The sequence below is a fragment of the Nonomuraea sp. NPDC047529 genome, assembly GCF_040642995.1.
GTDB lineage: Bacteria > Actinomycetota > Actinomycetes > Streptosporangiales > Streptosporangiaceae > Nonomuraea.
The window spans coordinates 376,150-432,954 of sequence record NZ_JBEYTJ010000002.1 but is presented as its reverse complement, the minus strand read 5'-3'; the positions used below and the strand labels follow the sequence as shown (position 1 = coordinate 432,954).

Sequence of the window (56,805 nt, the reverse complement as noted above, 5' to 3'; positions counted from 1 at the left end):
CGGGGTGTCAGGATATGGGATCCCGTCCAGATACATGGACATCAACCCTTGATCGCCCCACTGGTCAGACCTCGCATGAACTGCCGCTGGAAGGCCAGGAACGCGATGATCGACGGCAGCAGCGCCAGCAGTGAGGCTGCGAGCAGCACGCCGAGGCCGACCTCCTCGTCCGAGCGGAGCGAGCGCAGGGCGATGGGCAGGGTCCAGGTGCTGGAGTCCGTCGAGACGATCAGGGGCAGCAGGTACTGGTCCCAGATCATGGTGAAGCCGAAGACGCCGATCACGCCGAGGGCCGGACGGCACAGCGGCACGATGATCGTCGCGAAGATGCGCAACTCGCCCGCGCCGTCGATGCGGGCCGCCTCCTCCAGCTCGACCGGCACCTCCTTCATGAACTCGGTCATCACCAGGATCGAGAAGCCCCAGGCGCCGACGGGCAGGATCATCCCGGCGTACGTGCCGATCAGGTTCAGGTGCAGGACGGGCAGGTCGGCGAGGACCAGCGACAGCGGGATCGCGATGATCTCCTCGGGCAGCATCATCGTGGCCAGCATGAGCAGCATCACGACCGTCATGCCGCGGAACTTCTTGCGCGCCAGCGAGTACGCCGCGAACACGCTCACCAGCAGTTGCAGCAGCAGCCCGAACCCCACGACGACGAAGGAGTTGAACAGGTACAGATAGACGTTCTTCTCCCCGGCCTGGACGAAGTTCTCCAGCGTCAGGTCGTCGGGCCACAACGAGAAGGACGTCGGGTCGAGCGTCCTGCTGAACGCGCTGACCAGCAGCCCCACCAGCGGCCCGGTGAAGACCAGGACCATCGCGGAGTAGAGCGCGACCTTGCCCGCGGTGGCCAGAGGCCCCCTGCGCGCCTCCAGGCCCAGGGCGCTGTCGAACCTCATGTCGCCTGCCTCCTGCGCAGTGCCTGCACGACCAGGGTCAGCGCCAGCGTGGCCAGGAACAGCACGATCCCGCCCGCCGAGGCGACCCCCAGCTCGTTCTTCTGGAAGCCGAGCTTGTAGATCAGCGTCATCAGCACCTCCGACGAGCCGTTGGGGCCGCCGTTGGTCAGGACGTACACCTCGACGAACACCCGCAGCCCGCGGATGGCGGCCAGTGTGAACAGGATCCAGAACACCGGACGCAACGCCGGCAGCGTGATGTGCCGCAGCCGGTGCCGGGTGGAGGCGCCGTCGACGGCGGCGGCCTCGTACAGGCTGCGGTCCACGCCGACCAGCCCGGCCAGGAAGATCATCATGTCGTACGGCGTCCCGCGCCAGACGCTCATCAGCATGATCGACCAGAGCGAGGAGTCCTCGCTGCCCAGCCACGGCTGAGGGTCGATGCCGACCCACCCGATGACGACGTTGAGCATGCCGGTGTCGCCCGGATGGAACATGATCCGCCACACCTCGGCCACCGCCGCCATCGTGGTGACGACCGGGAGGAAGGCCGCGGTCCTGACGAACCACAGATGGCGGGCGGGCCCCTCGACGAGCAACGCGAGCACGAGCCCGAGCAGGAGCGAGCCGAGCGTGGTGCCGAGCGCCAGCACGAGGCTGTGCCAGATGGCCGCGACGAACGCGTCGTCGGCGATGATCGTGCGGTAGTTGTCGAGGCCGACCCATTCGTCCGAGACGTACTGGACCTTGTTGAAGCTCTTCCACAGGCCCAGGACCATCGGGATGAACTTGAAGTACAGGAACAGCAGCAGGGCGGGCGCGAGGAACAGCCAGGCGACCAGCGTCCCGCGCCGCCGCACCGGCCTGGCGCGGCGGCGTGGGCCGGCCGTCATGGCCGCCGCCCGGGTGACGGCCGGAGTCATGACGCCTTCTGGCTCTTCAGTTCCTGATTGAGCTTGGTGGTCAGCTCGCCCATCCTGGCCTTGACGTCGGCGCCGCAGTCGGCCCACACGGCATTGATGACGTCGGCCGAGTCCTGCCGGATGGGCGCCCAGTTGGGCACCGGGGGCGCGTAGACGGCATGTTCGTAGGACTCCTGGAACACCTTCCAGCGCGGGTCCTGCCGCTCGGCGGCCAGATCGACGCCCTTGTTCACCGGCAGGCGGACGATGGCGCCGTTGGCGTCCTTGTTCATGCCGATCCGCTGGCCGTCGGGGGAGATCGCGAACTCGGCGAACCTCTTCTGGGCGTCCTCCATGCCGGAGCCGGCCATGAGGTACACGTTCTCGCCCTCGCCGAGGGTCCCGGGGCCGCCGGACGGGCCCTTGGGCACCGGCAGCACCTCGATCCTGTCGGTGCCGACGCTCTTGACGAACCGGGCCAGCACGTACGGGCCGACCAGGTAGATGCCGCCCTGTCCCTTCTCGAACACCTCGTGCGTGACGGTGGTGTCGTTGCTGACCGCGCCCGGGTTGACCGTCTTGCTCCGGCAGAACTGGTCCTGGAGGTACTGGACGGCCTCGACGGTCCTGGGGTCGTCCGTCATCGCGGTGAACCTGCCGGGGCCGGTGGGCTTCACGAAGTCGCCGCCGTTGGCGTAGATGAGGGAGGAGGCGTACCAGGAGGCGTAGCCGCGTTTGGTGCCGGCCGGGATCACGAAGCCCGCGGTGTCCTTCTGGCCGTTGCCGTCGGGGTCCTTCTCGGTGAACGCCCGCGCCAGCTCGGCCAGGTCGGCCCAGGTCCGCGGGGGTTGCATGCCGACCTTCTCCCGCCAGTCCTTGCGGACGACGAGCGCGAAGGCCTGGGCGGAGAAGGGCGCGCCGTAGAACTTGCCGTCGGAGCCGGTGGCCGCCTTCCAGGCCAGGTCGGAGAGCTGGTCGCCGCCGGCCAGCTTGCCCTTGTCGATCTCCCGCAGCCAGCCCTGAGAATGCATGTTGCCGAGTTGCGCGGTGTCGTTGATGACTATGTCGGGGAGCGCCTTCTGCGAGGCCTGCTGGTTCAGTTTCGTCTCGAAGTCGTCGAAGAGCGCGACGACTTTGGTCTTGACCCCGCTGGCCTTGGTGAAGGCCCCGGCGAGTTTCACCGCCGTCTTCGCGGCATCGGAGTCGGGCGGTTGCCTGATCCAGATCTCCAGCGTGTCGTCCTTGCTCGATCCCCCGGAACCGCAGCCCGTCAGCGTGGCGGCCAGGGTCGCGGCGAGCGCGAGTCCCAGCAAACGGCGTGACATCAGACCGCCTCCCGTTCACATACATGGACACATGTCGTGTGTCTGAACTGGTTCCTGTGACGGTAACTATGGCGAGACAACGCGGTCAATATTCGAGTATGTGAATTTGAATCAGAATTGTGTACAACGGTTGGCATGCGCATTCTGATGACCGGCGCGGCGGGAAAAGTCGGCACGCTGCTCCGTCCCCGGCTCGCCCGTCCAGGTCGTACGCTGCGGCTCTCCGACCTCCACCCGGTCGAGCCGGGCCCGGACGAGGAATGGGCGGGCGCCGACCTCGCCGACCCCGCGGCCATGGCCGCGGCCATGAAGGGCGTGGACGCCGTCCTGCACCTGGGCGGCCAGAGCCGCGAACACCCCTGGGACGACATCGTGCACGCCAACGTCAACGGCACCCAGGTCCTCATGGAGGCCGCCAGGAACGAGGGCGTCCGGCATCTGGTGCTCATGGGCAGCCACCACGCGGCCGGCTTCCACACCAGGCCGCGGGACGGCTCCGTCCTGCCCGACTACGCCTTCCCGCGCCCGGACACCTTCTACGGCGTCAGCAAGGTCGTCATGGAGGCCCTGGGCAGCCTGTACCACGACCGGTTCGGCATGAACGTGACCGTGATCCGGCTGGGCACCTGCAACGAGGGCTCGGCCGACACCCGCGGGCTGGCCACCTGGATCTCGCCCGACGACCTCGCCCGGCTGGTCGAGGCCGCGCTCACGGCGCCCGGCTACCACGTCGTCTGGGGCGTCTCCGACAACGCCCGCCGGTGGTGGTCGCTGGCCGAGGCCCGCCGCATCGGCTACGCCTCCCGTGACAACTCCGAGCCCCAGGCCGCCGCGCTCGTCGCGGAACAGGGTGAGCCCGACCTGTCGGACCCTGTGCACGACCGCGCCGGCGGAGTGTTCACGCTGAAGGAACTCGGCGGCTCCTGGTAAGCAAACGGTTGCAGAAACCTTGACGGCTAGACTGCCGAAGGTCAAGGCTTGGCTCTGGCAACCGTTTGCAAGGAGGACGGGCGATGACGGTGACGATCAAAGACGTCGCACGCGCCTGCGGCGTGCACGTGTCGACCGTCTCGCGCACCTTCTCGGCGCCGCACCTGGTCAATCCTGCCACGCGAAACCGGGTGCTGGCCGCCGCCGACGACCTCGGCTACCGGCCCAACAGGGCGGCCAGGGCGCTGACGACCGGGCGCACGTTCAACCTCGGCCTCATCGTGGCCGACATCGCCAACCCCTTCTTCCCGCCGCTGATCAAGGCCGCGCAGGCGCAGGCGCGAGGGCGCGACTACCACGTCTTCGTGGCCGACACCGACGAGGATCCGCGGGTCGAGGAGGAGCTGATCCGCACGTTCGCCAAGCAGGTCGACGGCGTGCTGCTGTGCAGCCCCCGGCTGTCCAACCGGATGATCGAGCGCCTGGCCGAGGACGTGCCGTCCGTGCTGGTCAACCGGCGGATCAAGGGCATGCCCGCGGTGCTGATGGACGTCGGCAGGGGCGCCAGGCTCGCGCTGGAGCACCTGGCCGGGCTCGGCCACCGCAGGATCGCCCTGCTGTCCGGCCCGCCCGGCTCGTGGACCAGCAACGAGATGCAGGCCGCCGCGGCCGAGATGCCCGGCCTCGACCTGCTCTTCTTCGGCCCCAACCAGCCCACCGAGTCGGGCGGCCTGGCGGTGGCGCCCGACGTGGCCGCCTGCGGGGCGACCGGCGTGCTGGCCTACAACGACCTCGTCGCGCTCGGCCTCATCGAGGGGCTGACGGCGATGGACGTCGACGTGCCGGGCCGGATCAGTGTGATCGGGTTCGACGACATCCTGCCCGGGCGGCTCGGCCGGCCCAAGCTCACCACGGTGGCGATGCCCGCCGCCGCGGCCGGGCGGATGGCGGTCGACCTGCTGCTGCAGTCAGAGGGCGAGGGCGCGGTGATCAACCTGGACACCGACCTCATCGTCCGCGAGTCCACGGGAAGGGCCAACACATGATCTTCGGAACGCTGCCGTCCGGCGAGAGCGTCGAGCGCGTGGAGCTGTCGTCCGGACGGTTGCGCGCCGAGGTGCTCACCTACGGCGCCGTACTGCGCTCGCTGGAGGTCTCCGGCCTCGATGTCGTGCTCGGCCTGGACACGCTGGAGGACTACCTGACCCGCAGCCGCTACTTCGGCGCCGTGGTCGGCCGCTACGGCAACCGCGTGGCCGGTGGCCGTTTCACCCTCGACGGCCGCGAGCACCGCCTGCCGGTCAACAACGGCCCCAACAGCCTGCACGGCGGCACCCGGGGCTTCGACGCCCAGGTCTGGACGATCACCGCCCGCACCCCCTCCTCGGTCACCCTCGAACTGACCAGCCCCGACGGCGACCAGGGCTACCCCGGCACGCTCACCGCCTCGGTCACCTACACCCTTGAGCACGACGCGATCCGCCTCGACTACGCCGCCGAGACCGACGCGCCCACCGTGCTCAACCTCACCAACCACTCCTACTTCAACCTGACCGGCGGCGGCGACGTGCTCGGCCACGTCGTCCGCATGGACGCCGGCCACTACCTCCCCGTGGACGACGGCAAGATCCCCACGGGCGAGCTCGCCCCGGTCAAGGGCACCCCCTTCGACTTCACCGAGCCGCACGCGGTGGGCGAGCGGATGGACGGCGGCTACGACCACTGCTACGTGCTCGACGGCGACATCGAGGTCAGCGCGGGCGGCCTGACCATGCGGGTGACCACCACCGAGCCCGCCGTGCAGTTCTACGCGGGCGGCATGCTCGACGGGGTCGCCACGCCGTACGGGCCCTTCGCCGGGTTGTGCCTGGAGACCCAGCACTTCCCCGACTCGCCGAACCAGCCGCACTTCCCCTCCACCGTGCTGCGGCCCGGCGAGCGCCACACCTCCTCGACCACCTACCGGTTCACGGCCTGACCCCGCGCAGCTCCGTCGCGGCCTTGATGACCAGCAGCGCCACGTCGTCGTGCGACGGCTCCTGGGCGAACGTCTCGACCGCCTGCCGGACGCGTTCGGCCACCGCGTGGGCGCTCAGCCCCCGGCAGGTGGACAGCAGCGCCGACAGGCCGTCGTCGTCGTCGAGCAGCCGGTCGCCGTCGCGCCGCTCGGTCACGCCGTCGGTGACGCACAGCAGCACCTCCTCCGGCGCCAGCTCGAACGTCTCGACGTAGAACCTGGCGCCGGCCTCGACGCCGAGCAGCAGTTGCGGCGCGGCCACCGTGTCCACCACGCCGTCGGCGCGCAGCAGCAGGGGCGGCGGGTGCCCGGCCGACGCGATCGTGCACAGCGCGCCGCCCTGGGGGAGCGGGGTCAGCTCGCCGCACAGCAGGCTCAGGAAGCGGCCGTCGTCGCCCTCCTCCAGCAGGGCCTGGTTGAGCCGGTCGAAGATGTCGGCCACCGTGTAGTGCTCCTTGGCCAGCAGCCGTACGGCGTGCCGGGCCAGGCCGGTCACCGCGGCCGCCTCGGGGCCGCTGCCGCACACGTCGCCGAGGGCGAAGCACCAGTGGTCGGAGACCGTGAACAGGTCGTAGAAGTCGCCGCCCACGTCGGCGCCCTCCTCGGCCGGCTCGTAGACGACCGCCGACTCCAGGCCCGGCATGGGGGCCACGCGCATGGGCAGCAGGCTGCGTTGCAGCACCCGCGAGGTGGTCGCCTGCCGGGTGTACAGCATGGCGGTGTGCAGGTTGAGCGCGACCAGCCGGCACAGGTCGGCCAGCAGGTCGGCCAGCTCCAGCGGCAGGGTCGGCTCGGCGCGGCCGATCACCAGCGCGCCGTGCGACCTGCCCTGCGTGAGCAGCGGGAACGACAGCACCGTCTCGGCGCCGACCGGCCAGCTCACCTCGTTGAGCGCGGTGCGCGGGATCGCCGGCAGCGACCTGCGCAGGTTGGCGTTGTAGCGCTCCTCGCTGTGCCAGACGTGGGCGAGCCTGGTCATGCCCGCCAGATCGGTCAGGTAGACCGCCGCCCACGTCGCGATCTTGGGCACGACGAGCTGCGCGGTCAGCGCGGCGATCAGCTCCTCGTCGTGCACCCCGGCCAGCAGCTCGCCGGCCTCGGCCAGGAACGACAGCCGGCCGCGGTGGGCGCGCTCGCGCTCGGCCAGCCGTTCGCGCTGCACCGGCACGGCCACCTGGTCGGCGATGTGCTGGAGGCTGACCGTGAGCTCCTGGTCGAACCGTCCCTGCTGGGCCGCGGTCACCACGATGTAGCCGGTCACCTCGCCGCCCACGTTCATCGGCGCGCACGCCAGCGACCTGGCCCGCAGCTGCTGGGCCAGCTCGACGTCGCCGGCCAGCAGGTCGTCGATCATCGACGGCGTCCTGCCGTCGGGGCCGAACACGCCCGCGGCCAGCACGCCCACCAGCCCCGCCGTCGCGCCCGCGCCCGCCGCCACGCCGAACCGGTCGCCGCCGTCGGCGGCCAGCAGCACGTACGCCGCGTCGCCGCCGCTGCTCGTCTGGACGATCCGGGCGATGGTGTCCAGCAACTCCGCGAACGGCATGTCCCGGTCGAGCAGGTCCTTGATGCGCCGTCCGGCCTCCCTGCGCGGCGGCGCCGACGGCGGCGTCAGCACGTAGCGGTGGTCGCCGGCCACCATCATCCAGACCGACCGCCGGTCCTCCGGACCGCCGCGGCTGCGTACGTGGGAGACGTAGACGGGCATCAGCCGGCCGTCACGGTGGCGCATGCGCGCCTCGCCCCGCCAGCGGCCCAGGGACAGCGTCGCGCCCAGCGACATCGCGTACGGGCCGTGGCCGCGCCAGGCCACCAGGTCGGCCAGCGGCCTGCCGACGGCCTGCTCGGACGTCCAGCCCAGCAGGTGCTCGGCCTCGGAGTTCCACGACAGCACGGTCCCGTCGCCGTCGGCGAGCAGCACCCCGACGTGCAGCGCCTCGATGGGCGCGGCCACGGTGGCGGGCGCCAGGCCCGGCGTGCCGACCATGACCTCCTGGTGGTCGGGCCCGTCGGTCAGCTCCAGGCGCACCCACACCCGCTTGGCGGTCCGGGTGTAGGTGACGCCCCAGGCGTCGGCCAGCATGGCGGCCAGCGCGAGCCCACGCCCGGCCGCCGGTCCGGAGGGAGGTGCGGGGAAGGGGCCGGTAGCGGGCCCGGACGTGCACACGGCGTCGGTGGACGGGCTCCCGGGCGCCGGGACCGTCCTGGCGGGCCGGTGGTCGTCGACCTCGATCTCCAGCCTGGCCGGGCTCGCCGCCGCGTCGAGACGGCAGGTCAGCTCGATGCCGGTGCCCGCGTGCAGCACGGCGTTGGCGACGAGCTCGCCCGCCAGCAGCACCGCGTCCTCCGCCAGGTGGCTGAGGCGCCACTCGGTGAGCACCTGGCGGATGAAGCGGCGCGCGTGCGCCGGGGCGTGGGGAGTGCCGTCGAAGGCTGTGCTCGACACTCTGGTCGTGTCCACTGTGCGTCCTAGAACATCACTCGTTGTGGCAGTTCGGTCACAGTCAGAGTGTCAGATGGGTGCCGGTGATACCTCCGGTTGTGAAGAAGGTGCTCCCGGCTGACGCACGTCCCGGAGCAGGCCGACCAGCGGCGCGAGCGCGGCGGCCACCGCCAGTTCGCCCAGGTCGGCGATGAGCCGCAGGTCGGCGACGAGCCGGGCGCCCTCGGGGGGGAGGGTGTGCGGTTGCGCCGAGCGGTAGAGCACGCCCGGGCGCAGGGACGTCTCGATGGCGACGTCCCAGAAATTCAGGAGGGGCATGGGTCAGATACGAGTGGGCGGTCTGCGGGAAGACCGCCTGCATGTGGCCGAAGGGTGAACCCTGCGGCACCTCTAAGGTGTTCACGTGCCACGACAAGCCCGCTACCGGGAGATCGCCCGACTCCTCGGCAGGTCCATCGAGTCGGGCGAGCTGGCGCCGGGCGAGCGCCTGCCGACCGAGGACGCGCTCGCCGAGCGCTACGGCGTCCACCGGCTGACCGCCCGCCAGGCGATGGTGGAGCTGCGCAAGGCCGGCCTGGTCGAGACCCGGCAGGGGCTCGGGAGCTTCGTCAGGCGGGCGCCGCGCCGCATCGAGGTCTCCATCGACCCCGAGACGCGCCGCCACCGCCCGTCGGACATCGCGGGCCTGGCGAGCATGGCGGGCGTGTTCGGCGGCGGTGAGCGGGTCGTGGAGCGGGCCGAGGCGGCCCATCCGGCGGCGGCCGGCCACCTGCGGCTGCCCGGCGGCGTCGTGCACGAGATCACCACCCTGCTCGGGACGGCCGAGCGGCCCTGCGTGCTCAGCCGCTACCGCCTGGCCCCCGAGCTGGCCGCGCTGCGCCTCGACGCCAAGGCGGGCGTGCTCGCCTCCCTGGAGGCCGCCGGCCACCCCTACCGCTACGCCTGGCACGCCATCTCGGCCGAGCCCGCCGACCTGCACGACCAGAGCATGCTGGAGATGCAGGCGGGCGAGGCGGTGCTGGTGCGGGAGGGGCTGCTCACGCACGACGGGCGGCCCCTGTGCCATGTCGAGCGGCGCTGCCGCGGCGACATGATCTCGTTCGTCACCCGATATGACTGAGCAGCACCTCGGTGTCCAGCTCGTAGACCGGCGGCCCGGCCGACAGCGGCACGAGCGTGGCCGGCGCCCCTGAGGGGCCGAGCAGCCGCAGGCCGCCTGCCATCGTGACGGCGTCCCACGAGCCCTGCCCGGCGCGCGGGCGGGCGGCGGCCCCTCGGGCACGACGTGGACGTCGGTGAGATGGATCAGCGTGTACGTCATGACCGAACGATGCGCGGCGCCACTGAACGTGACCAGTCATCTATATGAATAGAACAGGACATTTCAGGCGCACGGCGCGTCTCCGCGCGTGCGGCGGCGTCTCCGACGTACCTTTGGCATCATGGCCACCCGTACGCCGAAAAGCGCATCGAAGGGGCCGGCGAAGCGGTCGACCTCGCCTCGATCGACCCCCGCGAAGCGGCCGGCCACGGCGGCGGGGCGACCGAGGGCGAAGGCCGCGAGCTCCGGCCGCAAGTCCTCCGTGACCCATCCCGACCCGATCAGCTGGGTCTTCACGATGGTCGGCAAGCTGATCGTCGGGCTGTGGATGCTGCTCGCCAACGGCATCGGCAGCACCGCCCGCGCGCTCGGCAAGAACGCCCGCGAGCTCGACCCCGCCCACCGGCGCGACGGCGTGGGCCTGTCGGTGCTGGCCGGCGCGATCGTGCTGGCCGCGATGACCTGGCGCAACCCCGAGGGCACCGTCTCGGGCGTCGTGAACACCGTCGTGCACGCCGTGTTCGGCTCGCTGGCCTGGGCGCTGCCGCTGCTGCTCGGCCTGCTGGCCTGGCGCTACCTGCGCCACCCCGACCAGAACGCCGACACCGGCCGCATGGTCATCGGGTGGAGCGCGCTCATGGTCGGCGTGCTCGGCGTCATCCACGTCGCCAACGACACCCCCTACCCGGCGGGTCAGGGTCAGGGCATGGACAAGGTGTCGGCCGCCGGGGGCATGATCGGGTTCATCGTGTCGGCGCCGCCGATGAGCATCCTGCCGTCCTGGATCACGATCCCGCTGCTGCTGCTCCTGTCGGGGTTCGGCGTGCTGGTGATCACCGCCACGCCCGTCCACCGCATCCCCGAGCGGCTGTCGGAGCTGCGGCACATGCTGTTCGAGCGGCACGCCGAGCCGCTCGCGTCCCGGGAGCCGGCCAAGCGCAGGCCGCGGACGAAGAAGGCGGAGACCGAGGTCGCCGAGACGGTCAAGCCGTACGACACGCCGGTCCTCGCCGAGAAGGACAAGCTGGCCGACCACTCGCCGGAGATCGTGCCGGGGCTCGTCGACGGGCCCGCGGACGAGGAACAGTCCGTGCCGGAGCGCAGGCCGGAGCCGCCGGAGCCGACGCCCGCGCCGCGCAAGGTCGAGCAGCTCGTGCTGTCGCCGCAGGCGGGGCCGTACAGCCTGCCCGACCTGCAGTTCCTCAAGCCCGGCACCGCGCCCAAGCCGCAGACCAAGGCCAACACGACCGTGGTCAACGCGCTGACCAGCGTGCTGGAGCAGTTCACCATCGACGCCCAGGTGATCGGCTTCACCCGCGGCCCGACGGTCACCCGCTACGAGATCGAGCTGGGCCCCGCCGTCAAGGTGGAGAAGGTCACCGCCCTCACCAAGAACATCGCCTACGCCGTCAAGTCGGCCGACGTCCGGATCCTGTCCCCGATCCCCGGCAAGTCGGCGATCGGGGTCGAGATCCCGAACGCCGACAAGGACCTGGTGGCGCTCGGCGACGTGCTGCGCTCCCAGGTGGCCCAGGCCGACCACCACCCGATGATCGTGGGCCTGGGCAAGGACGTCGAGGGCCGCACGATCGTGGCGAACCTCGCCAAGATGCCCCACCTGCTCATCGCCGGTGCGACCGGCGCGGGCAAGTCGGTCTGCGTCAACGGCCTCATCACCAGCATCCTCATGCGCTCGACCCCCGACGAGGTGCGCATGGTGCTGGTCGACCCCAAACGCGTCGAGCTCAGCGTCTACGAGGGCATCCCCCACCTCATCACGCCCATCATCACCAACCCGAAGAAGGCCGCTGAGGCCCTGGAATGGGTCGTGGGCGAGATGGACCGCCGCTACGACGACCTGGCCGCCAGCGGGTTCCGGCACGTCGACGAGTTCAACAAGGCCGTGCGCGCGGGCAAGCTCGTGCCGCCGCCGGGCAGCGAGCGGGTCTACCAGCCGTACCCGTACCTGCTGGTCATCGTGGACGAGCTGGCCGACCTCATGATGGTGGCCCCGCGCGACGTCGAGGACTCGATCGTGCGCATCACGCAGCTCGCCCGCGCGGCCGGCATCCACCTGGTCATCGCCACCCAGCGGCCCTCGGTCGACGTCGTCACCGGCCTGATCAAGGCCAACGTGCCGTCCAGGCTGGCCTTCGCCGTGTCGTCGCTGACCGACTCGCGGGTCATCCTCGACCAGCCCGGCGCCGACAAACTGGTCGGCCAGGGTGACGCGCTGTTCCTGCCGATGGGCGCGAGCAAGCCCATCCGGATCCAGAACGCGTACGTCTCGGAGAAGGAGATCGCCGAGATCGTCACGCACTGCAAGGAGCAGATGCAGGTCGAATACCGCGACGACGTGGCCGCCGCGCCGGTCAAGCGGGAGATCGACGAGGAGATCGGCGACGACCTCGACCTGCTGATCCAGGCCGCCGAGCTGATCGTGACCACCCAGTTCGGCTCGACCTCGATGTTGCAGCGCAAGCTGCGCGTCGGCTTCGCCAAGGCCGGACGGCTGATGGACCTGCTGGAGAGCCGCAACGTGGTCGGCCCCAGCGAGGGCTCCAAGGCCCGAGAAGTCCTGGTGAAACCGGACGATCTGCCTGGCCTGCTGGCCGACCTGCGTGGCGAATGACCCCAATGCACGGGTCCACGGCGATAACTGATTGAATATGAACCACTACGCACTGTCGTGGTGGGGAGGCGTTCGCTGTGCAGGAACAGAGCATCGGGGCCATGCTGGCAGCGGCCAGGCAGGCGGCGGGATTGACGGTCGCGCAGGTCAGCGCGGCCACGCGCATCAGAGAAACGATCATCAACCGCATCGAGCAGGAAGACTACGACCAGTGCGGGGGCGCCTTCTACGCCCGCGGCCACGTCAAGGCCATCGCCAAGGTCGTCGGCCTCGATCCGGAGGCCACCGTCCATTTGTTCGACCAGCAACACGGCGGGGCGCCGCAGCCCGTGCGCGCGGCCGCCGTGTTCCAGGCCGACCGCACGCTCGCCCTGCGCGAGCGCCGGGGGCCCAACTGGACGATGGCGCTCGGCGTGGCGCTGGCCGTCGTGGTGGTGTTCGGCACGGTACGGGTGCTGGGCGGCGCGAGCGACCAGGTGCGCACCGCCGACGTGCACGCCATCACGCCCAGGCCGAGCGTGCCGCCGAACACGCCCATCACCGAAGGCCCCCGCGCGGCGGCGGCCAAGGCCAAACCGGGCAAGAACATGGTGACCTTGAAGATCAAGGCCAGGCGTACGTCGTACGTGAACGTGCGCGACGGTCAGGGCCGCATGCTCTTCGCCGGGATGTTGCAGGAAGGCGACAGCTCGACCTGGCAGTCCGCGGACAGGCTGAGCCTGCTCCTCGCCGACGCCGGAGCGGTGTCCTTGCAGGTCAACGGCAAGAAGGTGGACAAACTCGGTGACCGGGGGGAGATGGTGAGCCGCTCGTTCGGCCTCGCCACGTCGCCTCCGCGGTAGTCCGGCGGGGAGGCCGTGCATCAGGTGGTGGCCAACTCCCGATACCGTAGTGTTCACCATGTCATCCCGCCGAACCGCATCGCTGATCACTCTGGGCTGCGCGCGCAACGAGGTCGACTCCGAGGAGCTGGCCGCGCGACTTGAGGCTGCCGGCTGGCAGCTGGGCGACGACGACCCCGACGTCGTCGTCGTCAACACGTGTGGCTTCATTGACTCGGCCAAGAAAGACTCCATCGACACGCTGCTCGCCGCCGCCGACACCGGGGTCAAGGTGGTGGCCGCGGGCTGCATGGCCGAGCGCTACGGCAACGAGCTGGCCGAGGCCCTGCCCGAGGCGAGCGCCGTCATCTCCTTCGACGACTACACCGAGATCGGCGGCCGGCTCGACGACGTGCTGGCCGGGCGACCGCTCAAGCCGCACACGCCGCGCGACCGCCGCACGCTGCTGCCCATCTCGCCGGTCGAGCGCGGGAGCGCGCCCAAGACCGGCATCCCGGGCCACGGCGAGCTGCCCGACGGGCTCGCGCCCGCCAGCGGCCCGCGCGTGCTGCGCAAGCGCCTCGACGAGAGCCCGGTCGCCTCGCTCAAGCTGGCCTCCGGCTGCGACCGGCGCTGCACGTTCTGCGCCATCCCGGCCTTCCGTGGCGCCTACGTCTCGCGCAACCCCGACGAGCTGCTCGCCGAGGCCGACTGGCTGGCGCACCGGGGCGTGCGCGAGCTCGTCCTGGTCTCCGAGAACTCCACCTCCTACGGCAAGGACCTGGGCGACCTGCGGGCGCTGGAGAAGCTGCTGCCGCAGCTCGCCGCCGTCCCGGGCATCGACCGGGTGCGGGTCAGCTACCTCCAGCCCGCCGAGCTGCGGCCGGGCCTGATCGACGTCATCACCACCACCGAGGGCGTGGCCGACTACTTCGACCTGTCCTTCCAGCACGCGAGTGGGAGCGTCCTGCGCCGGATGCGCCGCTTCGGCGACCCCGAGCGGTTCCTGGGCCTCCTGGAGAGCGTGCGCAAGGGCGCTCCCGAGGCGGGCGTGCGCTCCAACTTCATCGTCGGCTTCCCCGGCGAGACCGAGGAGGAGTTCGGCGAGCTGGTCGGCTTCCTGGAGAAGGCCAGGCTCGACGTGATCGGCGTGTTCGGCTACTCCGACGAAGACGGCACCGAGGCGGCCAACCTGCCCGGCAAGCTCGACCAGGAGGTCATCGACGAGCGCGTGCGCGTGCTCACCGAGCTGGCGGAGGAGCTGACCGCCCAGCGCGCGGAGGAGCGCATCGGCACGGAGGTCGACGTGCTCATCGACGACGACCTGGGCGACGGCGGCTACGAGGGCCGGGCCGCCCACCAGGGCCCGGAGGTCGACGGCTCGGTGACGGTCCAGGGCATCGGCCTGGTCAAGGGGCAGATCGTGCGCGCGGTCGTGGTCGACGCCGAGGGGGTTGACCTGATCGCGCGCATCAAGGCCAGTCCATGACCAGGGACGAGCGCCGCGTGGTAAGCCCGTGGAACATCGCCAACGTCCTCACGGTCCTCCGGTTGGTGCTCGTCCCCTTCTTCGTCGCATGCCTGTTCCTGCCCGGCACCGGCTGGCGGCTGGCCGCGCTGGGGGTGTTCGGGATCGCCTCGATCACCGACCATCTCGACGGCGAGCTGGCCCGGCGCTACGGGCTGATCACCGATTTCGGCAAGATCGCCGACCCGATCGCCGACAAGGCGCTCACCGGGGCGGCGCTGGTGTGCCTGTCGATCCTCGACGAGCTGCCGTGGTGGGTCACGCTCGTGATCCTGGGCCGCGAGCTGGGCATCACCCTGCTCCGGCTGGTCCTGCTGCGGCACGCGGTCATCCCGGCCAGCTACGGCGGCAAGGTCAAGACCGTGCTGCAGATCGCCGCCATCGTGCTCTACATCCTGCCCGGGGTGCCGGAGCCGCTGCGGTGGGTGGTGATGGGCGCGGCGCTGGTCGTGACGGTCGTGACGGGCGGCGACTATCTCGTACGGGCGGTCAAGCTGCGCCAGGTGGCCAGACGGGCGCGTGGGGAGTGATCTGAGCGATGGCGGACGTGGCCGAGGTTCTGGCCCTGCTGGTGCGGCAGGAGGCCACCGTGGCGGTGGCCGAGTCGCTGACGGGCGGGCTCATCGGGGCCGCGTTCACCTCGGTCCCGGGGGCGTCCAAGGCGTTCAGGGGCGGGGTGATCTCCTACGCCACCGATCTCAAGCACGACCTGCTGGGCGTGCCGGACGAGCTGCTTCGGCGCGAGGGGGCCGTGCATCCCGAGGTGGCCGCGGCGATGGCCAGAGGGGTCGCCCGGGTGTGCGGGGCCGGCTACGGGCTGGCCGTGACGGGCGTGGCCGGCCCCGAACCGCAGGACGGAAAGCCCGTGGGGCGGGTGTACGCGGCCGTCCACGGTCCCGACGGGGAGAACTCGGTGCGGGAGTTGACCTTCGAGGGGTCGCGTGAACGTATCAGGGTAAGGACGGTGCACGAGGCAGTCGATCTCCTCGCAGGTGTGCTGAAGGCTAACAAAGGGGAACATTCCGGATGATTACCGTGTTACGTCCCGAGCGAACATGCGAAGCACGGTCTGACGCGGTGTCGGTGGATACGGGTACGGTGGAGCTGTGAGTGAGGTCCGTGAGCCAACTGCAAGCACCGAGCGCCCGGCAGGCGGGCCTGATGAGTCGCGCGACCAGGCACGAGCGGCAGACCCGGGGCGGCGACGCTCCATGATGACGGCGAGGAGTATGTACGAAGCCAAGAAGACCAATGTGCGGCACGATCCGATCGCGCGGGGCGTGGTGAAGACGTCCACGCCGGGGAGGGAGCGACAGATGATTCTGCTGCGTCAGCTGCTCGGTGACGTGCTGAGGCGGTTGCGGGTGCGTCAGGGGCGCACGCTTCGCGAGGTGTCCACGCTGGCGCGTGTCTCGCTCGGCTATCTGTCCGAGGTCGAGCGTGGCCAGAAGGAAGCCTCGTCCGAGCTGCTCGCGTCCATTTGCGGTGCCCTCGGAGTGCCGCTCTCGCAGGTTTTGCGTGAGGTTTCCGACCAGTTCGCGCTGGCGGAGCTCCAGGCCACTCCTGTTCTGGCCGACGTTCCCGAGCACGAGCGCCTGCCCCTTGCCGAGACGGTTCCCGGGTCGATCGGCGACACCGTGTTCCCCGAGGTCAAGGACATGGTGGCGGCCTAACGCGGCTGGCAGCCACCACACCACAGGATGAGCCTTTCCTGTGGCTGTGCCCCCATCTCCCCGCGGCTGATGCGCGTGCCGCATCGGCGACAGGGTCTCCCTGCCCTGCCATAGACCCAGGTCTGGTTCGCCGGGCGGCGATCACCTGTCGTCACCGTGCCGCCATGCCCCTTGTTGGCCTCCAGCAGCCGGTGGGCCAGCGTGACGAGCCCTTCGAGATCCTCGATCTCCCCGACCTGCTTCCACGGCCAGATCCCGCGCAGGAACAGGGTCTCGGCGCGATAGATCGTGCCGATCCCCGCCAGGTTGCGCTGATCGAGCAGCGCTTCGCCGATCGTCCTGTCCGGCACGCCTCGTAGTCTTCGCACGGCCTCGCCCGGGTCCCAGTCGGCGCCCAGCAGGTCAGGCCCCAGGTGCCCCACCAGCCGCTCCTCGTCGGCGGTCGTGACCAGGTCGACCATGCCGAGCTTGATCCCCACCGCCTGCCACTGCTCGTTGGCCAGGATCAGCCTCACCTGGTCTCCGCCGGCCGTGCGCCGCCCCGCGGGCATGACCCGCCAGCTCCCGTCCATGCGCAGGTGCGTGTGGACCGTCAGGCCGCCCTCGATCCGGGTCAGCAGGTGCTTGCCCCTGGAGGCGGTCGTGAGCACCGTACGGCCGGTCAGGTCGGCGGTGGCGTGCCGCGGGACCCGGAAGTCCGATCTGGTCAGCACGCGGCCGTCGAGCGCGCCGCGCAGGCGGGCGGCGGTGCGGTAGACGGCGTCTCCCTCGGGCATCCCTCCAGTCTAGGTACCGCCTCCCGGCCTTCACGATGGCCACGGGCCGAGGGCGCCCGCTGTGCCGCCCGGTGGAGGTCAGTCCCAGGCGGCGGGGTCCGCGGCGAGCTGCCGGACGCGCTCGGGAAGGCTGCCCGTGGCGACCTGTTCGAGCGTGACCTCCTCCAGGATGGCCCGCTCGGTGGCCCGCAACGCGATCCACACCTGCTGCAACGACTCCGCCGGGCCTCGGTAGCCGACGTGTTCGGGACGCTCGCCGCGCACGTTCGCCAGCGGCCCGTCAACGGCCCTGATCACGTCGGCGAGCGAGATGTTCGCGGCGGGCCGGGCCAGCACGTAGCCGCCCTCGGGACCCCGTTGGCCGCGCACGAGACCCGCGCGGCGCATCTGGAGCAGGATGTTCTCCAGGTACTTGGGAGGCATGTCCTGTTCCTTGGCGAGTTCACCCACAGTAGTCGGGCCCGTGCCGGCTGCGGCGAGTTCAGCGGCGGCACGGAGGGCGTAGTCGACACGAGCGGAAAGGCGCATGTTCTCGATTATCCCTCCTGGTCAACACTGGTTAGGCGCAAGGTCGTCAGAACGGGCAGGTGATCCGAATAGGGCAAGCGCGGCACCTGCCCGGAAATCGCGGTCAATCCCTTGGTGAGCAGCACGTGGTCGATGCGCTCCTTGGGGGCGTCGGCGGGCGAGGTCGGCGGGTCCCCGAACGCGGTCAGCGGGTCGGTCAGCCCGGCCGCCTTCAGCACCTCCATGGCCGGGTCGGCGGGCCGGGTGTTGAGGTCGCCCGCCAGGATCACCGGCCGCTTGACCTGCTCCCCGGCTCCGGCGGCGCGGTGCCCGGCCTCGTCGGCGTCCCGGCCGACGGCCAGGGCGCGGGCGATCGCGGCCACCTCCGGCGCCTGGCCCTCGGGGGCCTGCAGGTGGGTGTTGACGATGCCCACCTCCTTGCCGCCGACCTCCAGGACGATCGCCTGGGCCTGGGCTCCCGTCGGGTAGTCGTGCGCGCCCAGGGGATAGGAGTGCACCTGCTTGACCGGGAGGTTGGTGAGCAGGGCGTCGCCCCACACGTTGTCGCCGGCCGGGGCGAAGTGGTAGCGCATGCCGAGGCCGCGGGCGATCCTGGCCAGGTCGTCGTGGCCGCCGTTCAGCAGCCAGCCGCGGTCCACCTCGCTGAGCAGCACGACGTCGGGCTTCTGGGCCGCGGCCCAGGACGCGATCTTGTCGAGCGACAGGCGGCCGTCCAGGCCGTAGCCCATGCGGATGTTGTAGGTGATCAGGGTGAAGGTGTCGCCCTGCTTGGCCCGTACGGGCGGCGCGGACGGCGCCCCGAGCGTCACGACCCCCACCAGCAGGACGACGACGGCCACCGGCAACCAGCCGAGGCGGACCGGCGCGACCGGCCGAGGCGAGTGCCGGACCAGGGCCGTGACCACGCTGAGGGCGGCGACCAGCACCGCCACCGCCACGAGGACCAGGCCGTTGGGGAAGCCGAGGTTCATGTCGTAGGCCGCGTAGTAGACGAACAGCCCGACGAAGAAGACCAGCCCGCCGCCGAGCACGGCCACGCCGGGACGCCGTCCGGAGGGATGGTCCGGCCGCGCGGTTCCGGCGAGCAGGGCGCCGAGCCAGCCGATCATCAGCACGGCGAAGTAGGACGCCGTCAGGGTGAGGATCAGCGTGAAGGCCACCAGCACGACCCCGGCGATGAGGTCGAAGACCGGGGACAGCGGCGGATGGGCGGCCTGCACGACGACCATGACCAGGACGACGGCGAGTATCCCGGTGCCCGCCAGCACCTGCCACAGGTCGGTCGGGCTCGCCACGGGCTTGGCCCAGCCGGTGGCGGCCACGCCGGTCAGCAGCATCGCCGGGCCGAGCAGGAACCACGTCAGCGTGGGCGCGCGGTCCACCTCGGCCTCCGGGGGGCGTACGAGGCCGAGGAAGGCGGCGCAGAGGGACAGCGCCGCCAGCCACGGGACCAGGCCGTCGCGCCAGACCAGATCCACGCCGTCCAGCAGCAGATGGACGGTCAGCGACAGGCTCAGGCCGCCCATGACGCCCACGGGGACGGCCCGTCGCGGCACGGTGTGGGCGCAGCCGTACAGGAAGACCAGACCCGCGGTGACGCCGGCGGAGGCGACGTAGAGCTGGCCCACCCCCGCCTGCAGCAGGATCCTGGTGAGGACCAGCGCCGCGGCGCCGCCGAGCAGAGCGTGGCGCGGCTTGGCTAACAGCGCGAGGAAAGGCAGGATGAACCAGGCGGCTGCGTAGAGGCCCATCAGCTCAGGCGGTGTCTCGCCCGCGCGGCCGAACAAGGTGATCAACGACGGGAGGAAGACCCTCAACACGTCCAGCAGCAGCACGAGGCCGAGCGCGAGCATGATCGCCGGGCCGCGGAGGATGGTCATGAGGCATCCTCGTGTTCGGCTCCGATGATATGCAAGAGCACGGGCGCTAAACTTCCAACAACCTTTTCGATTTGACGGTGGGAATCAGCGTGGAGCGTCGTCCTGGTGTGCCCAGACTTCTCCGGGAGATCAACGATCGGGCCGCACTGGAGCTGTTGCTGGCCACCGGCCCCATGACGAGGGGGCAGATCGGCGACCTGACCGGTCTGTCCAAGGTGACCGCCTCCCAGACGCTCGCGCGGCTGGAGGAGCGTGGCCTGGTCGAGGTGGTGGGCGCCCAGGCGGGCGGCAGAGGGCCGAACGCGGCGCTCTACTCGGTCATCCCCTCAAGCGCCTATGTGGCCGGTCTGGAGGTCGGCCCCGAGCTGATCTCGACCGCCGTGGCCGACATCCACGGCCGTACGATCGCCGAGGTCACCGTCGACCCCGGCGGCCACGACGACCCGGTCGCCGCCGTGCACGGCGCGATCGTCAAGGCGTGCCGCAGCGCCAAGGTCAGCCTGGCCAGGCTGCGCGGCGTGGTGATCGGCACCCCTGGCGTGGTCGACCCGCGCAGCGGCGACGTGCGTTTCTCCTTCGACCTGCCCGGCTGGCACGAGGGCATCCACGAGGCGCTCGCCGGCGACCTGCGGCGCGAGGTGACGATCGAGAACGACGTGAACCTCGCCGCCCTCGCCGAGTACGCCGACGGCGCAGCCAAGGGCGTCGACGACTTCGTGCTGGTGTGGGCGAGCCGCGGCCTCGGCATGGCCGTCATGCTGGGCGGCAAGCTCCACCGGGGGCGTTCGGGCAGCGCGGGGGAGATCGGGTACCTGCCGGTGCCGGGCGTTCCGCTGCCGGAGGACATCCGTACCAAGCCGGGCCGGCTGCCCTCGCTGGCGGGCGGCCTGCAGTCGCTGGTCAGCGCCGAGGAAGTGGCCGAGCTGGCCCGTGGCTACGGCTTCACGGCCGAGAGCGCCCGCGAGTGCGTCGAGGTCGCGGTGGCGGCCGGGTCCCGCGGCGAGCCGATGCTCGACGACATCGCCCACCGGCTGGCGCTGGGTGTGGCGGCGGTCTGCGTGATCCTCGACCCGGGGCTGGTCGTGCTGGCCGGGGAGGTGGGCCACGCCGGGGGATCCGCGCTGACCTCCAGGGTGGAGGAGGCCGTGGCGCGGATCTGCCCGGTGCGGCCGCAGGTGGTCACCACGGCGGTGGCCCATGCGAACCCGGTGCTGCGCGGCGCGGTGCTGGCCGCGCTGGACCAGGCGCGCGAGGAGCTCCTCGCGCCCTGATCCGGCGGGGGCGTGGTCGCCCGCCTCAGGCGGTGATCAGTTCCACGGCGGCCTGGGCGTTGGCCCTGGCCGCCCCGTACGTGGCGATGTAGGCGGCGCTGCCGGGCCGCCAGACGGGCAGGCCCATCTCGATCACCGTCGCGTCCTGGCGGGCCGCCACCAGCGCGGAGACCAGTTCCTGGCTCGCCTGGTAGCGGTGGGCGTCCTTCACCACGATGACCAGCGACCGGTTCGCGGCCTTGGCCAGCAGGGCGGGGACGTCGGCGGCCGCGGGCTCGACGCGGACGATCTCGGCGTCCGGCAGCCACGGGCCCACACCCCATGGCACGGTTCCCACGGCGATCGTGGGCGGGGTGTCCACCTCGATCACCAGGGGTTCCACCAGGGGTTCCGTCTCGCCGGTCAGCCGCACGGCGCGGCGGGCGGCATGCAGGCCGACCCCGTTCTGCTCGGCGGCGACCGTCTCGGACGCGCCGAACCAGGCCCGCAGCGCCCGGACCCGCTCGGCCGCCTCCTCCAGCCTGGCGGCCGGCAGTCGGCCCTCGGTCACCGCGTCCACGATCTCCGCGATGACCCGCTGGACGTCGTCCTCGCCGGGGATCGGGCCGAGGCAGATCAGGTCCGACCCGGCCGCGAGCGTGAGCACGGCGCCCTTGGCCAGGCCCACGCTCTTGGTGATCGCGTGCATGTCCAGCGCGTCCGTGATGACCACGCCGTCGTAGCCGAGCTCGCCCCTGAGGAGCCCGGTCAGCGCGGCGGGCGACAGAGTGGCCGGGGTGTCCCCGGTCACCACCGGCACCGCCACGTGCGCGGTCATCACGGTCTTGGCGCCGGCCTCGATCGCCGCCCGGAACGGCACGAGCTCGCGGGCCCGCAACACGTCCAGGTCGACGTCCACGACGGGCACGGCCAGGTGGGAGTCCACCCGGGTGGCGCCGTGGCCGGGGAAGTGCTTGACGCAGGCGGCCACGTTCACCGACTGCAGGCCGTTGACCGCCGCGACCGTGTGCCTGGCCACCAGCGCCGGGTCGGCGCCGAAGGACCTGGTCCCGATCACCGGGTTGTCGGCCTCGGTGTTGACGTCGGCGCTCGGCGCGAGGTCCAGGTTGATGCCGCACGCGGCCAGCTCCGAACCGATCGCCGCGTAGACCCGGCAGGTCAGGTCCACGTCGTCGACCGCCCCCAGCGCCGCGTTCCCCGGGTACGGGCTGCCGACGTGGTAGGCCAGCCTCGTGACGTCCCCGCCCTCCTCGTCGAGCGAGATGACGGGCTCGGCCGAGGCGCGCAACGTCGTGGTGAGCGACCTGACCTGCTCGGAACTGGCGACGTTGAACCCGAAGAGCGTCACGCCGCCCAGGCCGTTGTCCAGCTCGCGCAGCACCCAGTCGGGCGCCGTGGTGCCCTGGAAGGCGACGAGCAGCGTGCCGGCCGCGAGGCGACGCAGCCCCCGATCACTCTGACTCATGGCTCCTCATCACTTGAATGAAGGCACGACCGGGTACGGCTCGGACGAACCCGAGCCGTACGCGGATCAGTGCCTGTTACCCCTTCACGGCCCCGGCGGTGAGACCGGCGACCATGCGGCGTTGTACCAGCAGGAAGAAGACGACCACCGGAAGGGTCATCAGGGTGGAACCGGCCATGATCGCGCCCCAGTCGACGCCCTTCTGGCCGAAGAAGTACTGCAGGGCGACCGGCATCGTGTATCCCTCGGACCCCGACATCAGGTAGAGGGCGAACACGAGATCGTTCCAGGCGGTGATGAACGAGAAGATGCTCGTGGCCACCAACCCCGGGGCGACCAGCGGGAACAGCACCTTCCAGAACGTGGTCAGCCGGCTCGCGCCGTCGATCCAGGCCGCCTCCTCCAGCGTCCGCGGCACCGCCGCCACGAACGTGCGCAACATCCAGATGCCGAACGGCAGCGTCAGCGCGACCTGGGTGATGATCAGCCCGATGAGCTGGTCACCGAGGCCGACCCGCTTGACCATCATGTACAGCGGGATGAGCAGGCCCTCCGCCGGCAGCATCTGCACGATCAGCAGGACGACCAGGAACGTGCCACGCCCCTTGAAGCGGAAGCGGGCGATGGCCGTGGCCGACAGCAGCGCGAAGACCGAGCCGATGAGCACGGTGCCGAGCGCCACGATCGCGCTGTTGCGCATGTAGAGCCAGATGGAGTTGTTCGCCACGCCCTCGGTCAGCACCCGCGCGAAGTGGTCGAAGGTGAAGTGCGTGGGGAACGGGATGAACTCCGTCGTGAAGATCTGGTCGTTCTCCTTGAAGCCGGTGGAGACCATCCAGTAGACGGGGAAGACCGCGTAGAGGAAGACCAGCACACCGGCCGTGTTCAGGAGGATCTTCCCGAGCTTCTTGCGGGCCAGCGGGTTCACATCTCCTCCTGCTTCACGATCTGCCGGACGTACGCGACGGTGATGATGAGCAGGATGATCGTCAGCACGATGGAGATCGCCGCGCCCGTGCCCAGCTTCTGCGGGGGCTTGAACGCCTCCGCGACCGCGTACATCGACAGGTTGAAACCGTCGCGGTTGGTCGGGCCGTTCATCAGCACGTAGAGCTGGCTGAAGACCTTGAAGTCCCAGATGATCGACAGGATCGTCAGGACGGCGAAGACCGGCTTGAGCAGCGGAAGGGTGATCTTCCTGAACGTCCGCCACGCCCCCGAGCCGTCGACCTTCGCCGCCTCGTACAGCTCGGACGGGATGCCCTTGAGGCCCGCGAGCACCGAGACCGCGATGAACGGGAACCCGGCCCACACCACGCACACGATCAGTGCGACGTAGAGCGGGAAGGTGTCGTTGAGCCAGGGGGTGCCCGTCCAGTCCTGCTGACCCGCGGGCGGCGCGGCCAGCCAGTCGGGCAGCAGGTTGAGCAGCCAGTTGACGATGCCGGACTCGGCGTCGAAGAGCGAGCGCCAGATGACGCCCTGCGCGACCGGCGGCACGGCCCAGGCGAACATGCACCCGATGACCACGAACAGGGACATCTTCTTGCCGAGCTTGTTCAGCAGCACGCCGACCGCGGTGCCCACGATGAGGGTGAGGCTGACGGCGACGAAGGCGAACACCACGGTGTTGCGCAGAGCCGACCAGAAGATGTCGTTGGAGAGGACCTTGTCGAAGTTGCCCAGGCCCACCCATTCGGCCGGCTTGCTTCCCCTGATCTGCGCGAGGCCGACCTTCTGGAAGGCCATCACGCCGAGCTGGAACATCGGGTACAGCAGCAGTCCCGCGATGACCAGCAGCCCGGGGATGAGCAGCACGTACGGGATGCTCCAGGTGGGCATCCCGGTGGCCTTGACGGGCCCGCCGCCCTTCTTACGGCGGCGCCCCGGGGCGGGGGACGAGCCCCTGCCCCGGGTGACCGTAGTCGTGTTCGCCATCGTTACTGGTTCAGGATCTCTTCGAGTTCCTTGTTGGCGTCAGCGAGAGCCGTGGTGGTGTCCTTCTTGCCCTCGATGACGGCGCGCGCCGCGTTCTGCAGCACGGCCTTGGTGGCGTCGGCCTCGGCCCAGTTCGGGTCGGCCGGGAACGCCTTGGCCTTGGCGAAGGCCTGGGCGAACGGGCCCTGCGCCGGGTCCTCGTTCAGCGCCGCCAGGGTGTCGGGGTAGACCGGCAGCAGGCCGCCTTCCTTGGCGTAGCGGTCGGCCCAGGTCTTGCTGGTGGCGAGCTTGATGTACTCCTTGCCGAGGTCGGCCTCCTTGGTGCCGCCCCACAGCGCGATGTCGTTGCCGCCGAAGAAGGACGGGGCCAGGCCGCCGGTCTTGGCGGGCAGCGGGAAGAAGCCGAGCTTGTCGCCCTTCAGCTTGCCCTTCGAGTCCTCCTCGATGCCGGGCAGGTCCCAGCCGGCGGTGAGGTACATCGCCACCTTGTTGTTGGCGAAGCGCTTGCGGATGTCGACGGTGTTCAGCGTCAGGTTCGCCTTGCTGGACAGGCCGCCGGTGACCAGACCGGTGTAGGTCTCGAAGCCCTTCTGGAAGCCGGGGTCGGTCAGCTTGCCGACCCACTTGTCGCCTTCCTTGACGGCGAACTCGCCGCCCTCGGACCAGGCGAACGCGGCCAGCAGGTGGTTGGCGTCGGAGCCGCCGTTGAAGGCGAAGCCGTCGACGCCGGCGCCCTTCTCCTTTTGGATCTTCTTGGCCGCGGCGACGAGCTCGTCCCAGGTCTTGGGAACCTCGATCTTGAGGTCGGCGAACCAGTCCTTGCGGTAGAGCACCGCGCGGGCGCCGGCGCCCCACGGGATGCCGTAGATCTCGCCGTCAACCGTCTCGTAGCCGTAGAGGTTCTCGGGGATCTGGGCCCGGTCGCCCTCACGCGCGATGTCGGTGATCGGGGTGAGCGCGTCCTGGCTCTGCCACATGGGGACCTGGTCGTTGCCGATCTCGGTCACGTCCGGGCCTGCGCCGGTGGCGGCGGCGGCGAACTTGTCGGCCACCTGCGGCCACGGGATCCACTCAAGCTTGACCTCAGCGCCGGTCTGCTTCGTGAACTCGGCGTTGAGCTCTTCCATGTACTTGGCGGCGGCAGGGTTGCTGTCGCCCAGACGCCACATGCTGAGCGTCTTGCCCGCGAACTTCGGGCCACTGGAAGCGGGGGCGGCCGCGCTGGACGACGGCTTCGGCTCCTCGCTTGACCCACAGGCGGCCAGGCCCAGGGCCAGGGCGGCCGTGGTGACCGTAGTGGCTGTGATCTTCGCGATCCTCACAGGGTTCTCCCTTCCCGGGTGCTGGCCTACGGTCCGCACCAGGCTGATCGTCAAATGCCGAACGACGCTGTTAAACTAACAAGAAACTTTCTTAAAAGAAACGCTCGTTAGCCATTCGTGACGAGAGGGGTGCGGTAATGAGTCGAAGCCCGGGGATCCCCCGGTTGCTGCGCAGGTTGAACGACCGCTCGGCACTTGAACTCCTCCTCGCGGACGGTCCGCTGACCCGCGCCGAACTGGGGGAGCGAACGGGGCTCTCCAAGGTAACCGCAGGTCAGCTGCTGGCTCGCCTGGAAGAGCGGGGCCTGGTGGAGGTCGCGGGCGAGCGCGCCGGCGGCAGGGGTCCGCACGCCGCCCTGTACGCCGTGGTTCCGTCCACCGCGTACGTCGCCGGGCTGGAGGTGCTGCCCGACAGCCTCACCGTCGGTGTGGCGGACATCACAGGTAAAATCGTTGTCGAGGTGACGGTCAACCCGGCCGACTCCCGCGATCCGGTCAAGGCGGTCCACTCGGCCGTCCAGCGGGCCTGCGCCGCGGCCCGCGTCGAGCTCTCCCAGCTTCGCTCCTTCGTCATCGGCACCCGGGGGGTCGTCGATCCCCGCAGCGGAGACGTGCGCTGGTCCTACGACCTGCCCGACTGGCACGTCGGCGTGCTGGCCAGCCTCCGCCGGACCCTGGGCGGCTCGGTCACCATAGAGAACGACGTCAATCTGGTCGCCCTGGCCGAGAGCCGCTACGGCGCCGCCGTCGGCCACGACGACTTCGTGGTCATCTGGGCCGGCGTCGGCCAGGGCCTCGGCGTCATGCTCGGCGGACGGCTGCACCGCGGCATGAGCGGCGGCGCGGGCGAGATCGGCTGGCTGCCGGTGCCGGGCGAGCCGCTGCCCGCCGACGTGTCACAGCCGCAGTCGGGCTCCTTCCAGCGCCTGGTCGGCCACGACGCCCTGCGCGGCCTGGCCGTCGAGCACGGCGTGATCGGCTACACCGTGCCCGACCTGGTCCGCAACGGCGACGAGGACTACCTCGACAAGGTGGCCGGACGCCTCGCCGTGGGCGCGGCGGCCGTGGCCGTCGTGCTCGACCCCGAGCTGATCGTGCTCAGCGGCGACGTCGGCCGGGCCGGCGGCGAACGGCTGGCCGCCAAGGTCCAGGAGGCCGTGGCCCGCCTGTGCCCCAGCCAGCCGACCGTGGTGACCACCAAGGTGACCGGCAACGCGGTGCTGCGCGGGGCCCTGGTCGCGGCCCTGGAGCAGGCCCGGGAGCAGGTTTTCTCCGACACTGTGTGAGAATTTCTGCCCATGTGGCAGCTCGACACCGACGTAGTCCTCATCTCCGACCCGCGCGTCTCGGCGGTCCCCGTCCGGGAGTGCGGCGAGCCGCTGGCCGACGTACGCGGGCGGCTGCGGGTCGACACGCGGATGGCCGACGCCGACGGCGCGTACGCGCACCTGCGCGCAGGGCTGCTCGACCGGCTCGAACAGGCCGAGAGCGCCCTTCCCGACGGCTTCCACCTGCTGATCGTCGAGGGCTACCGGCCCATCGCCACCCAGCGGCGCATCTTCGAGGGGTACCGCGCGGAGCTCCTCACCACTTATCCCGACATGACGCCTGACGAGTCCTATATCGCGGCGAGTCGTTATGTGTCCCCTGTCGAGGTCGCCCCCCACACCGCCGGCGCCGCCGTCGACCTGACCCTGTGCGCGCCCGACGGCACCGAGTACGACATGGGCACCGAGGTCAACGACAACCCCGAGGAGAGCGGCGGCGCCTGCTACACGGCCGCCGCGGGCATCCCGGCCGAGGCCCGCGCCCACCGCAAGATCCTGGCCGCCGTCCTGGAACCCGTGGGCCTGGTCAACTACCCGACCGAGTGGTGGCACTGGTCCTACGGCGACCGCTACTGGGCCATGTCCACCGGCGCCCCCGCCGCCCTGTACGGTCCTGCCCCCTTCTAGCCAGGTTTTCCCCCGACGGCGGTACGGGCACAACCTGTGGCGGAGGCTTTTGGACTCCCCAGCGAGGTGTGCATGGTTCCGTTGATCGGGATCGAAGAGGAATACCTCGTCGTCGATCCCCGCACGCGTCACGTGTCCCCCCGGGCGGCCGAGGTCCTGGCCGCCGCGACGGACATGCTCGACGTGGCCCACGAGATCACCCGTTTCCAGGTGGAGGCCCGTACGCCGCCCTCCGCCGACCTGAGCGAGCTGGGTTCCCAGCTTCGGACAGCACGGAAGGAGGTGGCCGAGGCGGCCCGGTCCTGCGGCCTGGCGGTCGTGGCCAGTGGCATCCCGGTGCTCGGCAACGTCATGCCGCCGCCGCTCACCGACGACCACCGCTATCTGCAGGGCAAGGAGCTCTACCGCGCGTTGCAGGACGAGATCAGCATCTGCGCGCTGCACGTGCACGTCGACGTACCGGACGAGGAGATCGCCGTCTACGTCGGCAACCATCTCAGACCCTGGCTGCCGACGCTGATCGCGCTGGCCGCCAACTCGCCGTTCTTCGTGGGCCGCGACACCGGCTACGCGTCCTGGCGGGTCATCAGCTGGGGGCGGTGGCCGGTGTCCGGGGCGCCGCCGTACTTCCCGACGTTCGGCGACTACGAGCTGGCGCTGCGCGCGCTGTCGGAGTCGGGAGCGCTGATGGACCCCAAGACGGTCTTCTGGGACACCCGCCCGTCGCCGCGGCTGCCGACGGTCGAGATCAGGGTGGCCGACGTGCCGCTCGACGTGAGCGACAGCCTGACGATCATCGGCCTGATCCGGGCCCTGGTCGTGACCGCGTTGCGGGAGGTGGCGCGCGGTGACCGCGGGCTGCCGATCCCGTCGGAGGTGCTGCGGGCCGCCTATTGGAGGGCGGCCCGGGACGGCCTGGTCGGCGACAGCCTCGACGTGCGGCACGGAACGCTCGTGCCCGCCACGGTGATGGCCCGCCGGCTGTTCGGCCACGTACGCGCCGCGCTGGCCGAGGCCGGCGACCTGACCTTCATCGAAGAGGGTCTGGAGCGGCTGCTGAGCAAGGGCTCCGGCGCGGTACGCCAGCGGCGCGTGCACGCCCGGGGCAACGACCTGACCGACGTGGTGGACGACCTGATCGAGGCCACCGTCGCCTGAACCGCCCGTTCAACGCAGCGCGAGCACCGCCGCCACGCCGAGGCCGAAGGTCACGACGACGCCGCGCAGCACGTCAGGCGGCATGAGCCGGGCCACGCGGGTGCCGAGGAAGCCACCCGCCAGGCTGGCCGGCGCCACCACCGCCACGGCCTGCCACTCCACCGGCCCGAACAGCGAGCACGCCACCACCGAGACCGTGCTGACGACCAGCGCCAACGCGGCCCGTACGGCGTTGACCCGGTGCAGGTCGTCGTGCAGGAACATGCCGGGCCACCGCGTTGGTCACCGACGCCGTGACGCCCGGGTACCCGAAGGCCACCAACGCCGGGAAGGAGACCAGCGTGCCGCCCCGGCCGGCGCGTTGACCACCCCGGCCACCAGCCCGACCGCGCCCAGGAACACGAACTCCCCACCCGTCATCGCCCCACCCCCGACCGGGACGAGAGGTCGGCGCTGGTCATCGGGACGGCCGGAAGCGCGAGGTCGGTGCTTGTCATCGGCCCGCCGCGTAGCCCTGGGCGCCGCGGGGGCTGGCGGCGGCCTTCAGGAAGGCGCCGTCGCGGGCCACCGCGCTCAGCCTGCCGAGCGACCACGGCCCCTCGACCTCGACCTCGTGCCCGCGCCGCCGCAGCTCGGCCACCACCCCCGGGTCGAGCCGCTCCTCGACGTGCAGCACCCCGGGACGCGAGCCGCGCGGGAAGAACGAGCTGGGGAAGTGCGCCGAATGGAACATGGGAGCCTCGATCGCCTCCTGGAGGTTCAGCCGCCCGTGCACGACGGCCAGGAAGAAGTTCACGCTCCACTGGTCCTGCTGGTCGCCGCCCGGGGTGCCGAACGCCAGCCACGGCCTGCCGTCCCTGGTGGCGAACGACGGCGAGAGCGTGGTGCGCGGGCGCGCGCCGGGCCGCAGCGAGGCGGGCAGCCCCTCCTGGAGCCAGAACATCTGCGCCCGGGTGCCCAGGCAGAAGCCCAGCTCGGGGATGGTGGGCGAGCTCTGCAACCATCCGCCGCTGGGCGTCGCCGAGACCATGTTGCCGAACCGGTCCACGACGTCCACGTGGCAGGTGTCGCCCCGCACCGCGCCGTCCGGCGTCACCGTCGGCTCGCCGATGCCCGGCCGCGCAGGGGCGGGGATCGTGGAGGTGACGGCCGCCGTGCCGGGCGGGAAGGCCGGGAGGCGCGGCTCCCGGCCGCCGGGGGCGCCCGGCCGCAGCTCCAGGCTGGCCTCGGCGCCCACCAGCCGCCGCCGTTCGTCGTTGTACGCCGAGCCCAGCAGGTCGGACATGGGCACGTCCGCGTCGCCGTACCAGGCTTCGCGGTCGGCGAAGGCGAGCTTGGCCGCCTCGGTCACCAGGTGCACGTAGTCCGCGCCGAGGAGGTCGACGGCGTCGAGGTCGAACCCGGACAACAACGCGAGCTGCTGGAGGAAGACCGGCCCCTGTCCCCAAGGTTCCGTCTTGTACACGGTGTGCCCGCGGTAGTCGAAGCTCACCGGCTCCTCGACCGAGGCCGACCAGCGGGCCAGGTCGTCCCCGGTGAGCAGGCCGCCGTGGACCTCGCCCGAGCTGTCCCGCCAGGCGGTGCCGGAGCTGAAGCCGGCGACGGCCTCGGCGACGAAACCCTCGTACCAGGCATGTCGGGCGGCGGCGAGCCGGCCTTCGCGGGTGGCCGACGCGGCCTCGGCCTCGGCGACCAGCCTGCGGTAGGTCGCCGCGAGCACCGGGTTGGCCAGCTTCGACCCCGGCGCGGGCACCCGGCCGTCCGGCAGCCAGGTGGCCGCCGACGTGGGCCAGTCGCGGGTGAACAGCTCCTCGACCGTGCCGATCGTGGCGGCGATCCGGTCGAGCACCGGAACGCCGTGCTCGGCGTAGTGGATCGCCGGGGCCAGCACCTCGGCCAGCGACCAGGTGCCCCAGCGCTCCAGCAGCGACATCCAGCCGCCGAACGCGCCCGGCACCGTCGCCGCCAGCAGACCCGTGCCGGGGACGACGTCCAGGCCCATCGCGGCGAAGCGCTCGACGGTCGCGGCGGCGGGGGCCACGCCCTGGCCGCACACCACCGACACCTTCCGCTCCTCCTCGCTCCACAGCAGGATCGGCACCTCGCCGCCGGGGCCGTTCAGATGCGGCTCGGCGACCTGGAGCACGAACCCGGCCGTCACCGCCGCGTCGAAGGCGTTGCCGCCGCGTTCCAGGACGCCCATCCCGGCCGCCGAGGCCAGCCAGTGCGTGCTGGCGACCATGCCGAAGTCGCCTGTCAGTTCGGGCCGGGTGGTGAACAACGGTCTCTCCTCCGGGGGACGGTTCAGGAGACTGTATACAATCCTGGCGCCTCAGCCGTGGCCCAAGGGCGGTTCACCTGGGCGTCCCGTCGTCCGGGGGCTCGTCGTACGGGCCACGGCCGCGAGGAACGACCGGCGCGCGGCGGCGACGTGCGCGACCGCCCTGGCCTGGGCCTCGTCCTCGTCGCCCGCCGCGATGGCCTCGCACAGGCTCAGGTGCTCGGTCCACGAGTACGGCGCCCGGACGGCGGCGGTCCGGCTGAAGATCCACTGCGCCCGCTGCACCATCGGCTTCATCATCAGGTTGAGGTAGGAGTTGCCCGCCGCCTCGCCCACGGCCAGGTGGAAGGCGGTGTTGAGCTCGGCCACCTCCGCCGGGCGACCGGCCTCGACGGCCTCCCCGGCCGCGTCGAGCACCCGGCGCAGCCGCTCGACGGCCTCGGGACGCCGTTTGCGCGCCGCCAGGCGGGCGGCCAGGCCCTCGACCGCCATGCGCACGTCGAAGAGCTCCTCGTCCTCCTCGGCCGACAGCCGCACGACCCTCGCGCCGATCCGCGGGACGACCTCGACGAACCCCTCGGTCGCCAGCACCCGGATGGACTCGCGCACAGGGTTGCGCGACACGCCGAGCAGCGCGGCCAGCCGGTCCTCGACCAACCGCTCGCCCTGGGCCAGCGCGCCGGAGAGTATGCGGCGGCGCAGCTCCTCGGTGACCTCGTCCCGCAGGGTCGTGCGGGCGGCGCCCGCCGTCGGTTCAGCCATATGACGGCCAATCGTATACAGGCTCGGTCAGTCGCCGAGGCCGTCCGCGGCGGTGGCGGGTCTGGCCACCTCCCACATGCGGTCGAACTCGGCCAGGAAGTGCTCGTACCAGACGTGGTCGCGGCGCGGGGTCAGCGTGAAGACGGGGTCGCGGCCCGCGGTGCTGTGGGTGCCCAGCTCGACGTGGATGACGCCGTCGTCGTCGCCGGGATCCAGCAGGACCAGCCCGAACGCGGGCACGAACGGCAGGAAGCGCACCTCGACGCGGTCCCGGTGGGGCAGGTCGCGCAGCAGGTAGAGGGTGGACTTCACGCGATGGGTGAAGATGTCGGTCTGCTCCGGGATCGTGCTCCGCCTGGCCGCCTCCTCGGGCGCGGTGCCCATCGGGTCGATCACCAGGACCTTGAGCGACGCGCCGCGTTCCAGGGCTTTGTGCAGGTCGCCGACATGGGCGCGGATCGTGCGGCTCAGCGTCACCCCGGCGAAGCGCAGGTCATCGGTGCGGGCGACCCGCTGATCCAGGCCGTCCTTGCGGGTGGTCAGGAACGCCTCCCCGGCCAGACGGTCGCGGACGAGGGCGTTGAGCTCGGCCACGCGCGCCTCCAGGTCGGCCACCTGGTGCTTGGGGCCGAGCGCGGACGCCGCCAGCAGGGCGAGCGTGGCCAGCGTCGCCGCCGCCAGGATCTCACCCTTGACGACGCCGAGGACGCCGAGGACGCCCACCACGAGCGCGATGACCGTCGTGACGTAGATCTCCAGGTTCTTGCCGGAGCCGAGGTCGGAACGTAAGCGTTGCAGAGGCGGCATGCCCTCATCCTCCAGCCTTTCCGGCCGCCACGCTCCTCAGGCGCGCAGGCGCAACCCCCTCGGGGTCGGATGGAACCCGGCCGCCTCCAGCGCGGCGGCCAGCGGCGACTCCACGATGGACGTACCGTCGGCCCGCTCCACGGTCAGCTTCCCGAGAGCTCCGTCGCGCACGGCCAGCGCCAGGGCGTCGACGGCCGGTTGCAGCCGCTCGTCGTCGGCGAACGACAACAACGTCTTGCCGCCCCGCTCCACATAGAGGACGAGAAAACCGTCCACGAGCACGACCAGCGAGCCCGCCTTCCTGCCCGGCTTGTGCCCGACGTCGCCGGCGCGTTGCGGCCAGGGGAGCGCGGCGCCGTACGGGCTGGCCGGATCGGCCGCGGCCAGCACCACGGCCCGCCGCCCCGGCGTCACCCGCCCGCCGCTCTCCCAGAGGGGGGCCTCGGAAGGAGGACCGGAGCTCTCATGCGGCCCGCCCCCGGTCGGCGCGATGCCCGGAGCCATGGCCCGCATGCGGTCGACGGCGCCCGGCAGCGCGAACTGCGCACCGCCCAGCCCCTCCACGAAGTACCCCCGGCGGCACCGGCCGCTCTCCTCGTAGGCGCGAAGCACCTGGTAGACGGGCGTGAACCCGCCGGGCAGCCGTTCGGAGGTGACCGCGCCCCGCGTCACCACCCCGTGCCGTTCGAGCAGCACCTCGGCCTGCGCGTGCGCCCGCTGCGTCGTGTCGTCGGCGGGCCCGGGCAGCAGCCACCACCGCCCGGCCACGGTCGGCGGCCCGCTTCTCGACGGCAGCACGGCCCGCCGCCGCCGCGTCGTGGCCGGCCGGTGCGCGGGACGCCCGGTGCCCAGCGTCGCCCGCAGCGGCGCGAGCGTGTCGCCGGAGACCCGGCCCGACCACACCAGATCCCACAGCGCGGAGACCAGCGCCGCGTCGTCGAGCGCACCGCCCTGGGCGCCGAGCTGGTCGGAGATGCCCCGGAAGAACAGCGCGCCGCCGCCGCCCAGCAGGTCGAGCACGCGTTCGTGCAGCGGCGTCATCGTGATCTCGGCGGGCTCGGGCAGCAGCAGCGGCGCGGTGTCGGCGAAGTAGAGCGACACCCACCCGTCGCCGCCGGGCAACGACCCCTGCCCCACCCACATCACCTCGCCCGACGAGGTCAGCTCGTCGAGCAGCGCCGGATGGTAGCCGGGCACCCGCGAGGGCAGCACCAGCGTCTCCAGCGCCGACGCCGGCACCGCGGCCCCCTGGAGCTGCTCGACGGAACGCACCAGCGCGTCCATGGCCCGGGCCGCCCCGGCCCGCGAGCCGTCGGACGACGACGAGCCCGAACCGGTGATGCCGTGCCAGGCGGGCAGGAAACGGGCCAGCGTCTCGGGCGCGACCGGCTCGACCTCCTTGCGCAGCCGGGCCAGCGACCTGCGGCGCAACATCCGCAGCACCCCGGCGTCGCACCACTCCTCGCCCCGGCCGCCCGGACGGAACTCCCCGTTCACGACCCGCCCCGAGGCGGCCAGCCGCCGCAGCGCGTCGGTGACCACGGCCACGCCGAGCCCGAACCTGGCGGCGGCGGTGCCGGCGTGGAACGGGCCACGGGTGCGGGCGTGCCGGGCCACCAGGTCGGCCAGCGGGTCGGGCACCGGCTCCAGGAACACGTGCGGCACCCCCACGGGCAGCGGCACGCCGAGCGCGTCGCGCAGCCGGGCGGCGTCCTCGACGGCAGCCCACTGCTCCTCGCCCGCGACGCGCACGCGGATGGCCCGGCGCGCGCGTTCGAGCTCCTCCAGCCAGGACGGGTCGCCGCCGCGCACGCTCACGTCGGGCGTCAGCAGCGGCCCGTGCGAGCGCAGCAGGTCGGCCAGGTCCTCGGCGTCGCGCAGCGGCCGGTCGAGCCGGGCCAGCTCGCGCTCGCTGGTCACGATCACGTCGGGGTCGAGCAGCTCGCGCAGGTCGGCCTGGCCGAGCAGCTCGGCCAGCAGCGTGGTGTCCAGCGCCAGGGCCTGCGCGCGGCGTTCGGCCAGCGGCGCGTCGCCCTCGTACATGAACGCGCCGATGTAGTGGAACAGCAGCGACGCGGCGAACGGCGAGGCCTGCGAGGTCTCCACCTCCACCACCCGGATCCGGCGCGCCGCGATGTCGCGCATGAGCTGGACCAGCCCCGGCACGTCGAACACGTCCTGGAGGCACTCGCGCATCGTCTCCAGCACGATCGGGAACGAGGCGTACTGGGAGGCCACGCCCAGCAGGTGGGCGGCCCGCTGGCGCTGCTGCCACAGCGGGCTGCGCCGGCCCGGCACGCGGCGCGGCAGCAGCAACGCCCGCCCCGCGCACTCCCTGAAGCGGGAGGCGAACATGGCCGACCCGCCCAGCTCCTCGGTGACGATCTGCTCGATCTCCTCGGCGTCGAACGCCGCCACGTCGGTGGGCGGCTCGGCCAGCGTGTCGGGGATGCGCAGCACGATGCCGTCGTCGGAGTGCACGGCCTGCACGTCGATGCCGTAACGCTCGCGCAGCCGCCGGTTGATCGCCAGCGCCCAGGGGGCGTGCACCCGCGCGCCGTAGGGGGAGTGGATCACCACCCGCCAGTCGCCTAGCTCGTCGTGGAAGCGCTCGACCAGCAGAGTACGGTCGTCGGGCACGTAGCCGGTGGCCTCCCGCTGCTCGTTGAGGTAGGCCAGCAGGTTGCCGGCGGCGAACTCGTCGAGCCCCGCCTCCCGCATGCGGTCGGTGGAACCGTGCTTGGCCTGCTCCCGCAGGAACTGCCCGATCGCCCGGCCCAGCTCGGCCGGCCGCCCGGCCGTGTCGCCGTGCCAGAACGGCAGCTTCCCCGGCTGACCGGGGGCGGGGGAGACCAGCACCCGGTCGGCCGTGATGTCCTCGATCCGCCACGACGTCGCGCCCAGCACGAACACGTCGCCGACGCGCGACTCGTAGACCATCTCCTCGTCCAGCTCGCCCACCCGGGACGCCTTCTCACCCACGAGGAACACGCCGAACAGGCCCCGGTCGGGGATCGTGCCGCCGTTGGTCACGGCCAGCCGTTGCGCGCCGGGCCGCCCCTGGAGCGTGCCGGAGACGCGGTCCCAGACGATGCGCGGCCGCAGCTCGGCGAACTCCTCGCTCGGGTAGCGGCCGGCCAGCATGTCGAGGGTCGCCTCCAGCGCGCTGCGCGGCAGGGTGGCGTAGGGGGCGGCCCGCTTGACCACGGTCTCCAGCTCGTCGACCGTCCACTCGTCGAGCGCGGTCATCGCCACGATCTGCTGGGCCAGCACGTCGAGCGGGTTACGCGGGTAGCGCAGCTCCTCGATCTGCCCGCCGCGCATGCGCTCGGCCACCACGGCCGTCTGGACCAGGTCGCCCCGGTACTTGGGGAAGATCACCCCACGGGACACCGCGCCCACCTGGTGTCCGGCCCGGCCGATGCGCTGCAGCCCGCTGGCCACGCTCGGCGGGGCCTCCACGCACGCCACCAGGTCGACCGCGCCCATGTCGATGCCCAGCTCCAGGCTGGAGGTGGCGACCACGGCGGGCAGCCGCCCCGACTTGAGCGCCTCCTCGATCTGGGCCCGCTCCTCCTTCGACACCGAGCCGTGGTGGGCCCGGACGATCTCCGTCACCACCCCCTTGCTCGCCCCCGCCTGCGCCATCGTCTCGGCCGGCATGCGCCTGGGCGGGGCCGGGGCCTCGTGGTCCTGCGGCGGCGTCTCCCAGATCGACAGGTCGATCGCCTCCAGCCCCTGCCGCCGCGTGTAGGCCAGCTCGTTGAGGCGGGTGCACAGCCGCTCGGCCAGCCGCCTGGAGTTGGCGAACACGATCGTCGAGCTGTGGGCCTCGATCAGGTCGAACAGGCGATCCTCCACATGGGGCCAGATCGACCGGCCGGACGACGGCTCGACCTGCTCGGGATCGGGCGCCCCCTCCATCTCCGTCATGTCCTCGACCGGGACGACGACCTCGATCTCGATGCGCTTGTCGGACGGCGGCTGCACCACCGTGGCCGGACGCGTGCCGCCGAGGAAGGCCGCCACCTCGCTCACCGGCCGCACGGTCGCCGACAGCCCCACCCGCTGCGCCGGACGCTCCAGCAGCGCGTCGAGCCGCTCCAGGCTGAGCGCCAGATGGGCGCCGCGCTTGGTGGCCGCGACCGCGTGCACCTCGTCGACGATCACCGTCTCGACGTCGCGCAGCGCGTCGCGCGCCTGGCTGGTGAGCAGCAGGAACAGCGACTCGGGGGTGGTGATCAGGATGTCGGACGGCTTGGCGGCGAACCGCCTGCGCTCCTCGGCCGGGGTGTCGCCGGAGCGGATCGCCACCGAGATCTCCGGCACGGGCAGCCCGAGCCGGCGCGCCGTCTGCCTGAGCCCGGCCAGCGGCGCGCGCAGGTTGCGCTCGACGTCGACGGCCAGCGCCTTGAGCGGCGACACGTAGAGCACGCGGGTGCCCGGTTTGGGGGCCTTCGCCGTTGTCTCGCCGGGGAGCTGCCCGGCCGCCCGCGCGGCGAGCCTGTCGAGCGACCACAGGAACGCCGCCAGCGTCTTGCCCGACCCCGTGGGGGCCACGACCAGCGTGTTGTCACCGCGCGCGATCGACTCCCACGCGCCCTCCTGGGCCGCCGTGGGCGCCTGGAAGGCGCCGGCGAACCATTGCCTGGTCACCTGGGTGAAGTGGTCTAGCGAGCTCACCTGCACATACTGCCTCGCGCCACCGACAGAAAACGCATTGGAGCGGCGACGGGCGATTGAGCGGGGGGCAAGACGGACATACAGCGACCGTGACCATTGATTATGCCGCCGTCGAGAGCCGACGCGCCCAATTGCGAGACCGGTACGCCTTAACGCACCGGCCGTCGAGCAGCGCCCGTGGCCTGCACCACGTGGCCCTGCTGTCGTCCGATGTGGAACGGACCATCAAGTTCTACCAGGAACTTCTGGAGTTCCCGCTGACGGAGATCATCGAGAACCGCGACTACAAGGGTTCGAGCCACTTCTTCTTCGACATCGGCAACGGCAACCTGCTCGCCTTCTTCGACTTCCCGGGGCTCGACCTCGGCCCGTACCAGGAGGTGCTCGGCGGGCTGCACCACGTGGCGATCTCCGTCGACCCCGCCACCTGGGAACGGTTGCGCGGCAAGCTGGAGATGGCCGGCGTGCCGCACCAGATCGAGAGCGGCGCCTCCATCTACTTCAAGGACCCCGACGGCGCCCGCCTGGAGCTGCTCGCCGACCATCTCGGTGAGATGTACGGCACGCGGGTGTTGTGACCGTGCGTCCCGGCTCAGCGCCGTGACGCCCTGCGCGTACGCGGTACGCCCGCGCGGGGCTCCTGCCTGATTCCGGCGTGCCGCTCCGAGCGCTGTCCCTTCTCCTTCTGCACGGCCTGCCGCATCGCGAGTAACAGCCGGCGGCGGCGCGCTCTGTTGGCCTTGGTCCTGGCGCTCTTCGGGGGTGAGGACTTGGGGGTCTTCGGCATGCGGATGTCCTACCCACACCTGACGCGCTTCCATACTTGGTTCATGCGCCTGACCGAGTTCTGGAGACGGATGAACGCCCATTTCGGCGAGACCTATGCCGACTCGTGGGCCCGCGACTACGTGATCGCCCCGCTGGGCGGCCGTACCGTGACGCAGGCGCTGGCCGACGGCGAGAGCGCCAAGACCGTGTGGCGGGCCGTGTGCCAGGTGGAGGACGTCTCACCCCGGCTGCGCTGAGCCGAGCGCACGGCGGAGCGCGTCCGCCGTGCCCTCCAGGTCGTCCGCGTCGCCCTGCCCGCCCGGCGACCACAACAACGTCCAGCCTCCGCTGGAGGGGGTGGCGAAGACGATCGTCTGGCGGCGCGTGCGCGGATGCCACACCCACAGCACCGGGTCGTCGCCGCCGACCATGCGGCTGACCAGCCCCCGGTCGGGCAGCAACTCGGCGAGCTCCTCCAGAAGGGTGCGTCGTTCCCCGGTGTAGCCACTCGCCACTTCGCCGCCTCCAAGCCAGTACCCTGCAAGTGAGTCTCCCCAGCTCACGGCGTATGACAACACGTCGGCGGCAACCCGCGCGGAAGATCGGGAACGTTCCGCTCCGCGCGCCTCACCCGTCACTCCGGTCCCATGACCACGCTCTCCGGACCGGTGGGGAGAACGTCCGTGACGTCTCCCCGCGCGGCGATCCACGTTCCCCGGGCCTGGTTCACATGTCCCCCGTCCGCAAGGGACAGGTGTTCGTCCGGCCCGGACCCCTACAAGCGCCCGTCCCCCAGGGCAGACCCCACGGCCGATCCGTCAGCCGGCAACCACCATGAACGCGAGCGGCATCCGGGCACGGCCTCGCCCTTTCCTGAGCGGCCCGCGCCGGCGAAGGCGTCACTGGCCCGATGGCGGATGGAGGTCCAGGATCATGTCGAACGACCGTGTGCCGTCCCTCCCGGTGAAGGAGCCGACCAGTTGGAAGCCGTGCTTCTTGTAGTAGCGAAGGGCGCGTGGGTTGTCGGCGAGAACGCCGCCGAACAGGATGATTCTCCTCCTGCCGAAATGCCGTGCGACGTCCGCGACGAGCGGGAAGATCTGCGTTCCCACCCCCCTCCCCTGGTGGTCGTCGGCCAGGGCGGGGCCGAAGCGGCAGTCCGTCGCCGCCAGGTGGATGCCGGCCTCCCGGTAGCGGGCGATGTCCGCCGGGTGAGGATCGAGACTGAACTCGACAAGGCCGACGATCCTGCCGGACAGCACGTCCTCAAGCACCAGCCTGAGCTTGTCGTGACGCGCGATCGCGTCACACAGCTTCCGGGCGGCCTTGAGGTCGTACCCGTCGAAGGTGCTCAGTCGCCTCGATTCGGCGGACAGCCCCTCAAGGAAGGCCGCAAGACGCTCCGCGTCAGTGTGCATGAGCGGTCGGAAGGCGACCTCCGAACCGTCACTCAGGTTCAGGCGCCACGTCAGGACAAGCGGGTCTTCGGCGACCGCCTTCAGTGTGAGCACCTCGGCAATCCCTCCCCGCTCAGACCTCGGTGGCGCGAACCTACTGGTCATCCACCTTCGGCGGCAACGCACATTGTTCGCTGTCACAGGACACCCAGCGAATGCTGATCATCGTCACGAAGGTTGATGACCACCGGTCTCGTGACACCGAAGATCGAGTGACGCGTCGCCAACACGCTCGACCTTCGCTGTCACGGGACACTGAACACGCCGCATGCATCCCAGCAGCGTGTTCGTGATGTGATCGAACAGTCGTTCGGCTACGATGAACCTTGCCGAACTCGGCCACGCCTTCTCCGACCGTCGCAGAAAATGTCGGTGGCAGGCCGTAGCTTTCACTCGACTGATCGGACCACGACCCTCCAGAGGGAGCTCCCATGGCTATCAACGACCGCGAGAAGGCCCTCGAGACCGCGCTCGCTCAGATCGAGCGGCAGTTCGGCAAGGGCTCCGTCATGCGACTGGGCGACGACGCCCGAGCCCCCATCGAGGTGATCCCCACCGGGTCGATCTCCCTTGACGTGGCCCTCGGCATCGGCGGCCTCCCGCGTGGGCGCATCGTCGAGATCTACGGCCCCGAGTCCTCGGGCAAGACCACGGTCGCCCTGCACGCGGTGGCCAACGCCCAGCGGGCCGGCGGCATCGCGGCGTTCATCGACGCCGAACACGCCCTTGACCCCGAATACGCCAAGAAGCTCGGCGTCGACACCGACGCCCTGCTGGTCTCCCAGCCCGACACCGGTGAGCAGGCGCTGGAGATCGCCGACATGCTGATCAGGTCCGGCGCGGTCGACATCATCGTCATCGACTCGGTGGCCGCCCTGGTGCCCAAGGCCGAGATCGAGGGCGAGATGGGCGACAGCCACGTCGGCCTCCAGGCCCGTCTGATGTCCCAGGCCCTGCGCAAGGTCGCCGGCGCCCTCAACAGCACCGGCACCACCGCGATCTTCATCAACCAGCTCCGCGAGAAGATCGGCGTCATGTTCGGCAGCCCCGAGACCACGACCGGTGGTAAGGCGCTCAAGTTCTACGCCTCGGTCCGCATGGACATCCGCCGCATCGAGACCCTGAAGGACGGCACGGAGGCGGTCGGCAACCGCACCCGGGTCAAGGTCGTCAAGAACAAGATGGCCCCGCCCTTCCGCGTCGCCGACTTCGACATCCTCTACGGCGTGGGCATCTCCCGCGAGGGCGGCCTGATCGACATGGGCGTCGAGCACGGCTTCGTCCGCAAGTCGGGCGCCTGGTACACGTACGAGGGCGACCAGCTGGGCCAGGGCAAGGAGAACGCGCGCAACTTCCTGAAGAACCACCCCGACATGGCCAACGAGATCGAGAAGAAGATCAAGGACAAGCTCGGGGTCGGTCCGAAGCTCGACACGCCCGCCGAGCCCGCCGCCGCCGTCCCGGCTCCCGCCGCCGCGCCCTCGGGTCGTGGCTCGAAGTCCACCCCCAAGCCTGGTGACGTCTGATCGGTCGGCGCATGAGTGACAGGGATCCGTCGCAGGCGCCCCGTTCCCAGGACTGGGGCGCATGGCCCGACCTCCCCGCCTCGGGGGAGCGCAAGAAGCGCGGACCCCGCGGCCCCCGGGCCACCACCCCCGAGTCGACGACCCGGGCCGCTGCTCCCGAGCCGATGCCCACCTCCGAGCCGGTGACCCGGGCGACCGGTCGCCGGGCCTCCGGTGGGGGCTCGCGTGGCGCCGACCTGGCCCGGTCGGCCACGGACGGCTGGCCATCGGTAGACGAATGGCACGAACAACGCGCCCGCCTCCGAGCCACCGCCTCCCAGACCCCCACCCCGGACGACGACCACTCCTCCTCCGCCGACACGGGGGCGGAGGACACGGCTGCCCGCGCCGGGCTGGATGACATGACCGGCCAAGCCGGGGCTCACGACGCGGACGTCCAGGCTGAGGCGGACGACGCAGCCGTCGTGGCTGACGTCGTCGTCCTCGACGAGGTGATCGTTCATGCTCAGGTGGAGGACGAGGGCACGTCCGGCGGGCGGACCGTCGACGTGCCTCCGGCGTGGGGCCCGGGCCGGCAGATGGCGGCGCCGACCTTCCATTGGCCGGGTGACCAGCGCAGTCAGGCCGACGGGGAGGACGAGGGGCAGGCTGGTGAAGCCGACGCGAGCTTGAGTGATGCCTCGGGCACCGGGCTCAGTGATGAGGCGCGTGCTGGGCTGGGTGATGCCGCGGGTGTTGGGCCCGGTGGCGAAGCGGGCACGGCGTGGTGGGTCGCTGACCGTGGTGACCTGCCGGACCAGCTCGGTCCTGATGGGCGTCACTCGGCCGATCAGCCCGTCCCGGGCGAAGAAGCCGCACCCGACGGCCGCAGCTCAGGTGGTCGTGGACGAACCGGAGGGCGGGCGTCCCGGGGGCGGTCGGAGGAGAGTGCCGACGCGCCGATCTTCGTCTGGCCGGGAGAGCGCAAGGCCTCTGCCGACAGTGACACCGTTGCAGGCGAGTCTCCCGAGAACGCCCGCCGGGGACGAGCCCGCGAGGCCGGTTCTGGAAGGCGTGAGCGGAAGGTCCAGTCCGACGAGGATCTCTCCGGAAGCCCCTTGGGCGAGCAGAGCGGTCATGAGGGCGCGGACACTGCTGGGCGGCGTACGAGCAGGCGGAGAGCTCAGGATGGTGAGGGCTTCTCCGGACGGCGTCCGGCTGGGCTGAGCGGTGAGGGTGGCGGCGATGCCCCTGTGGATGTCCCTGTGGAGGAGCGCCTGCCGGAGCGGGAGGTTCCGCACGAGCCCGACGGCGTTGAGGAAGCGGCGGCGGGTGCGGCTGCTCCCGCGGAGAAGCACGGCGCCGATGAGTGGCATTCTGAGGTACTGGCCGGAAGCAGCTGGTTCGGCGACGACCAGGACGCGGGTGGGAAGAAGCGTTCGAGCAAAGGACGTCGTGCAGGCGGCCGGGGAACCGGCTGGGGGAGCGGCAGAGGGAGTGGACGTTCCGGGAGAGGCGCGGCGGGCCGTGGCGGGCCGCTGCCCGACGGCCCGGACGCCGACAGTCCCGCCGCGGCGGCACCCGAGGCGGACCCGGAATCCGTGGCACGGGCCATCTGCCTGCGGTTGCTCACCATGGCTCCCAAGACCCGGGCACAACTCGCCGAGGCCCTTCGCAAGCGGGACGTGCCGGATGAGGCGGCCGGAAAGGTGCTTGACCGGTTCGTCGAGCTCGGGTTGATCAATGACGAGGCGTTCGCGGAGGCCTGGGTCGACTCCCGGCACCATGGTCGCGGCCTGGCGAAACGTGCGCTCGCGGCCGAGTTGCGCCATCGGGGCGTGGACACCGACACCGTGAAGGACGCCGTGGAGCGCCTCGACTCCGACCAGGAGGCCGAGACGGCCCGGCGACTGGTGGACCGCAAGCTCTCCTCCACCCGGTCCCTCGACCCGCAGACCCGTACGCGGCGTCTGGCCGGCATGCTGGCGCGCAAGGGGTATTCGTCGGGGCTCGCGTACCGGGTGATCCGGGAGGCTCTTGAACAGGAGGGCATCGACCTGGACGACGACTTCTCCTGATCCCCAGAACCACACCTGACCCGCCCCGACCTCCCTAGACTCCCAACCCCTTCGGGCCCAGAGCCCCTTCGGGCCCAGAGCCCGTCAGGTCCGGAGCTCAAGGGGATCGAGGGTGGGTGGCGGGTGATGCCCGGGGAGTGGTTCGGGTGTGGCTGGGTCAGTGAAGGTGTCCGGTCTGGTGCAGGTGGTCGAAGATGATCTGGTCGACGGGGGACACGCGGTCGCGGTCGGCGTAGGTCAGCCAGGTGACCTCCTCGATCTCGCCGCTGGGTGTCGGTACGCCGTGATGTTCGGCGGTGTAGCAGGTCATCTGCACGGTGATGCCGTCGGCGTGGCCGTGCTCCTTGGCACGGTAGGTGCCCACGTGGCTGGCGGTGGTGGGGACGATGGCGATGGAGAGCTCTTCGTCGATCTCGCGGATCAGGGTGTCGAGGTCGGTTTCGCCGGGCTCACGCTTGCCGCCGGGGAGGTAGTAGGCGGTCTTGCCTCGCGAGCGGGTGCTGAGGATCTTGCCGTCGTCCAGGTGGATCCAGGCGATCTTGTCGATGGTGTCGTCCACTGTGTGCTCCTGTTCGAGGGGACGGGCCGAGGTCGAAGCGTACGGACGGGTTGCGGTTGCGGGCCTGTGGGCAGGGCTGAGTCGCATGGATGGTCTGCAGACCTAGGTGGCCAAGGTTTCACGTTGGGTTTGGATTGTTGGGCTTTGGCTGGGCTTTTGGGGGTTGGAGGGGTGAGGGTGGGGGACAAATGGGGGTGATCGTGGGTTATGTGGTTGATTGGGGAGATGCGGTCCCGTAAGACACGCTTGAGGACGCGTTTGCTTGCTCGTGACCTGTTCGACGCATAACCTCGACGGCAGTGAGGAGTTACTCCGCGCAGCGCGGATTGCCATACGGTGAACGACGGACGAACGAGCTCGGTTGATCGAGGCAGGCGAGGTGTCGGCTATGAGGGCCGATGCCCGGTCCGCCTTGGCCTGACATCGGTCCTGGAGACGACGCCGACCGGGCTTTCCGTGGCGCGCACGTGACCCCTCCCGATTTGGGTCCGCGTTATGAGGTGTCGACGACGCGAGGAGGGCGGGGCGCGCATGCAGCCGCTTGTCGTGGTGCTGATGGTGGCGGTGCTCGTGCTCGCGTTCGGGATGATCGTGGCGCTGCTCGTCGTCATACGCCGTACCTCTGGCGGTCTGCCCCGTAAGGCCCAGCCGAGCCCTGAGCAGGTGGAGGCCGTACACGCGGAGCTTGAGGAGGCGCGGGAACGCGCCAAGGAGATCCGCACCAAGGCGGAGAGCGATGCCGAGGAGATTCTGCGCAGGTCGGAGGGCTCCGCCGAGAGCGCCGCGCAGATGCGGCGGGAGGTCGAGGAGGAGAGCCGGATCCTGAAGTCCGAGCTCAAGGAGCTCCGGACCGATCTCGAACGCAGGGAGGCCAGGCTGGCCGAGCGCGAGCAGCGGCTCGACGAGGAGGCCAGGCGGCAGTCCGAGCGGGACAGGAAGCTGGCCGAGACCGAGGTCGAGCTGGCCGACCGGCGCGAGGAACTGCTCCAGGTCGAGGACGAGCGGCGGATGATCCTGGAACGGGTCGCCGGGCTGACCGGGGAGCAGGCCAAGTCCGAGCTGGTCAAGGAGATCGAGAACCAGGCCAAGCGCGAGGCGGCGCTGATCATCAGGGAGATCGAGGGCGAGGCCCGCAAGGAGGGCGAGAAGCGCGCCACCAAGATCGTGACGCTGGCGGTTCAGCGGGTGGCGGCCGAGCAGACGGCGGAGTCGGTGGTCAGCGTCCTGCATCTGCCCGGTGACGAGATGAAGGGCCGGATCATCGGGCGCGAAGGGCGCAACATCCGGGCGTTCGAGTCGACCACGGGCGTGAATCTGATCATCGACGACACGCCTGAGGCGGTGTTGTTGTCGTGTTTCGACCCGGTTCGCCGGGAGACTGCGCGGCTCACGCTGGAGAAGCTGGTGCTCGACGGGCGCATCCATCCGCAGCGGATCGAGGAGGCGCACGACCGCAGCCGCCAGGAGGTGCAGGACCTCTGCGCGCGGGCCGGCGAGGACGCGCTCGTCGAGCTGGGCATCACGGACATGCACCCCGAGCTGACGCTGCTGCTCGGGCAACTGCGTTACCGCACCTCCTACGGTCAGAACGTGCTCAAGCACCTGATCGAGTCCGCGCACATCGCCGGGATCATGGCCGCCGAGCTGAAGATGAACCAGCAGCTCATGAAGCGGTGCGCGCTGCTGCACGACATCGGCAAGGCCCTCACCCACGAGGTCGAGGGCAGCCACGCGCTGATCGGCGCCGAGATCGCCCGCCGGTACGGCGAGCAGGAGGACGTGGTGCACGCCATCGAGGCGCACCACAACGAGGTCGAGGTCCGTACGGTCGAGGCGGTGCTCACCCAGGCGGCCGACGCCATCAGCGGCAGCCGTCCGGGGGCGCGCAGGGAGTCGCTGGAGGCGTACGTCAAGCGGTTGGAGCGGCTGGAGGAGATCGCGCAGTCGTACGAGGGCGTGGAGAAGGTGTTCGCCATGCAGGCCGGGCGGGAGATCCGGGTCATGGTCAAGCCGGACGCGATCGACGACATCCAGGCGCAGGTGATCGCCCGGGACGTGGCCAAGCAGGTGGAGGAGGAGCTGACGTACCCGGGGCAGATCCGGATCACGGTGGTACGCGAGTCCCGCGCCACCGAGTTCGCCCGCTGATCCCCCACACGCATGCTGCCCCCGAGAGAGGGCGCACGTCCGAAGGTAGGGCACAGGCCAGGGGAAGGGCGCGGGTCCGGGGAAGGGCGCAGGTCAAAGGAGCGGGGGGAAGGCGGGTCGGCGGGCGCGGGGTGGTCGCGCCCGCCGGAAGGTGCCGTCTCCCGCGATGGCGGCTCCCGGGGTCGATGTGAGGGCCGGGCGGATCCCGGGGCGGTGTCAGGCCAGGCGGATCCTTGGGTCGAGGAGGCCGTAGGCGATGTCGACGATCAGGTTGGCCACCACTACGGCGGTCGTGGCCAGGACGACGACGCCCATGATCACCGGCAGGTCCCCGCTGACGAACGCCTGCACCACCGCCTGCCCGATGCCGCCGAGCCCGAAGACCGACTCCGTCACCACCAGCCCGCCGATCAGCGTGCCGATGTCCACGCCGAGCTGCGTCACCACGGGGGTCAGCGCGGCGCGCAGGCCGTGCCGGTAGATGACACGGCCCTCGGGCACGCCCTTGGCACGGGCGGTACGGATGTAGTCCTCGCCCAGGACGTCCAGCATGGACCCCCGGGTGAGCCGGGCGTACGAGGCCGCCTGGACCATGGCCAACGTGATCCACGGCAGGATCAGGTGCCGGGCCCATTCGCCGGGGTTCTCGGAGAAGGGCACGTACGAGTCGGGTGGCAGGATCGGGGCGCCCGCCATGGTGAGCTGGAAGAAGAAGAAGTACAGCAGGAGCAGGCCGACCACGAACGTCGGCATCGAGACCCCGGCCAGGGCCAGCGTGGTCAGCGCGCGGTCCAGGAACGAGCGGACTCGGGTGGCGCTGAGCACGCCGGCGCCGACGCCGAGGCAGAGCCACAGGACGGCCCCGCCGAGCACCAGCGAGAACGTCGGCGGGAAGTCCTGGGCGAGCAGCTTGCCCACCGATTCGCCCGAGAAGTACGACTGGCCCAGGTCGCCGTGCACGAGCCGGCCCAGGTAGTCGAAGTACTGGACGATGGTGGGACGGTCGAGGCCGAGGTTGTGGCGGATCAGCTCGACCTGCTCGGGGGTGGCCTGGCGGCCGGCCAGCGTACGGGCGGGGTCGCCGGGGGCGACGAAGAACAGGAAGAACGTGCCCAGGGAGACCAGCCACAACACGAGCAGCCCGAGCAGCGCCCGCCGCAGCAGGAACCGTCGCAGCATCAGCCCTCCACCTCCTGACGAAGTCCCGGCGTCCCGCCGCGTGACCTGCAAGGTTTCCAAGACCGCCGGGCGGGGTCACGAAGTCGCGGCATCGGACCTCCCGGTGGCGGGAGCCGGAGCCGGCGGGGAGCGGCGCTTGCGGCGTCGCCGGCTGAACAGCCGTTCCATCCGGGGGTCGATGGCGTCCCTGATCCCGTCGCCGACCAGGTTGAAGGCCAGCGTCGTGATCAGCAGCGACGCCGCCGGGAACCCCAGATACCAGTACGCCACCCGGTAGAACCCCTGGGCCTCGCTCAGCAGGTTCCCCCACGACGGGGTCGGCGGCACGATTCCGAGCCCCAGATAGGACAAGGTGGACTCGAACACGATCGCGGCCGGCACCAGCAGCGTGGTGAGCACGATGACGGGGGCCAGCAGGTTCGGCAGGATGTCCACGAACATGATCCGCGCGTCGCCGGCCCCCAAGGACCTGGCCGCCTCCACGTACTCGCGTTCCTTGAGCGACAGGGTCTGCCCTCGCACCACGCGGGCGATCGCCGCCCAGGAATAGAACGAGATCACCCCGATCGTCGCGGTCAGCGACGGCCCGGCGATGGACACCACCGCGATCGCGAAGATCAGGTACGGGAACGACAGCACCACGTCCATGAGCCGGGACAGGATGGTGTCGATGACGCCGCCGTAGTACCCGGCCAGCAGCCCGACGACCACCCCGATCAGCGCCGCCACGCCGGTCGCGACCACGCCGACGAGCAGCGAGACGCGCGCGCCGTACAGGACCCTGATGAATAGGTCGCGGCCGAGGCGGTCGGTGCCGAACCAGAACTCGCCGTTGGGCCCGACGGGCAGGCCCTGGTCGGTGATGCCGGTGTCGCGGAACTGCTCGTCGGGGTCGTGGCCGTTCCAGGCCGAGATGAGCGGCGCGGCCAGGGCGAGCAGGCACAGCAGCACGACGACGATGCCCGAGATCAGGGCCACCCGGTCGGACCTGATCCGGGCCCAGGCGAGCTGCCAGGGGCTGCGTCCGGCGATCGTGCGGTCGGCGACGACGTCCGGGCGGATCTCCGTGAGTGTCATGCGGTCCTCCCGGCGGTCAGGTCCTCGCCCGCCTCGACGGGGTAGTGACAGGCGACCAGGTGCTCCTGGGGCACCAGCACCGGCTCCTCGGCCGAGCAGCGTTCGCGCGCCTTCGGGCACCGGGGATGGAAGCGGCAGCCGGAGGGCGGGTCGATCGGTGAGGGCACGTCGCCGGTAAGGATGATGCGGTGCCGCCGTTCGGCCTCGTCGGGGTCGGCCACGGCGGTCGCCGACAGCAGCGCGTTCGTGTACGGATGACGCGGCGCCGTGTGCAGCTCCTCCGCGGTGGCCAGTTCGGCCACCTTGCCCAGGTACATGACGGCGATCCGGTCGCTGACGTGCCGTACCACCGACAGGTCGTGCGCGATGAACAGGTAGGTCAGCCCGAAGTCGTCCTGGAGGTCCTTGAGCAGGTTGAGGATCTGGGCCTGGATGGACACGTCGAGCGCCGACACCGGCTCGTCGCAGATGATCAGCCGGGGCCGCAGCGCGAGCGCCCGCGCGACCCCGATGCGCTGCCGCTGACCGCCGGAGAACTCGGCGGGGAAACGGTTGTAGTGCTCGGGGTTGAGCCCGACCCGTTCCATCAGCTCCTGGACGGTACGCCGCAACTCCTGGCCGCTCTGCACCCGGTGGATGACGAGCGGGTCGGCGATGATCGACCCGACCCGCCGGCGCGGGTTCAGCGAGCCGTACGGGTCCTGGAAGATCATCTGGATGTCGCGCCGGTAGGGCCTCATCTGGCGTCGCGGCAGGTTGGTGATGTCCGCGCCGTCGAAGCGCACGCTGCCGGAGGTGATGGGATGCAGGCCCGCGATGCACCGGGCCAGCGTGGACTTGCCGCAGCCGGTCTCGCCGACCAGGCCGAGCGTCTCGCCGGGCGACAGCTCCAGGCTGACGCCGTCCACGGCTCTGACCTGCCCGATCGTCTGTTTGATCAGCATGCCGCTGGTGATGGGGAAGTGTTTGACCAGGTTCTCGACTTCGAGCAGCATCACGCCTCCTCCGCCGTGACCCGCGCCGCCCGCTTGCGCAGCGCCTCCGCCTCCGCGCCGAGCCCGATCGCCTCGTGCGGCAGCCAGCACGCCGAGGCGTGCCCGCGCGCGCCCGCGATGGAGGACAGCGGCGGCCGTTCGGCGGGACAGACCGGCATCACGTACGGGCAGCGCGGATGGAAGGCGCACCCGGACGGGATCGCGATCAGGCTCGGCGGCGAGCCGGGGATGGGCCGCAGCCGGCCGCCCCGGTCGCCGGTGCTGCCCGGGATCGACTCCAGCAGGCCCTTGGTGTACGGGTGGTGCGGGTCGTAGTAGAGCGTGCGCCGGTCGGCCCGTTCGACGACGAGCCCGGCGTACATGACCAGGACCTCGTCGGCCATGCCCGCCACGACGCCGAGATCGTGCGTGATGAGGATGAGCGCGATGTCGAACTCGGCCTGCACCCGCCCGATCAGCTCAAGGATCTGCGCCTGGACGGTCGCGTCCAGCGCGGTGGTGGGCTCGTCGGCGACGATGAGCTTGGGGTTGAGCGCGAGCGACATGGCGATCATCGCCCGCTGCCGCATGCCGCCGGAGAACTGGTGGGGGTAGTCGTCCACCCGGCGGTCGGGGCGCGGGATGCCCACCAGGCCCAGCAGCTCGACGGCCCGTTTCCTGGCCTCGGCGCGGCGGGTGCCCGGATTGTGGACGCGGATCAGCTCCTCGATCTGCCAGCCGACCTTGTAGAGCGGGTGGAGGCTGGTCAGCGGGTCCTGGAAGACCACGCTGATCTCCGCGCCGCGGATCCGGCGCAGTTGCTCGTTGTCGAGTCCGAGCAGGTCGATGCCCTCGAACAGGGCCGTGCCCGAGATGTCGGCGTCGGGGGTCAGCCCGAGTATCGCCTGGGTGCTCACGGTCTTGCCGCTGCCGGACTCGCCGACGATCGCCAGCGTCCGGCCGCGGTCGACGGTGAACGACAGCCCCCGCACCGCCTGGACCACGCCGTCGGATGTGGGGAAGGACACCTGGAGGTCGGTTACCTCAAGCAGGCTCATATGTCTCCCTCGCGGTTGTCCCGCGGGCCCGCCTGCCGGCGAGCCCGCGGGACACCGGTCGTCAAGGCGTGTTGGGGTTCAGCCAGAGGTTGGTGACGTCGTAGACCTGGTACGACGGCAGGTAAAGGGCGTTCTGCACCCGCTTGTTCTTGTAGAGCGGCGTGTTCTGGTTGTTCAGCGGTACCATCACCGCGTCGGCCAGCACCGTCTGGTCGGCCTCGTGCCACAGCGCCGCGGCCTTGGCCTGGTCGGTCTCGGCGAGCGCCCGCTTGATCAGGTCGTCCACCTTGGGGTTGCTGTAGCAGCCGTAGTTGCTGGTGCCGGGGTTGCAGTTGGTCTGGAACAGCGGCTGCATGACCGCACGGCCGTTGGTGCCGTACCAGTCGGGGATCCAGCCGGGGGCCGACAGGTCCCACTCGCTGTTCTTGGCGTGCGAGGGCGTCTGCAGGTAGGTGTAGTAGTCGCCCTGGCGCAGCGGCAGGCCCTTGACGGTGATCCCGCACTTCTTCAGGTCGGCCGCGTACGACTGGAAGTTGGCCGGGTGGTTGCCCGCGTTGCGGAAGGCGCCGATGAGGGTCAGCCCGTTGGGGTAGCCGGCCTCGCTCAGCAGTTGCTTGCACTTGGCCGGGTCGCCCTGGTCGCCCGGCGTCGGGTACGGGTTGTACTCCTGGTAGCCGATGTTGCCGGGCGGGATGACCGTGTGCAGCGCGGTCGCGACGTCTGCGCCGCCGTAGATCTTGGCGATGGCGGTCTTGTTGATCGCGTACTCGATGGCCTGGCGGACCTTGAGCTTGCCCATCGCCCCACCCGCGTTCTTGCTCTGCAGGTTGAACACCACGTACGGGTTCGTCACCGCGCCGGGGAAGATGGTGAAGTTGGGGTCGTTGCCCTTGAGCTGCGGGATCTGCGAGGTCGGCACCGGCAGGTCCCAGGACAGGTCGGCGCTGCCGGCCTCGATCTGCTGCTGGACGGCGTCCGGCTCGCCGACGCCCATCTTGACGTCGATGGCGTTGACGTACTGGTGCCTGATCGGGTCGGACTCCTGCTTCCAGGCGGGGTTCTTCTCCAGCCGGATCGACTTGGTGGCCACGTACGAGGCGATCTTGTAGGGGCCGTTGGAGATCACGTGCTGGCGGAAGGTGGCGTCGTCGGGGACGTACTGGTCGTACTCCTGCGGCGCGGCCGAGGCGAAGTTCAGGGCCAGGATGTTGAGGAAGTCACCGGCCGGCTGGGTCAGGGTGAAGACGAGCGTCTTGTCGTCCTTGGCCTGCACGCCGGCGATGTCGTGGCCGTTCTGGAAGTCGGCCAGGGCCTGGGCGGTGGGCTTGGCCTTCTCGAACGCCTTGATGTAGGCGTCGCAGTACTCGGCCATGCCCTTGATCGTGCTGGTGTAGTAGCCGGGCGCGCCGGAGCCCGCCACCGGGTTGCAGATGCGCTTGAACCCGCGGACGAAGTCGCCCGCCGTCACCGGCCGCGGCGGCTGGGTGTCCCACTGCACGCCGTCGCGCAACTTGATCGTGTACGTGAGCTTGTCGGCGCTCAGACCGCCGTTCGCCTCGGTGGGCAGTTCGGTCGCTATGTCGGGCAGCACCTCGTAGCCCTTGGTGGTGTCGGCTCCCGCCGCGACGCCCTGGAGGGCGTAGAGCTGGCGCGAGTAGCCGCGCATGATCGCGATGGTGACGACGTAGTAGATGCTGGTCGGGTCGAGATGGTCGACGTCGCCCGATCCCACGAGCCTGAGCGTGCCGCCCGAGACGGGGCTGCCGGAGCTCTGGCTCGCCGCGGTGGGCGGAGCGGAGTTGCTGGTTCCGTTCTGCGTCGCGCAAGAGGTGGCGAGCAGAGTTGCCGCCGCCACCGTGATGATGCTGAGATGGCGCAAGCTGGCCATCTGGCCTCCCTCGTGCCGAGATGGGGGTGTTCTTGGCTGGCACAGCTGGGGCGCGTGTCGTGGCCGCGACGCGCGCCCCACGTTTACTGAATCGAGCAACCCATGCCGGAGGAAGACTGTCGAGGTCGGTTACGTAACTGTTTGCGATCAGCGACTGGTCGGTAATGCTGGTTCAGTACGGGAATTGTCTGGAGATCGCGACATTAACTGAATAGCTGCTGGTAGAAGGCCAGCTCGGCGGCCAGGGCCGCGACCCGCGTCTCCAGCCGGCGAAATCCGTGGGATTCGCCGTCGAAAGCGAGATAGGTGCAGGGGACTCCGCGCTCGGACAACGCGTCGGCGAAGGCCGTCGACTGCTCGGGCGGCACCACCGGATCGTCGAGCCCCTGGAGCAGCAGCATCGGGCAGGACACCCCGTCGACCAGGCCGAGCGGCTCCCGGGAGGCGTAGACGGCCGGGTCGTCGCCGACCAGCCACTCCACGTAACGCGACTCGAAGTCGTGGGTGTGCGTGGCGAGCGGCGCGAGCGCGCTGACGCCGTAGTAGGACACCCCGCCCGCGAACACCCCGGAGCGGCAGCAGGCGGCCATCACCGTCCAGCCGCCGGCGCTGCCGCCGCGCACCGCGATCCGGGCCGGGTCGGCCAGCCCGGAGTCGGCCAGCCACTGCGCGGCGGCGACCGTGTCGGCGACGTCGACCAGCCCCCACTGGCCGCGCAGCCGCTCCCGGTAGGCGCGGCCGTAGCCGGTGGAGCCGCCGTAGTTCACGTCGAGCACGCCGATGCCGCGCGAGGTCAGGAACGCCTTCTCCAGGTCGAGCGCCGTGTCGGAGTGGGCGGTCGGGCCGCCGTGCACGAAGACGACGTACGGCGTGGGCTCCTCGCCGACCTGGTGGAGGAAGGCGTGGACGGGCCGCTCGCCCGGCACGACCACCGGCCGCGGATCGGGCAGCCCGGACAGGTCGGGCAACTGCTCGGCGGCGTGGGCCAGCGGCTCGGCCCGGCCGGAGGCGACGTCGACCCGAACGACGGACCGCGGCAGCCTGGCCGCGTGCCCGATGCCCGTGACGGACATGCCGTCGGCCGCGAGCGCGGCCTGCCATCCCGTGTAGGGCAGGTCGAGGTCGTGGAGCGCTCCCGTGGCCGGGTCGAGCACGCCCAGCCGCAGGTCGCCGCGCCCGTGCAGGACCGCGAGCCGCCCGTCGCCGAGCACGGTGTACGGCGCCCCGCCGAGCTGCCACGGCGGCTGCGTGAACTCCTCCTCCACCGGGCACAACGCCCGCGGCGCCCCGCCGTCGAGGCCGCACTCGTAGAGGTTCCACCAGCCGGAGCGGTCGGAGACCAGGTAGAGGGTGGAGTCGTCCTTCCAGGCGGGCGACAGGACGGACTCGGCCTCGCCGCCCAGCACCGTGCGGGTCTGCCCGTCGCGCAGCCGGACGACGCGCAGCTCGGTGCCGTCCCAGGGCATGCGGGGGTGGTTCCAGCAGACGTAGGCCAGGTGGGCGCCGTCGGGGGACAGGACGGGCGAGGCGTAGAAGTCGTGGCCCGAGGCCCGTTCGCGGGGCTCGCCGCCCGCCAGCGGGATCGACACGACGGAACGGGCGATCTTGCCGTGCTCGCCGTGGCGTTCGCGCACCGCCCAGACCTCGCCGTCGCGGACGGTCAGGTCGGCGTAGCGGGAGCCCTCGGCGGTGAGGGGTTTCGGCTGGCCGTTTCGCCCGACAAAGTACAGGCGCTGGTCGGCCAGCCCGGCGAAGACCACGTCGCCGTCCGGTGTCACGGCGAAGGGGCGGCCGCCGTACTCGTGGACGCGGGTGCGGGCGCTCCAGGGCGCGGGCAGCAGGTCATGGCAGGTGCCGTCGGCCTCGCGGCACACGATCGCGGTGCGGCCGCCCTCACCCGGACGGTCTTCTGTCCACCACACCCGGCCACCTCGGGCGACGGGCCATCCGGGGCGCAGACCGGCGGCGGCGACGTCGCGGGCGGAGATGGGGGACGGCCAGAAAGGCATACCCGCATCCTGCCGGAAGATCCGGGGCCGTGGGGCGCGATCAAGAACATCTCTCCTGCGGCGGCATCGAGGTGGGCAGCCTGAGCCCGGTGTCGCCGAACCATTTGCGCAGCAGCCGCGTGGCCGTCCCGTCCCGCCACATCTCGGCCACGGCCTGGCCGGCGGCCTCGCAGGTCTTGATGTCGCCCTTCTTCAGCCCGATGCCGTACAACTCGTCGGTGAAGGGGTCGTTGAGCAGCCGGAACTGGCCGGGGGCCTGCTGGGCGAAGCCGGCCAGGGACAGGTCCTCGGTGGAGACGGCGTCGAGCTCGTTCGCGGAGAGCTTGCGCACGCAGTCGGAGTAGTTGGCCGCGGGCACGGCCACGACGGGCAGGTCGAGCTTGCCGTCCGGCGGAGGGGCGGCGACCCGTTTGAAGGAGTTGGAGCCGGCCACCTGGCACACGCGCTTGCCCCGCAGGTCGCCGACCTCGCGGATGGTGGGATCATCGGCCCGGACCATCGTGTCCTGGTGCACGAGCACGTACGGGCCGGCGAAGGTGACCTTGGGCCTGCGGGACTCGGTGATGGAGTAGGTGGCGAACACCATGTCCACGGTGCCGTTCTGGAGCAGCGCCTCACGGCCCGCGGCGGGCGCCTCCCACCAGGTGATGCGCACGGGCCGGCCGCCGGCCAGCTTGGCGACGACGTACCGGGCGACGTCCACGTCGAAGCCCACGGGGTCGCCGGGGCCGGACTTCAGGCCCAGGCTCGGCTGGTCCCACTTGGTGCCCACGATGACCTGGCCGGTGCCCTTGATCTTGCCCACGACGCTGGAGTAGGCGCCGCCGCCACCGCACGCCACCGGTACGGCGACCGCGGCCGCGCCGGCCAGCGCCACCACGACTCCACGCATCCGCACGCACAGGAGTCTGCGGGCTGGGCGGCCCCGGAGGGCCGGTCCGCGTGCCGCGTGGGCGAAGATCTGAGGCTTTCTTTACGAGACGGCGGCGGCCGGGAGCTCCGGAGCCGTCCGCGGGGGTACGGCGGCGGGCCCGCGAGCCCGCCGCCGTACCCGCCGGTCACTCCACAGGGATGTCGGGCGCCATGCCGCCGCCCTCGGTGCCCTGGCCGGTGCCCACGCCGACGGAGGCCGCGCCCGGGGTGGCGATCGGCCGCGCCGTGGTCTTCCTGCTGCGACGGCTGCGCCGCTCCAGCAGGGTGGCCAGGTGGCTCAGCGTCATGTTGAGCGCCACGTAGATGATGCCGATGACGATCGCCGCCGGGATCAGCGAGCCGAAGTACGCGGCCGGCAGGATCTTGAACCCGGTGTTGAGCAGGTCGACGTAGGCGATGATGTAGCCGAGCGCGGTGTCCTTCAGCAGCACCACGAGCTGGCTGACGATCGCCGGCATCATCGTCGTGACCGCCTGCGGCAGCAGCACCAGGCGCAGCACCTGGTTCTTGCGCATGCCCACCGCGTAGGCGGCCTCGGCCTGCCCCTTGGGGATGGCGTGCACGCCCGCGCGCACGATCTCCGCCAGCACCGAGCCGTTGTACAGCATCAGGCCCAGCACCACCGCGATGAAGGCGTAGTCGCCGCCACCGGCGATGGCGGGCGCCAGGTAGAAGATGAAGAAGATCAGCAGCAGCAGCGGGATGGACCTGAAGACCTCCACCACCGTGGCCGCCGGTACCCTGATCCAGGCGTGGTCGGAGAGCCTGGCCAGGCCGAAGACCGCGCCGAAGACCATCGCGAGCACCGCCGCGGTGGCCGCCGCCTTGAGCGTGCCGAGCAGGCCGGGCAGGATGAACTCCTGCCACACCTCGGCCGTCAGGAACGGCTGCCAGATCTTGCCGTCCCACTGGCCCTTGGCGTCGAAGCCCCGGTAGACGAAGTACGCCACGGCCAGGACCGCCAGGACACTGATCGCCGTCAGCAGGTGGTTGCGCAGCCGGGCCCGCGGTCCGGGGGCGTCGAACAGCACGGACGCGCTCATCGGGCCACCGCCAGACGCCGGGCCAGCCAGCCGGAGAAGAAGCCGATCGGCATGGTCACGATCATGAAGGCCACGACCACCCCGAGGAAGATCGGGATCGAGGCTCCCGTCGTGTCGAACGTGAGCTTCATCTCGGCGGCCACGTCGGCGGCGTACCCGCCGGCGACCGCCACCGTCGTGTTCTTGATCATGGCGATCATCACGCTGGCCAGCGGCGCGATGACCGATCGGAACGCCTGCGGCAGGATGATCAGCCGCAGTGTCTGCATGAAGTTCAGCCCGATCGCCCGGGCCGCCTCGGCCTGTCCCATCGGGACCGTGTTGATGCCCGAGCGCACCGCCTCGCACACGAACGCCGACGTGTAGACCGACAGGCCCATCGAGACGATCCAGAAGGAGTTCGTCCGCGGCTCGCCGGAGAAGACGAGACCGAGCTTGTCACTCAGGCCCAGCGCCGAGAACGCCAGCACCAGGGTGAGGGGGGTGTTGCGCACCACGTTCACATAGACCGTGCCCACCGCGCGCAGCACGGGCGTCGGGGAGACGCGCATCCCGGCCAGGACCGTCCCGAGGACGAGCGAGACGACCGCGGCCACGAGCGCGATCCTGATGTTCCCCCAGAAGCCCATCGCGAGGTCGGGCAGGTACTTGATTAGTTCATCCATCGTGCTCCACCGCATAGAGCGGCGGGGGGCGGGGGGCCGGGCGCCGGCCCGGGGGGGGGGGGCGGGGACCCGCCGCGGGGGGGGGGGGGGCGGCGCGCAGAGAGCCGCGGGTGGCCCCCCTCGCCGAGGACCCACCCGGGGGGA

49 protein-coding genes are annotated in these 56,805 nt (G+C 71.0%); 19 read left to right on the top strand and 30 right to left on the bottom strand.

The window, feature by feature from the left end:
* Positions 1–41 precede the first annotated feature (41 nt).
* Genes ABZ815_RS05600 through ABZ815_RS05590 form a run of 3 tightly spaced genes read right to left on the bottom strand, consistent with a single transcriptional unit; the run spans position 42 to position 3,129 of the window.
* Positions 42–902, bottom strand: coding sequence for a carbohydrate ABC transporter permease (locus tag ABZ815_RS05600; protein ID WP_357694319.1), 861 nt, complete (start codon positions 900–902; stop codon positions 42–44).
* Entirely contained in the window at positions 899–1,825 is a 927-nt protein-coding gene (locus ABZ815_RS05595; protein ID WP_357694317.1) for a sugar ABC transporter permease, read from the bottom strand. Before ABZ815_RS05595 ends, ABZ815_RS05600 begins: the two co-directional genes overlap by 4 nt.
* Positions 1,822–3,129, bottom strand: a complete 1,308-nt coding sequence (locus ABZ815_RS05590; RefSeq protein WP_357694315.1) for a sugar ABC transporter substrate-binding protein — start codon at positions 3,127–3,129, stop codon at positions 1,822–1,824. Before ABZ815_RS05590 ends, ABZ815_RS05595 begins: the two co-directional genes overlap by 4 nt.
* Before the next feature lie 135 nt (positions 3,130–3,264).
* On the opposite strand from ABZ815_RS05590, the gene ABZ815_RS05585 reads away from it, so the two are divergent.
* From ABZ815_RS05585 to ABZ815_RS05575, 3 genes are all read left to right on the top strand, one after another.
* Positions 3,265–4,059 (top strand): NAD(P)-dependent oxidoreductase, encoded by a 795-nt coding sequence (locus ABZ815_RS05585; RefSeq protein WP_357694313.1) that lies wholly within the window; start codon positions 3,265–3,267, stop codon positions 4,057–4,059.
* Between the two features lie 83 nt (positions 4,060–4,142).
* Entirely contained in the window at positions 4,143–5,105 is a 963-nt protein-coding gene (locus ABZ815_RS05580) for a LacI family DNA-binding transcriptional regulator (protein ID WP_357694311.1), read from the top strand.
* Positions 5,102–6,037 (top strand): aldose epimerase family protein, encoded by a 936-nt coding sequence (locus ABZ815_RS05575; RefSeq protein ID WP_357694309.1) that lies wholly within the window; start codon positions 5,102–5,104, stop codon positions 6,035–6,037. Before ABZ815_RS05580 ends, ABZ815_RS05575 begins: the two co-directional genes overlap by 4 nt.
* Here ABZ815_RS05575 and ABZ815_RS05570 read toward each other — a convergent pair.
* Positions 6,027–8,537, bottom strand: coding sequence for a SpoIIE family protein phosphatase (locus ABZ815_RS05570; protein WP_357694307.1), 2,511 nt, complete (start codon positions 8,535–8,537; stop codon positions 6,027–6,029). The two genes, ABZ815_RS05575 and ABZ815_RS05570, sit on opposite strands and share 11 nt — an antisense overlap.
* Positions 8,538–8,588: 51 nt before the next feature.
* Complete coding sequence (locus ABZ815_RS05565) at positions 8,589–8,837, bottom strand: hypothetical protein (RefSeq protein ID WP_357694305.1); 249 nt, start codon at positions 8,835–8,837, stop codon at positions 8,589–8,591.
* A gap of 85 nt (positions 8,838–8,922) precedes the next feature.
* On the opposite strand from ABZ815_RS05565, the gene ABZ815_RS05560 reads away from it, so the two are divergent.
* The 7 genes from ABZ815_RS05560 (at position 8,923) to ABZ815_RS05530 (ending at position 16,494) form a co-directional block, all read left to right on the top strand.
* Positions 8,923–9,639, top strand: coding sequence for a GntR family transcriptional regulator (locus ABZ815_RS05560; protein ID WP_357694304.1), 717 nt, complete (start codon positions 8,923–8,925; stop codon positions 9,637–9,639).
* A gap of 322 nt (positions 9,640–9,961) precedes the next feature.
* Positions 9,962–12,472, top strand: coding sequence for a DNA translocase FtsK (locus ABZ815_RS05555; RefSeq protein WP_357694302.1), 2,511 nt, complete (start codon positions 9,962–9,964; stop codon positions 12,470–12,472).
* Between the two features lie 77 nt (positions 12,473–12,549).
* Positions 12,550–13,314, top strand: a complete 765-nt coding sequence (locus ABZ815_RS05550; RefSeq protein WP_357694300.1) for a helix-turn-helix domain-containing protein — start codon at positions 12,550–12,552, stop codon at positions 13,312–13,314.
* Between the two features lie 58 nt (positions 13,315–13,372).
* On the top strand, positions 13,373–14,782 hold the full coding sequence (rimO, locus tag ABZ815_RS05545; protein ID WP_357694298.1) for a 30S ribosomal protein S12 methylthiotransferase RimO: 1,410 nt from the start codon (positions 13,373–13,375) through the stop codon (positions 14,780–14,782).
* Positions 14,779–15,351 (top strand): CDP-diacylglycerol--glycerol-3-phosphate 3-phosphatidyltransferase, encoded by a 573-nt coding sequence (gene pgsA / locus ABZ815_RS05540; RefSeq protein ID WP_357694296.1) that lies wholly within the window; start codon positions 14,779–14,781, stop codon positions 15,349–15,351. Before rimO ends, pgsA begins: the two co-directional genes overlap by 4 nt.
* An 8-nt stretch (positions 15,352–15,359) precedes the next feature.
* Positions 15,360–15,851: a CinA family protein gene (locus ABZ815_RS05535; protein WP_357694294.1), complete on the top strand. Its 492-nt coding sequence runs from the start codon at positions 15,360–15,362 to the stop codon at positions 15,849–15,851.
* A 286-nt stretch (positions 15,852–16,137) separates the two neighbouring features.
* Positions 16,138–16,494 carry a helix-turn-helix transcriptional regulator gene (locus ABZ815_RS05530; RefSeq protein ID WP_357694659.1) on the top strand — a complete coding sequence of 119 codons (357 nt, stop codon included), beginning with the start codon at positions 16,138–16,140 and terminating at the stop codon, positions 16,492–16,494.
* On the opposite strand, the gene ABZ815_RS05525 is transcribed toward ABZ815_RS05530, so the two are convergent.
* The 3 genes from ABZ815_RS05525 to ABZ815_RS05515 all read right to left on the bottom strand — a co-directional run bounded on the left by ABZ815_RS05525 (position 16,491) and on the right by ABZ815_RS05515 (position 19,678).
* Positions 16,491–17,270 carry a DNA-formamidopyrimidine glycosylase family protein gene (locus ABZ815_RS05525; protein ID WP_357694292.1) on the bottom strand — a complete coding sequence of 260 codons (780 nt, stop codon included), beginning with the start codon at positions 17,268–17,270 and terminating at the stop codon, positions 16,491–16,493. The two genes, ABZ815_RS05530 and ABZ815_RS05525, sit on opposite strands and share 4 nt — an antisense overlap.
* Positions 17,271–17,348: 78 nt before the next feature.
* The gene (locus ABZ815_RS05520) at positions 17,349–17,798 is read right to left on the bottom strand and encodes an Rrf2 family transcriptional regulator (protein ID WP_357694290.1); all 450 of its coding nucleotides are present in this window, start codon (positions 17,796–17,798) and stop codon (positions 17,349–17,351) included.
* Positions 17,799–17,806: 8 nt separating this feature from the next.
* Positions 17,807–19,678, bottom strand: coding sequence for an endonuclease/exonuclease/phosphatase family protein (locus tag ABZ815_RS05515; RefSeq protein ID WP_357694288.1), 1,872 nt, complete (start codon positions 19,676–19,678; stop codon positions 17,807–17,809).
* 89 nt (positions 19,679–19,767) lie between these two features.
* Between ABZ815_RS05515 and ABZ815_RS05510 the strand changes: the two genes are divergently transcribed.
* Positions 19,768–20,949, top strand: a complete 1,182-nt coding sequence (locus ABZ815_RS05510; protein ID WP_357694286.1) for an ROK family transcriptional regulator — start codon at positions 19,768–19,770, stop codon at positions 20,947–20,949.
* A 25-nt stretch (positions 20,950–20,974) separates the two neighbouring features.
* Here ABZ815_RS05510 and ABZ815_RS05505 read toward each other — a convergent pair whose 3' ends face one another.
* The 4 genes from ABZ815_RS05505 to ABZ815_RS05490 form a co-directional block, all read right to left on the bottom strand.
* The gene (locus ABZ815_RS05505; RefSeq protein WP_357694284.1) at positions 20,975–22,414 is read right to left on the bottom strand and encodes a glycoside hydrolase family 3 protein; all 1,440 of its coding nucleotides are present in this window, start codon (positions 22,412–22,414) and stop codon (positions 20,975–20,977) included.
* Positions 22,415–22,490: 76 nt separating this feature from the next.
* Entirely contained in the window at positions 22,491–23,342 is an 852-nt protein-coding gene (locus ABZ815_RS05500) for a carbohydrate ABC transporter permease (protein WP_357694282.1), read from the bottom strand.
* Entirely contained in the window at positions 23,339–24,352 is a 1,014-nt protein-coding gene (locus ABZ815_RS05495; protein WP_357694280.1) for a sugar ABC transporter permease, read from the bottom strand. Before ABZ815_RS05495 ends, ABZ815_RS05500 begins: the two co-directional genes overlap by 4 nt.
* A gap of 2 nt (positions 24,353–24,354) precedes the next feature.
* Complete coding sequence (locus tag ABZ815_RS05490; RefSeq protein WP_357694278.1) at positions 24,355–25,674, bottom strand: extracellular solute-binding protein; 1,320 nt, start codon at positions 25,672–25,674, stop codon at positions 24,355–24,357.
* Between the two features lie 137 nt (positions 25,675–25,811).
* Between ABZ815_RS05490 and ABZ815_RS05485 the strand changes: the two genes are divergently transcribed.
* The 3 genes from ABZ815_RS05485 (at position 25,812) to ABZ815_RS05475 (ending at position 28,787) form a co-directional block, all read left to right on the top strand.
* Positions 25,812–26,960 (top strand): ROK family transcriptional regulator, encoded by a 1,149-nt coding sequence (locus ABZ815_RS05485; protein WP_357694276.1) that lies wholly within the window; start codon positions 25,812–25,814, stop codon positions 26,958–26,960.
* Positions 26,961–26,972: 12 nt separating this feature from the next.
* The gene (locus tag ABZ815_RS05480) at positions 26,973–27,629 is read left to right on the top strand and encodes a M15 family metallopeptidase (protein WP_357694275.1); all 657 of its coding nucleotides are present in this window, start codon (positions 26,973–26,975) and stop codon (positions 27,627–27,629) included.
* Between the two features lie 72 nt (positions 27,630–27,701).
* Complete coding sequence (locus ABZ815_RS05475; protein ID WP_357694273.1) at positions 27,702–28,787, top strand: glutamate--cysteine ligase; 1,086 nt, start codon at positions 27,702–27,704, stop codon at positions 28,785–28,787.
* Positions 28,788–28,796: 9 nt separating this feature from the next.
* Here ABZ815_RS05475 and ABZ815_RS05470 read toward each other — a convergent pair whose 3' ends face one another.
* The 5 genes from ABZ815_RS05470 to ABZ815_RS05450 form a co-directional block, all read right to left on the bottom strand.
* Positions 28,797–29,051, bottom strand: coding sequence for a sulfite exporter TauE/SafE family protein (locus ABZ815_RS05470; RefSeq protein WP_357694271.1), 255 nt, complete (start codon positions 29,049–29,051; stop codon positions 28,797–28,799).
* 229 nt (positions 29,052–29,280) lie between these two features.
* On the bottom strand, positions 29,281–31,029 hold the full coding sequence (locus ABZ815_RS05465) for a gamma-glutamyltransferase family protein (protein ID WP_357694657.1): 1,749 nt from the start codon (positions 31,027–31,029) through the stop codon (positions 29,281–29,283).
* Between the two features lie 90 nt (positions 31,030–31,119).
* Positions 31,120–31,830, bottom strand: a complete 711-nt coding sequence (locus ABZ815_RS05460) for a GntR family transcriptional regulator (RefSeq protein WP_357694269.1) — start codon at positions 31,828–31,830, stop codon at positions 31,120–31,122.
* Between the two features lie 27 nt (positions 31,831–31,857).
* Positions 31,858–32,637 (bottom strand): hypothetical protein, encoded by a 780-nt coding sequence (locus ABZ815_RS05455; protein WP_357694267.1) that lies wholly within the window; start codon positions 32,635–32,637, stop codon positions 31,858–31,860.
* A gap of 36 nt (positions 32,638–32,673) precedes the next feature.
* Positions 32,674–37,320 (bottom strand): ATP-dependent helicase, encoded by a 4,647-nt coding sequence (locus ABZ815_RS05450; protein ID WP_357694265.1) that lies wholly within the window; start codon positions 37,318–37,320, stop codon positions 32,674–32,676.
* Positions 37,321–37,409: 89 nt separating this feature from the next.
* On the opposite strand from ABZ815_RS05450, the gene ABZ815_RS05445 reads away from it, so the two are divergent.
* Complete coding sequence (locus ABZ815_RS05445; RefSeq protein WP_357694263.1) at positions 37,410–37,898, top strand: VOC family protein; 489 nt, start codon at positions 37,410–37,412, stop codon at positions 37,896–37,898.
* A 14-nt stretch (positions 37,899–37,912) separates the two neighbouring features.
* On the opposite strand, the gene ABZ815_RS05440 is transcribed toward ABZ815_RS05445, so the two are convergent.
* A complete protein-coding gene (locus ABZ815_RS05440; RefSeq protein ID WP_357694261.1) occupies positions 37,913–38,107 on the bottom strand; it encodes a hypothetical protein in 195 nt (64 codons plus the stop codon).
* Positions 38,108–38,150: 43 nt separating this feature from the next.
* On the opposite strand from ABZ815_RS05440, the gene ABZ815_RS05435 reads away from it, so the two are divergent.
* The gene (locus tag ABZ815_RS05435; RefSeq protein WP_357694260.1) at positions 38,151–38,345 is read left to right on the top strand and encodes a DUF3046 domain-containing protein; all 195 of its coding nucleotides are present in this window, start codon (positions 38,151–38,153) and stop codon (positions 38,343–38,345) included.
* Here the strand turns inward: ABZ815_RS05435 and ABZ815_RS05430 are convergent.
* On the bottom strand, positions 38,328–38,603 hold the full coding sequence (locus ABZ815_RS05430) for a hypothetical protein (protein ID WP_357694258.1): 276 nt from the start codon (positions 38,601–38,603) through the stop codon (positions 38,328–38,330). The genes ABZ815_RS05435 and ABZ815_RS05430 overlap by 18 nt on opposite strands.
* A 384-nt stretch (positions 38,604–38,987) precedes the next feature.
* Complete coding sequence (locus ABZ815_RS05425) at positions 38,988–39,599, bottom strand: GNAT family N-acetyltransferase (protein WP_357694257.1); 612 nt, start codon at positions 39,597–39,599, stop codon at positions 38,988–38,990.
* Positions 39,600–39,976: 377 nt separating this feature from the next.
* On the opposite strand from ABZ815_RS05425, the gene recA reads away from it, so the two are divergent.
* Together recA and ABZ815_RS05415 are read left to right on the top strand one after the other, a co-directional pair.
* Complete coding sequence (gene recA / locus ABZ815_RS05420) at positions 39,977–41,071, top strand: recombinase RecA (RefSeq protein ID WP_352323144.1); 1,095 nt, start codon at positions 39,977–39,979, stop codon at positions 41,069–41,071.
* A gap of 401 nt (positions 41,072–41,472) precedes the next feature.
* A complete protein-coding gene (locus ABZ815_RS05415) occupies positions 41,473–43,128 on the top strand; it encodes a RecX family transcriptional regulator (RefSeq protein WP_357694256.1) in 1,656 nt (551 codons plus the stop codon).
* 157 nt (positions 43,129–43,285) lie between these two features.
* On the opposite strand, the gene ABZ815_RS05410 is transcribed toward ABZ815_RS05415, so the two are convergent.
* Positions 43,286–43,687 carry an NUDIX domain-containing protein gene (locus tag ABZ815_RS05410; RefSeq protein WP_357694255.1) on the bottom strand — a complete coding sequence of 134 codons (402 nt, stop codon included), beginning with the start codon at positions 43,685–43,687 and terminating at the stop codon, positions 43,286–43,288.
* 531 nt (positions 43,688–44,218) lie between these two features.
* Here ABZ815_RS05410 and rny point away from each other — a divergent pair.
* Positions 44,219–45,835, top strand: a complete 1,617-nt coding sequence (rny, locus tag ABZ815_RS05405) for a ribonuclease Y (protein ID WP_357694253.1) — start codon at positions 44,219–44,221, stop codon at positions 45,833–45,835.
* Positions 45,836–46,051: 216 nt separating this feature from the next.
* Here rny and ABZ815_RS05400 read toward each other — a convergent pair whose 3' ends face one another.
* The 9 genes from ABZ815_RS05400 to ABZ815_RS05360 form a co-directional block, all read right to left on the bottom strand.
* The gene (locus ABZ815_RS05400) at positions 46,052–47,014 is read right to left on the bottom strand and encodes an ABC transporter permease (RefSeq protein ID WP_357694251.1); all 963 of its coding nucleotides are present in this window, start codon (positions 47,012–47,014) and stop codon (positions 46,052–46,054) included.
* Positions 47,015–47,089: 75 nt separating this feature from the next.
* Positions 47,090–48,091, bottom strand: coding sequence for an ABC transporter permease (locus ABZ815_RS05395; RefSeq protein ID WP_357694249.1), 1,002 nt, complete (start codon positions 48,089–48,091; stop codon positions 47,090–47,092).
* Positions 48,088–49,086, bottom strand: a complete 999-nt coding sequence (locus ABZ815_RS05390; RefSeq protein WP_357694247.1) for a dipeptide ABC transporter ATP-binding protein — start codon at positions 49,084–49,086, stop codon at positions 48,088–48,090. The genes ABZ815_RS05395 and ABZ815_RS05390 overlap by 4 nt, the downstream gene beginning before the upstream one ends.
* The gene (locus ABZ815_RS05385; RefSeq protein WP_357694245.1) at positions 49,086–50,123 is read right to left on the bottom strand and encodes an ABC transporter ATP-binding protein; all 1,038 of its coding nucleotides are present in this window, start codon (positions 50,121–50,123) and stop codon (positions 49,086–49,088) included. The genes ABZ815_RS05390 and ABZ815_RS05385 overlap by 1 nt, the downstream gene beginning before the upstream one ends.
* Before the next feature lie 61 nt (positions 50,124–50,184).
* Complete coding sequence (locus tag ABZ815_RS05380) at positions 50,185–52,011, bottom strand: ABC transporter substrate-binding protein (RefSeq protein WP_357694243.1); 1,827 nt, start codon at positions 52,009–52,011, stop codon at positions 50,185–50,187.
* A 203-nt stretch (positions 52,012–52,214) separates the two neighbouring features.
* Entirely contained in the window at positions 52,215–54,020 is a 1,806-nt protein-coding gene (locus tag ABZ815_RS05375; protein ID WP_357694241.1) for a prolyl oligopeptidase family serine peptidase, read from the bottom strand.
* A 40-nt stretch (positions 54,021–54,060) separates the two neighbouring features.
* The gene (locus ABZ815_RS05370; protein ID WP_357694655.1) at positions 54,061–54,912 is read right to left on the bottom strand and encodes a glutamate ABC transporter substrate-binding protein; all 852 of its coding nucleotides are present in this window, start codon (positions 54,910–54,912) and stop codon (positions 54,061–54,063) included.
* Between the two features lie 166 nt (positions 54,913–55,078).
* Positions 55,079–55,996: an amino acid ABC transporter permease gene (locus ABZ815_RS05365; RefSeq protein WP_357694238.1), complete on the bottom strand. Its 918-nt coding sequence runs from the start codon at positions 55,994–55,996 to the stop codon at positions 55,079–55,081.
* A complete protein-coding gene (locus ABZ815_RS05360) occupies positions 55,993–56,661 on the bottom strand; it encodes an amino acid ABC transporter permease (protein WP_357694236.1) in 669 nt (222 codons plus the stop codon). The genes ABZ815_RS05365 and ABZ815_RS05360 overlap by 4 nt, the downstream gene beginning before the upstream one ends.
* Between the last annotated feature and the right edge of the window lie 144 nt (positions 56,662–56,805).

Bases quoted from the DNA above. Each gene is read 5' to 3' on its own strand.
- ABZ815_RS05600 (WP_357694319.1), bottom strand. From the start codon at position 902: ATGAGGTTCGACAGCGCCCTGGGCCTGGAGGCGCGCAGGGGGCCTCTG.
- ABZ815_RS05595 (WP_357694317.1), bottom strand. From the start codon at position 1,825: ATGACTCCGGCCGTCACCCGGGCGGCGGCCATGACGGCCGGCCCACGC.
- ABZ815_RS05590 (WP_357694315.1), bottom strand. From the start codon at position 3,129: ATGTCACGCCGTTTGCTGGGACTCGCGCTCGCCGCGACCCTGGCCGCC.
- ABZ815_RS05585 (WP_357694313.1), top strand. From the start codon at position 3,265: ATGCGCATTCTGATGACCGGCGCGGCGGGAAAAGTCGGCACGCTGCTC.
- ABZ815_RS05580 (WP_357694311.1), top strand. From the start codon at position 4,143: ATGACGGTGACGATCAAAGACGTCGCACGCGCCTGCGGCGTGCACGTG.
- ABZ815_RS05575 (WP_357694309.1), top strand. From the start codon at position 5,102: ATGATCTTCGGAACGCTGCCGTCCGGCGAGAGCGTCGAGCGCGTGGAG.
- ABZ815_RS05565 (WP_357694305.1), bottom strand. From the start codon at position 8,837: ATGCCCCTCCTGAATTTCTGGGACGTCGCCATCGAGACGTCCCTGCGC.
- ABZ815_RS05555 (WP_357694302.1), top strand. From the start codon at position 9,962: ATGGCCACCCGTACGCCGAAAAGCGCATCGAAGGGGCCGGCGAAGCGG.
- rimO (WP_357694298.1), top strand. From the start codon at position 13,373: ATGTCATCCCGCCGAACCGCATCGCTGATCACTCTGGGCTGCGCGCGC.
- pgsA (WP_357694296.1), top strand. From the start codon at position 14,779: ATGACCAGGGACGAGCGCCGCGTGGTAAGCCCGTGGAACATCGCCAAC.
- ABZ815_RS05535 (WP_357694294.1), top strand. From the start codon at position 15,360: ATGGCGGACGTGGCCGAGGTTCTGGCCCTGCTGGTGCGGCAGGAGGCC.
- ABZ815_RS05530 (WP_357694659.1), top strand. From the start codon at position 16,138: ATGATTCTGCTGCGTCAGCTGCTCGGTGACGTGCTGAGGCGGTTGCGG.
- ABZ815_RS05525 (WP_357694292.1), bottom strand. From the start codon at position 17,270: ATGCCCGAGGGAGACGCCGTCTACCGCACCGCCGCCCGCCTGCGCGGC.
- ABZ815_RS05520 (WP_357694290.1), bottom strand. From the start codon at position 17,798: ATGCGCCTTTCCGCTCGTGTCGACTACGCCCTCCGTGCCGCCGCTGAA.
- ABZ815_RS05515 (WP_357694288.1), bottom strand. From the start codon at position 19,678: ATGACCATCCTCCGCGGCCCGGCGATCATGCTCGCGCTCGGCCTCGTG.
- ABZ815_RS05505 (WP_357694284.1), bottom strand. From the start codon at position 22,414: ATGAGTCAGAGTGATCGGGGGCTGCGTCGCCTCGCGGCCGGCACGCTG.
- ABZ815_RS05495 (WP_357694280.1), bottom strand. From the start codon at position 24,352: ATGGCGAACACGACTACGGTCACCCGGGGCAGGGGCTCGTCCCCCGCC.
- ABZ815_RS05485 (WP_357694276.1), top strand. From the start codon at position 25,812: ATGAGTCGAAGCCCGGGGATCCCCCGGTTGCTGCGCAGGTTGAACGAC.
- ABZ815_RS05480 (WP_357694275.1), top strand. From the start codon at position 26,973: ATGTGGCAGCTCGACACCGACGTAGTCCTCATCTCCGACCCGCGCGTC.
- ABZ815_RS05475 (WP_357694273.1), top strand. From the start codon at position 27,702: ATGGTTCCGTTGATCGGGATCGAAGAGGAATACCTCGTCGTCGATCCC.
- ABZ815_RS05470 (WP_357694271.1), bottom strand. From the start codon at position 29,051: ATGTTCCTGCACGACGACCTGCACCGGGTCAACGCCGTACGGGCCGCG.
- ABZ815_RS05465 (WP_357694657.1), bottom strand. From the start codon at position 31,029: ATGGTCGCCAGCACGCACTGGCTGGCCTCGGCGGCCGGGATGGGCGTC.
- ABZ815_RS05460 (WP_357694269.1), bottom strand. From the start codon at position 31,830: ATGGCTGAACCGACGGCGGGCGCCGCCCGCACGACCCTGCGGGACGAG.
- ABZ815_RS05455 (WP_357694267.1), bottom strand. From the start codon at position 32,637: ATGCCGCCTCTGCAACGCTTACGTTCCGACCTCGGCTCCGGCAAGAAC.
- ABZ815_RS05440 (WP_357694261.1), bottom strand. From the start codon at position 38,107: ATGCCGAAGACCCCCAAGTCCTCACCCCCGAAGAGCGCCAGGACCAAG.
- ABZ815_RS05435 (WP_357694260.1), top strand. From the start codon at position 38,151: ATGCGCCTGACCGAGTTCTGGAGACGGATGAACGCCCATTTCGGCGAG.
- recA (WP_352323144.1), top strand. From the start codon at position 39,977: ATGGCTATCAACGACCGCGAGAAGGCCCTCGAGACCGCGCTCGCTCAG.
- ABZ815_RS05415 (WP_357694256.1), top strand. From the start codon at position 41,473: ATGACCGGCCAAGCCGGGGCTCACGACGCGGACGTCCAGGCTGAGGCG.
- rny (WP_357694253.1), top strand. From the start codon at position 44,219: ATGCAGCCGCTTGTCGTGGTGCTGATGGTGGCGGTGCTCGTGCTCGCG.
- ABZ815_RS05400 (WP_357694251.1), bottom strand. From the start codon at position 47,014: ATGCTGCGACGGTTCCTGCTGCGGCGGGCGCTGCTCGGGCTGCTCGTG.
- ABZ815_RS05395 (WP_357694249.1), bottom strand. From the start codon at position 48,091: ATGACACTCACGGAGATCCGCCCGGACGTCGTCGCCGACCGCACGATC.
- ABZ815_RS05390 (WP_357694247.1), bottom strand. From the start codon at position 49,086: ATGCTGCTCGAAGTCGAGAACCTGGTCAAACACTTCCCCATCACCAGC.
- ABZ815_RS05385 (WP_357694245.1), bottom strand. From the start codon at position 50,123: ATGAGCCTGCTTGAGGTAACCGACCTCCAGGTGTCCTTCCCCACATCC.
- ABZ815_RS05380 (WP_357694243.1), bottom strand. From the start codon at position 52,011: ATGGCCAGCTTGCGCCATCTCAGCATCATCACGGTGGCGGCGGCAACT.
- ABZ815_RS05375 (WP_357694241.1), bottom strand. From the start codon at position 54,020: ATGCCTTTCTGGCCGTCCCCCATCTCCGCCCGCGACGTCGCCGCCGCC.
- ABZ815_RS05370 (WP_357694655.1), bottom strand. From the start codon at position 54,912: ATGCGTGGAGTCGTGGTGGCGCTGGCCGGCGCGGCCGCGGTCGCCGTA.
- ABZ815_RS05365 (WP_357694238.1), bottom strand. From the start codon at position 55,996: ATGAGCGCGTCCGTGCTGTTCGACGCCCCCGGACCGCGGGCCCGGCTG.
- ABZ815_RS05360 (WP_357694236.1), bottom strand. From the start codon at position 56,661: ATGGATGAACTAATCAAGTACCTGCCCGACCTCGCGATGGGCTTCTGG.